Origin of the sequence: Streptomyces sp. NPDC006516 (assembly GCF_040611875.1) — a bacterium.
GTDB lineage: Bacteria > Actinomycetota > Actinomycetes > Streptomycetales > Streptomycetaceae > Streptomyces.
The window spans coordinates 230,685-286,477 of the sequence record NZ_JBEXPD010000010.1; the positions used below are offsets into that span (position 1 = coordinate 230,685).

Sequence of the window (55,793 nt, forward strand, 5' to 3'; positions counted from 1 at the left end):
CGCCGCCAGCCCGGGCGCGACCATGGGCAGGGTCACGGTGAAGAACACCCGTACGGGGGAGGCACCCAGAGAGGCCGCCGTCTCCTCGTACCGCGGGTGAAGGCCCCCGAGCGCGCCTTCGAGGCTGATGACGAGGAACGGCATCGCGACGAACGTCGCGGCGAGCACCGCCCCCGAGGTGTGGAACGGCAGCGTGATGCCGAAGGTCTCCTCCAGCCAGGGCCCCAGCAGCCCGCGCCGCCCGAAGGCGAGCAGCAGCGCCACGCCTCCGACGGTCGGCGGCAGCACCATGGGGAGGAGGACGAGCGAGCGTACGAGGGCCTTGCCGGGGAAGTCGACGCGCGCCAGCAGCCAGGCCAGGGGCACACCCAGCACGAGCGAGAGCCCCAGCGCCCAGCCGGAGACCAGCAGCGACAGCCTCAGGGCCTGGATCGTCGCGGGGCCGGTCAGATGGGTGCCGAGCTCGCCCCAGGACGTCCGCGCCAGGATGCCGGCCAGCGGCAGCATCAGGAACACGACGGCGAGCAGCGCGGGGACCGCCAGGGTGAGTGGCGTACGGGGACCCGACGGGCGGGTGCGGAGCTGTTTCATCGCGGTTCCCTGGGGCTGCCCCGTCACGGCTTCTGGAAGCCCGCGTCCTGGAGGATCTTCTGAGCCTCCGGGGAGGACAGCCAGGAGACGAAGGCGGCAGCGGCCTCTGCGTGCTCGGACGACTTCAGTGTGGCGGCCGGGTAGGACGCGATCGCGTTCTGCGCGTCCGGGATGCCGACCGCGTCGACCTGGTCGGCGGCCACCGTCGCGTCCGTACGGTAGACGAGGCCCGCGTCTGCCTCGCCGAGCTCGATCTTGCTGAGGACGGCGCGGACGTTGGGTTCCTGCGAGACCGGCTTCACCTCGATCCCCCGGGCGTCCAGGATCTGCTTCGCGTACCGGCCCACCGGTACCTCGGGGGCGGCCAGGACCACCTTGAGGGAGGGATCGGCCAGGTCCGGGAGGCCTTCGACCTTCTCGGGGTTGCCCTCACCGGTCACGATGACCAGGCGGTTCTTCGCGATGACGGTCGGCGTGCCGGTCTCCGGCTCCAGACCGTCCATCGTCCGGGTGTCCGCGGTGACGAGGGCGTCAGCCGGCGCACCCTGACGGACCTGGGCGGCGAGCTCCTGCGACCCGGCGAACGAGAAGGTCAGCTTCGTGCCGGGGTGCTCCTTCTCGTAGGCGGCTTCGGCGGTCGCGAAGACATCGGTGAGCGACGAGGCGGCCAGCACGGTCAGTTCGGTCTTCGGGGCCGCGGCGTCCTTGTCCCCGCCGTCACCGCCGCACGCGGCGAGGGTGAACAGCAGCGCCGCCGTCGACGCGGCGGCGGCGCCCCGGCGGCCGGTGGGAGAGAGGGACATCGCAGGGAACTCCTCGGTGAGAGCCGCCACTCGCCGGCGGACGTGTGTACGGCTTCAGGTGCGGTCGATATGCACGCTGGTCGACTTCACGCGGGCCGTGGCCTGCATGCCGACCTCGAGGCCCAGCTCCTCGACCGCTTCCCGGGTCAGCAGTGAGACGAGCCGGTGCGGCCCCGCCTGGATCTCCACCTGGGCGGCGACGTCACCGAGCTTCACCGCGGTGACGATGCCCGGGAAGGCGTTGCGCGCAGAGGTGTACGGGACCTCCTCCTCGCCCGTGCCGGCCTGGGCGACCTCGACCGAGAACGCGGCCAGGTCGCGGCCGTCGACGAGGCGGCGCCCGTTGTCGTCGCGATGGGTCGCGACACGTCCGGCGTCCGCCCAGCGACGGGCGGTGTCCGGGCTCACGCCGAGAAGACGGGCGGCCTGCCCGATGGTGTAGGACTGCATGTGCGACACGATAGGAGGCTGTGGCTCGCATCTGCAATGCCTGGATGCGCTGTGCTTGGCATATAGGTATGGGTCAGACGCTCTGCGGCTCGGTATGTGTCCCGCCGCCTGTTCTTGCGGCCCGCCGTCGGCGCGATCCTCGCCGCCGGGGAGGCGGTCGCGGCAGGTCGTACGGGGGTCGAGAGGCTCAAGGGGGGACGTGCGGCGGGGGCGGGACCATCCGCGGGACCCGCACCCGGACCGCGGTCGGACCGTCAGTGCGGCCGCCAGCTGAGCTTGCCGCCGCCCACCCACCTCACGACGGCGGGATCGTCGAGGTCGTGGATGTGGATCCCTGCTGTGGCAGCCGCGAACAGCACGTCCGTCATGGCGGTCGCCCGGCCGATCACCTCTCCGTCGATCTCGACGATGCGGAAGGGCGGGTCGCCGGGCTGGACGGGCAGCACGGTGATCCGCGGGTACGAGGCGTAGGGGTTGTCGGTCATGCCTAGATCGATTCCACACAGACTCGGCCGGTATGCCCGCAGATGGATGTTGTGAGCCTTCTGCCCGATTTGAGTAACTTTCTTGAAATTAGTCCCGTAATCCATAAAAGGCCATTTCGTGTGACCTGGGGACCTTCAAGGGAGAGCAAAACGCCCTTTTCGGACTCCGTGACCAGCGTCACTGGTCACCCCGGGGACGCCCGCGCGGAGCGGTCGGTTCCCTTCTGTGCCAAGAAGAATGGCCGACGTAATGTGCGATGGATTACACGAATTCCGGTGAATCGATCTTGCGGGCGAATTTTGATCACGAGATCGGGCTTGTTCCTTTCGCTATTCCTCGCCTACGGTCACCATCACTCCGGATGGAACGCCTAATCCTGCCGCCGTCCGGTTACCCGACCACTTCTCGTACGGCAGGAGCGGGGGACCCAGGTAAGCGCCGATCCGTATCCGGATCGGCTCGGGGTGAAGTCGCATCTCTATGCGGCCGGGCATCTCCAGCCCGAACCCGACAGCTCACTTCGTAGGCGGCGGAGAGGATATTCAGCATGCCCGAAAACGGTAAGCACCGTCGTTCCATGACCAGTTCGCTGACTCGCGGCATCATCGTCGTGACCACGGGCGCTCTCGCCCTTCCCGTCATCGGCGCGACCGGTGCGTTCGCCGCCCCGGCCACCGCCACCGTCGAAAAGGCGGCGTCGACTTCCGTGACCGGTAAGGGAATTGCCGCTCAGAAGTCCGGCTCCACCACCTATTCCGTGATCTTGGGTGACACCCTTGCCAAGATCGCCCGCGAGCATTCCGTGAACGGTGGCTGGAAGGCCCTGTACGAGGACAATCGGAAGGCTGTCGGCGGAAACCCCGACCTCATTCACCCCGGTCTGAAGCTGGCCATCGTCGCCAAGGCCGAGAAGAAGTCGGCCGACACGTCGGAGAAGAAGGCCGACAAGGCCGCCGACCGCGCCGAGCAGAGTGCCGACCGCGCCGACCGTTCGGAGCGCACGAGTACGTCGGTTGCCGCGCAGGGTGCGCCCGCCGAGGCTGCTCCGGCCGCCGCGCCGGCCGCGTACACGAACGACCTCGACGGCTGGATCAAGGAGTCGCTCGCGATCATGGCCGAGCACGGCATCCCCGGCAGCTACGAGGGCATCCACCGCAACATCATGCGCGAGTCCTCGGGCAACCCCCAGGCCATCAACAACTGGGACTCGAACGCCGCCGCCGGCATCCCGTCGAAGGGTCTGCTGCAGGTCATCGACCCGACCTTCGAGGCCTACCACGTGCCCGGCACGTCGACGGACAGCTACGACCCGGTCGCCAACATCACCGCCGCGTGCAACTACGCCGCCGACCGGTACGGCTCGATCGACAACGTCTTCGGGGCCTACTGAGCCTCGCGGATGCGTGACCTGCTGACGCGCGAGGCGTGAAGGCGGGGACAGAGGGACACCACCGACGGGTGGTGCGGGTTCGGCGGAACCCGCACCACCCGTCGTCCGTATGCGCGCTCCCGGGCCTGCCTCCGGGCGGCCGTGGGTGCGGAACGACGGGCAGGGGCGGCCGGGCGACTGGTCTCGTACAGGTTCGTCGTCCATACTGCCCGCCGTGGAGCAGCGCATAGATTCGAACACCAAGCCCGAGTTCGCCGCGGGGACAGACCCGGCGTACATCCCCGGCCTGACGGCCCCAGTTGCCGCCCGGACGGGGGCGGAGAAGGCGGAGGCGTCCGAGGAGGTCCGGGACCCCGAGGACGCCGTCGTGCACGCGGACGACGTGGCCGAGCTGACCGACGCCGAGCCTGCGGCGCCCGGTGGCGAGGCGTCCGCAGAGGCCGAAGCGGCTTCCGGGGACGAGGCTGCCGTGGGCGCCGGCGCCGCGCGCGACGCCGCGGAAGGTCCCGTCTTCGAGGTCAGCGACCGGCGCGGGTCGATCCGGGTGGACGCCGAGGGTGTCCGCTTCCGGCTGGACGACCAGGAAGCGGAGTTCGACTGGGCCGAGATCGGCGCGGTCGAGATCAAGACAGGCCGCTTCGGACGCCGGTTCACCGTGACCGTCCACCTGTCGAGCCGCCGGTGGTTCAACGCCGAGGTCGAGGCGGGGGCCCGGAGCAGCCTCAAGCAGTGGACGGCGGAACTCGACGCCGTGCTGGACACCTACTTCGAAGAGGACTGACCCGCAGGTCACGGCCGCGCACCGGGCTGCCCGACGGCCCGGTACGCGGTATGCCCTGACGCGTGCTCAGGCCTCCGCCGCTCCGTCCAGCACCACCGAACGTGTCAGATGGCGCGGCAGGTCCGGATCGAGACCGCGCGCCGCCGCGCGGGCGATCGCCAGCCGCTGGACGCGGACCAGGTCGGCCAGCGGGTCCAACGTGCTCTCCACCCACCGCGCGCCCGTCGACCGCACCTGTTCCGCGAGCCCTTCCGGCGCGGCGCCGAACATCCACGTCGCGGTTCCGGCCGTCGCGATGCTGATGGGGCCGTGGCGGTACTCCATCGCCGGATAGGACTCCGTCCAGGACAAGGACGCCTCCTTCATCTTGAGCGCCGCCTCGTTGGCGAGCCCGACGGTCCATCCGCGCCCCAGGAAGCTGAACTGGGTGCACTCCAGTACCCCGTCGGGCAGCGGCTGCGCCAGCGCGGTCTCCGCATCCCGCACCACCTGGTCGGTGTGCAGCCCGAGATGGGCGCGGAACAGGGTCAGCGCCGTGGTCGCGAAGCGCGTCTGCACCACGGACCGTTCGTCGGCGAAGTCGAGGACGACCATCTCGTCCGCCGCGCCCTTCACCGGAGTGTGCGGATCGGCGGTCACCACCACGGTCCGCGTGGTGCCCCGCAGCCGGCTCAGCAGGCCGAGTACCTCCGTCGTCGTTCCGGACCGCGTCAGGGCGACGACCCGGTCGTACGCCCGGCCGAAGGGGAACTCCGAGGCGGCGTACGCGTCCGACTCGCCCAGCCCGGACGCCTCGCGGAGCGCGGCGTACGCCTGCGCCATGTAATACGACGTTCCGCAGCCGACCACGGCGACGCGCTCACCGGCGGCGGGCAGTGCCGCCGCCCGGCCGACGGCAACCTCCGCGGCGCGGCGCCAGCACTCCGGCTGACTCGCCGTCTCGTTCTCCACATGGGACATGTGCGCACTCCGCTTCCACTGCTGCTCGCACCTGAAGGGTGGACTGGGGGAAATCGTCGCCACTTTGTTCAATTCTGCATGTTACATGGGGCAATCGAGCAGAAACAAGCAAAGAGCCTTGGGGTTCGGTGATCCGTGGTACGGCGGTTTTCAGCCATGCTCGGTGGGTAGTCGGCTCGATCCGGTTCCGCTGTTCCATGCTGGGTAGGCGTCGCGCGCTGCGAGCACAGTGGGGTGCATCCCGGCCATCAGGTGGTAAACCCCCCGCCCGGACGATCAGTAGCGACCCCGGACGGTCACCGAGGTCGCGTCCCGACCCGGGTGGAGGGGCGATTTTGCGTCACGGTGCCCATATGTTGGCCGAGTTCGAACGCGCGGCCGGATCGCGGTCGGCATAATCGCTCCATGCCGATCACGGTTGGGGACATCGTCGACCTCGGCGCGGGCCTGTACGCCTGGCTGCCGCCGAAGCGGGGCTGGGGCCTGGCCAACTGCGGGCTTCTCGTGTCGCGGCGCGGCGCACTGTGGATCGACGCCCCGTACGACCCCCTGCTGGCCGGACAGTTCCTGGCGGAGAGCACCAAGCGCCTGCCCGACGGGGTGAACGTCGACCGCGTGATCGTCACCCACGCCAACGGCGACCACTTCTGGGGTGCCGGCGTGCTCCCGGACGCGGAGATCATCGCGACCCGGGAGGCCCGGGAGCACATCCACCACGACCCCACGCCGCGGCAGCAGCACGCGCTCGTGACCGGAAGCGATCCGGCGACGCCCCTCGGCGCGTATCTCGGCCGTCACTTCGGGGCCTTCGACTGGTCCGCCACCGAACAGGTCCTGCCGACGACCTACTTCACCGGGGAGCTCGAACTGACCCTGGGGGAGCACACGGTCCAGGTGTCCTCCCTGCCGCCCGCCCACACCACGGGTGACCTGATCGTCCATCTCCCCGCGCACCGCGCGGTGTTCAGCGGCGACATCATCTTCGCCTCCACCGCGCGGCAGCCCGGGGACCACCCGGTGCACTGGGCGGGCCCCCTGAGCAATGTGATCGACGCCTGCGAACGGGTGCTGGCCACCGGGGCCGAGGTGATCGTCCCCGGTCACGGCCCGCTGCTCGACCCGGCCGGGGTACGCGAGCACATCGGCTACCTCGCGTACGTACGAGAGCGCGCCCACGCCCTCCACGCCGCCGGTGTGCCCGCGACGGAGGCCGCACGCCGGGTGATCCGAGAGGGCCGTCACCCGGAACTCGGCCTGCCGGAGCGCCTGGTGGTGACCATCGGCAGCGAATACCGTCATCTCGACGGCTCCGAACTGCCCGAAGTGCTCCAGGTGATGGCCGATGTGGCGGCCGTCGCCCATGAGACCGGCACGATGTGTACCGGCGAGCCGGCATGACGGCCGGCCGGCCCGACGGCCCGGCGTCCTGCCACCGCGCGGGACATCGGCCGTCCCCGACAACAGAGACGCGGTGACGCCGTGGTGGCATGGATCCTGGCCCTGGCAGCCGTCGTGACGGCCATATGGTCGGCCGTGCGCACGGACCGGGCCATGCGCGAGTCGCACCACGCCGCGGCGCGCGCGGAACTGGCCGAGCGTCAGTTCAAAGCAGCCGAGGCGCGCACCCTCGCCCTCACCGAGGAGATACGGCAGCTCGCGGAGAAGCGGATACCCGCCGCGGCCACCGCGCTCTCCCACCGCTCCGCGCCCGTCCCCGGACTGCGGGAGGCGGCCGGGATCGAGGGCGACGCCGCGCGTCTGCTGACCGAGGCGGTGCAGGCCGCGCGCACGGCGGTGCTCGAGGAACGCGGACGCGTCGACGCCGCCGCGCGGTCGGCCATGCGAGGTACCTCGGCCAAGATCCAGTCACTGCTCAACCAGTCGCAGCACCTGCTGCACGAACTCCAGCACGAGTACGACGACCCGCGGATCCTGCAGCTCGACTTCCGCAACGAACTCGCGCTGCGACGCACCCAGGCCACCGCCGTGCTCTGCGACGCGTGGCCGGGACTCGCCCGGCAGAACTCCTCACTCGTGGAGATCGTGCTCGGCGCCCAGTCCCGGGTCGCGGGGTACGAACGCATCAAGGTCGCCAACCACCTGCGCCAGGAGCGGCTGGCCCTGGTCGCCCGGGCCGCCGAACCCCTCGCGATCGCCCTCGCCGAACTGCTGGCCAACGCGACGGCGTACTCGCACCCGGACACCGAGGTGCCGGTGACGGTGCAGCAGACGCCGGGGCGAGGGGCCATGATCCTGGTCGACGACGCCGGTATCGGCATGGACGAAGACGCGCTCAAGAGGGCCCGGGCGCTGCTCGCCGGACCCTCCGAGGTCCTGCTCACCGAGCTGGGAGACCCCCCGCAGACCGGCTTCGCCGTGGTCGGGCGCCTGATCGCACGCTACGGCTTCAGCTGCCACATCGAGTCGTCCCCGTACGGAGGGATGCGCACGATGCTGCGCATCCCGGCCCACCTGCTGACCGTGATCGACGACGACCGCACCCTGTCCGTGCTCGCACCGAAGCCCGTGCACGCGGGGGTGCCCGTCGCCGAAGACCCCGAGCCCGTCACGACTCCCGCACCCGCCGGGCTCCCCGGGCCTCCGGCAGGTGCGGATCCCGCCGGAGACCCTGGACCCGCCGTGCCTGCCGAACCCGCCCCCCGTGCCGAAGAGGCCGCGACCGCCGGGGACGGTGAGCAGCGCCCGGCCGGGCTGCCCAGCCGACGGCGCAGGAGCCGCCGGGCCGCCTCCCCGGACGCGCCGTCCTCCCCGCGCCTGCCGGTGGAGGAGGAACCCGTGCGCCGCACGCCCGAACAGGCCGGAGCGGCCTGGTCCGCCCTCCAGGAAGGCACCCTCAGCGGCAGGAGCGCCCCCGTGGTCCCGGGCCCCGCGCCCGTGGCATCACCCTCAGCATCCTCATCGGACGACCAAGGAGACGACGAGAAGTGAGCACCACTCCCACCACCGGTGATCTCGCCTGGGTGCTGACCCCGCTGCTGGAACTGCCCGGCGTGCAGCATGCCGTGGTCGCCACGGGGGACGGGCTCGTCGAGGGTGCGTCACCGGGCCTGGAACGCGCGTCCGCCGAGCGCGTCGCCGCGATGACGGCGACCCTGCACGCCGCTGCCCGTGCCTTCACCACCGCGTTCACCGAGGCGGAGTCCCCGCGTCTGGCGCAGACGGTGGTGGAGTCCGACCTGGGCTTCGCCATCGTCGTACCCGCGGGCAGGAACACGACGCTGGCCCTGTTCGCGGCCCCCGACGCGCACCTGGGGAACATCGCGTACCAGATGCAGGTGCAGGTCACCGCGCTGACTCGCGCCATGCACGCCCCCACCCGCCGACCGGACGCCGCCGACCAGCCATGAGCCCCGGCCCAGGGCGCCGCCTGATACCCGCCTATCTGGTCACCGGAGGCCGCCTCGCGCCCACCGGCCCCGCGCTCGACCGGCTCGCCGTGCTCCTCCGCACGGATTCGGCCCTCCCGCCGGAGACCGGGACGGAACAGCGCAGACTGTGCGAACTCCTGGACCCGGGAGCCCTCACCGTCGTCGAATGCGCTGCCCACCTGGACCTGCCGGTCAGCGCAACGGTCTTCCTGGCCACGGATCTCGTGGCCGCAGGACATCTGCTCGCTCGACCACCGATCCCCAGCGCCGGTGAGATCGACCGGTCGCTCGTCGAGAGGCTGCTCGTTGGACTCCGTTCCCTCCACTGACCGGGGCGGCATCGGCTATCTGCCGAGTGCCGCCGAGACCCTGATGAAGCTCGTCGTCACGGGTCCCTTCGGCGTGGGAAAGACGACCCTGATCCGTACGCTGTCGGAGATCCCGACCCTGCACACGGAGGAGGCGATGACGCAGTCCAGCACGGGACTCGACGACACCGCCGGACTCCCGGAGAAGACCACGACCACCGTCGCCGTCGACTTCGGGCGGCTCACCGTCCAGGACGACCTGGTGCTCTACATGTTCGGCACTCCGGGCCAGGAACGCTTCCTGCCGCTGTGGGAGGACATCGCACGCGGCGCGCTCGGCGCCCTGGTCATGGTCGACACCCGCCGCCTCGAGGATTCCTTCGCCGTCATGGACATGGTGGAGGAGCAGGGACTCCCGTACGCCGTCGCCGTGAACCGCTTCCCCGACGCCCCCGCCCACGCGGACGAGGTCCTGCGCAAGCACCTGGACCTCGCCCCCCGCACTCCGCTGGTGCAGTGCGACGCCCGCGAGCGCCGGGGCAGCATCGACGCCCTGATCGCGCTCGCCGAGCACGCGCTGACCTGCCTCCCCGTCTCCCAGGAAACGCCATGACCCCGCCCGTGCCCGGCACCTCACCCCTCGTCGCCGTCCCGCCCGACGAGCGGCTCGCGCTCTACGGCCCCGACTTCGCCGCCGATCCGCACGGCCACTACCGCAGGCTGCGCTCCCAGGGGCCGCTGGCCAGGGTGCGGATCGCCCCCGACGTCGACGCCATGCTGGTCACCGACTACCACGCGGCGGTCGACCTCCTGCGGGACACCGACACCTTCACGAAGGACCCGCGCGCCTGGCAGGCGGGGGTACCGGCCGGCTCACCGATCCTGCCCGTGCTCGGCCACCGGCCCACCGCGCTCTTCAGCGACGGGGACGTCCACGCCCGCTACCGCGGCGCCATCAACGACACCCTCGCGCTGATCGAACCCCACCTGCTGCGTGCGGAGGTCGCCCGGGTCGCCCAGCGGCTCATCGCGGACTTCTCGGCCACCGGCTCGGGCGACCTCATCGCCCAGTACGCCCGCCGCCTGCCGCTGCACGTGTTCACCGCAGCCTTCGGCGTCGCCCCGGAGGACACCGAGCGGGTGGTCAGAGGCACCGCGGCGATGATGGACTCAGCGGCGGACGCCACAGCCGCCTACGACGACCTCGTCGGCGTCGTCACCGGTCTCGTCGCCCGGCGCCGGGCCGCCCCGGGACGCGATCTCACCTCGTACCTCCTCGCGCACCCGGCCGGCCTGGACGACGACGAGGCCGTGCGTCAGATCACCCTGATCATGAGCAGCGGCCACGACCCCACGACCAACCTGATCGGTAACGCGCTCCTGCGCATGCTCAGCGACAGCGGCTACGGGGGATCCCTGCACGGCGGGGCGATCACCGCCCAGGAAGCGGTCGACGACGTGCTCTGGCGCGATCCGCCGCTGGCCAACATGGGAGCGCACTTCCCGCGCCACGACACCGAGTTCCACGGGGTCGCGCTCCGTGCCGGACAACTGGTCCTGGTTTCCTTCGCCGCCGCCAACACGCAGTCACCGCCGCCCTCTTCCGATGCCGCGGTGCGTTCGGGGGACGGCGCCCATCTGGCGTGGTCCACCGGCCCTCACCGGTGCCCGGCACGGCAGCCCGCCCTGCTGATGGCGACGACCGCGATCGAGCAGCTCACCAGCCAGCTCTGCGACCTCGAACTGGCGGTCGCCCCCGAGGCACTGATCTGGCGTCCGGGCCCCTTCCACCGCGCTCCGGCCCACCTCCCGGTCCGCTTCACCCCTCTCGACACCCTGCCCGACCCCGAGGCAACCGGCGCCCCGGACGCTGTCGAATACGTTCCGGCCCGTGTCGGTGGTACGCCGAACGGGTGAGGGGCGAGAGAATTGCCCGATGAACAGCGAGCGCAGCCGGCGCACAGCCAACCGGCGCACGGACGGGGTGGATCTGTGAGCAGGTACGACAGGTACGACAGGTACGACGCCACCGACGAACAGTGGGAGGGTCTCGCCCAGGTCGTACCCCTGAGGGGACGCAACGAGTGGCCGTCCCGGGTGGACCACAGGGCAGTCCAGGACCGTCAGGAGACGGTCGAGCAGCGGCGGCTGGTCGTGCTGAGGGTTCAGGTGTTCGCCGACGCGCGCGAGGTGGCGGAGTACCTGGTGGCGCAGATCCCGGTCCTGCTGGATCTGACCGGCGCAGAGAGCGATGTGGCCAAGCGGATCCTGGACTTCAGCAGCGGCGTGGTCTTCGGGCTCGGCAGCGGGATGCACCGGGTGGACCGTAACGTCTTCCTGCTCGCGCCGGTCGGTATGGAGGTCGAGGGGGTCACTGCGGCGGGCGTACCTCAATCGTAGGAAGGTCGTGCGGACAAAACGGTTCGCCGCTCGGGGGCGTGCGTACGGTCCGCTCATGACTGTGATCTCCACGATTCCCACGGGGAGGACGGCCCCTTCGCCGTCCGGAGCGCCCCGTCCGGCCCGCCCCTTCGTCGGCGAGCTCCGGCTCGACGCCTTCGCCTCGCACAGGCGCACCGTGATCCCCCTGGGTCCGCTCACGCTGATCACCGGCACCAGCGGCAGCGGGAAGTCGACCGCCCTGCGGGGGTACGAGGCGCTGGCGCGGCTGGCGGCGGGTGATCCGCTGGAGGAGGTCTTCCCCGACCCGGTGGCCTGGGTGCCGGAAGGAGCGGCTGCCGACGCGCAGGGGCGGCGCGGATTCAGGCTCGGCTGCACGGTGGAGGGCCCCGTCGGGCCGGTCAGGCTGGACCTCGCCGTGCAGGCCGAGCCGGCGCTCCGCATCGTCGGCGAGCGCCTGACGGACTGCGGCGAGACCCTCCTGAGCACGGCCCTGCTCGATCCGCGGCGCTCCGCCGTGCAGGCCGCCTGGCACACCGCGGGGGCGGTGGCGGTGACACGCGCGCCCTTCCCCGACGACCGGCTGGGCACCGCCCTTCTGCCGTTGCGCGTCGCGGGTACCACGGACGGTCAGCTGAGGGTGCTGGCCGCTGCCGAACAGGTGGTCGTGGCGCTGCGGTCCGCCTTCGCGTGCGACCCGCAGCCACGGCGGATGCGCACGGCGGTTCCGGTCGGGGAAGGGCGGCTGACGTCGTCCTGCGACAACCTCGCCGATGTCCTCCACCGGACCCGCAGCCAGTGCGCCCAGCGTCATGCCCGGCTCGTCGCCGGCGCGGACGCGGGGTGTGCGGGGCGGGTGACGGGCCTGACCGCCGAGCGTCTGGAGGACGGGACCGTAGTGGCCGTGGCCGAGCGGGGAGAGGGGGAGAGCACGCCGTTCGCCCGCCTCGGGGACGGGGAGCTGCGGTATCTCGCCTTCGCCCTGGTGCTGCTGACCGGCCCCCATGTCCTGGTCGTGGAACCGGCCGCCGAGGTCCCCTCGGCCATGCAGGGGCTCACCGTGCTGGCCGACGGGCTCGACCGCAGCCTGGACGCGCGCCAGGCGGCGGCACTGCTGGCGCTGGCGGCTTCGATCTGCGCGGACGGCCACATGCGCCTGCTGGGGACCGTCGGGGAGTCAGCCGCCGCGGCCGCCCGCGGAACGGCAGGTGTGACGGTGGTAGACCTGGGCCCGTGACAGAACTGGATGTGAAGCAACTGCAGCGGCGGCTCGCCGACTTCGCGGCCACCCGGGCCTGGGAGCCGTACCACACCCCGAAGAACCTCTGTGCGGCGCTGAGCGTCGAGGCGTCCGAACTCCTGGAGATCTTCCAGTGGTTGACGCCGGAGCAGTCGGCGAGAGTGATGGAGGACCCCGGCACGGCGTTCCGTGTCGAGGACGAGGTGGCGGATGTCCTGGCGTATCTGCTGCAGTTCTGCGAGGTCCTGGGTGTCGACCCGCTGGCCGCGCTCGCGGCGAAGATCGATCGGAACGAGGCGCGCTTCCCGGCCGCCGACAGCGACGGGCCTGTCGACCGTCACTCTTCGGAGTGATCGACTTATGCACAACCGGACTCCTGTCCACAGATTTCCGATTTCCTCTGGCTTTCATGTGCCGCACACCTCACTGTGGGTAATGAAGAGGTGAGCGGGTTTCGTATGGGTGGTCCGGGTGACGGGGGAAATTGCATGGAAGCGGAGCGGTTGATCGAGGCGGGCCGGAGCGCACTCGCGGACAGCCGGGAGGTGCCGGCCCTCATGGCGGAAGCGTGGCAGGCGCAGGCACTCGCCCGTGCGGTGGGCGGGCAGTTGGCGCGCTGCGGTCCGGCGGAGTTACGCACGGAGGCGCGCGGGCTGAGCGAGATCTGCGCCCTGGGCAGCGCGGTGCTGGACCATCCGATGGTTCCGGCCGGCGGTGTGCGGGCCTCGCAGCTCACCGAAGTGTCCGACGTGCCACGGGCACTGGCCGCACTCGCGCAGCTTCTGGGCGAGGCGGGCATCGCACTGGTGGGCGTCGCCTGCGGCACGGAGGAGGAAGCGCTCTACTGGCAGTGCATCGAGGCGATAGATGCCGTGGACGAGTCGGTGGACCGGATCCACGGGATGGTGCGGCGGCTCGCGGAGATGGAGCGTGAGCAGGAGGGGGACCAGGAGCGCGACGGTCCGTACGGGGTGATCCGGGGACCGGCGGGTTTCGCCGCCGGTCAGCCGTGAGTCCGGCGGGAGGCGTGGGGGAGGGGCCGGAGGCCCGGCGCGGGGCGAGGGCAGGGGAGGCACGGCGGTTTCGAAGGTGCAGGATGGATGCATGGATCTTCGAATCTTCACCGAGCCCCAGCAAGGGGCGAGCTACGACACCCTGCTCAGCGTCGCCAAGGCCACCGAGGACCTCGGCTTCGATGCCTTCTACCGGTCCGACCACTATCTGCGCATGGGTTCCGGGGACGGGCTGCCCGGGCCGACCGACGCGTGGATCACTCTGGCCGGTCTGGCCCGGGAGACCAAGAGGATCCGCCTCGGCACGCTGATGACGGCAGGCACGTTCCGTCTGCCCGGCGTGCTCGCCATCCAGGTGGCGCAGGTCGACCAGATGTCCGGAGGCCGGGTCGAACTCGGTCTGGGAGCCGGCTGGTTCGAGGAGGAGCACAAGGCGTACGGCATTCCGTTCCCCAAGGAGAAGTTCGGCAGGCTGGAGGAGCAGCTGGCGATCGTCACGGGCCTGTGGGAGACGGAGACGGGCAAGACCTTCAGCTACGACGGGACGTATTACCAGCTCACCGACTCGCCCGCGCTGCCCAAGCCCGCGCAGGCCAAGGTGCCGGTGCTGATCGGAGGCCACGGAGCGGTCCGTACCCCGCGGCTGGCCGCGCGGTACGCGGACGAGTTCAACATTCCTTTCGCGTCGATCGAGGACAGCGAGAAGCAGTTCGGCCGTGTCAGGGACGCCGCCGTGGCGGCCGGCCGGGCCGCCGACGACCTGGTGTACTCCAACGCCCTGGTGGTCTGCGTCGGGAAGAACGACGCGGAGGTGGCGCGCCGCGCGTCCGCCATCGGACGCGAGGTCGAGGAGATCAAGGCCAACGGGCTCGCGGGCTCCCCCGACGAGGTCGTAGAGAAGATCGGCCGGTACGCGGCCATCGGCTCGTCCCGGATCTACCTCCAGGTGCTGGACCTGCACGACCTGGAGCACCTGGAGCTCATCTCGTCGCGGGTGCAGTCGCAGCTGAGCTGACGGGCGTGGCCCCCCGAGCCTCTCCGGACCGGGGCGCCCGCGCGGTGCGCTCTCCCGGGCCCGGGGTGACTCCGGACGGGATTGCCGACCTGACCTCGTCCGGTCCGGGCCGGGGGCTCCTGGTCCGGACCGGTTGGGGCGCCACCCAGCCCGGGAAGTGCGCCTCCCGGTCCGGGCAGGCTCCCGCACCGGGTCCTCCCGGACCGGGTCGGGAGCCGCTCCTCGGGGGAAGGCGCCACACCGGCAGTCAGGCAGCAGGACGCCCACATCAGGAAGCCGAAGCGCAAGGAGCAGTTGTGTACCCCGCCCGGACCCAGGACGTACCGCCCGGCCGTACGCTCGGCGACGCACTCGCCGAGGGGACCGTGCTGCTGGACGGCGGTCTCTCCAACCAGTTGGAGGCGCAGGGCTGCGATCTGTCGGACGCCCTGTGGTCGGCCCGCCTCCTGGCCGACGCTCCCCAGCAGATCGAGGCCGCACATGCGGCGTATGCGCGGGCGGGAGCGCAGGTGCTCACCACCGCCAGCTATCAGGCGACGTTCCAGGGGTTCGGGCGGCGCGGGATCGGGCGGGCGAAGGCCGCGGAGCTGATGGCCGGGAGCGTGGTGTCGGCGCGCCGGGCGGGTGCGGCGACCGGGCGGGAGTCCTGGGTGGCCGCCTCCGTCGGTCCGTACGGAGCGATGCTCGCGGACGGCAGCGAGTACCGCGGCCGGTACGGGCTGACGGTCCGGGAGCTGGAGCGCTTCCACCGTCCCCGGGTGGAGGTGCTGGCCTCGGCGGGCCCTGACGTACTGGCCCTGGAGACGGTGCCGGACATGGACGAGGCGGAAGCCCTGCTGCGGGTGGTCGAGGAGTTCCGGATCCCCGTCTGGCTCTCGTACAGCGTGGCCGGCGGTCTGACCCGGGCAGGGCAGCCCTTGGAAGAGGCCTTCGGGCTCGTCGCGGGCCTCGACCAGGTGATCGCCGTCGGGGTCAACTGCTGCGATCCCGTCGACGCGGACCGCGCGGTGGAGGTGGCGAGCGCCGCGACCGCCAAGGCGGTCGTCGTCTACCCGAACAGCGGTGAGAAGTGGGACGCGGAGGGCCGCACCTGGACCGGCGACCGCACGTTCGAGCCGTCCAGGGTGCGGGACTGGCAGCGGGCGGGCGCCCGGCTGGTCGGCGGATGCTGCCGGGTCGGGCCGGCGGAGATCGCTGCTCTCGCCGGTCAGCAGGCGCCGCCCGGCCGGTGAGAGGGTCGTCCGGGCCGAGCACGCCGCGCCTGGCGCCCTCGACGGAGCGCGCCGCGCCGAGCGTCCCTCCGGGCCCCTGGCGCGGGCGCCCTCGACGGGCGCCCCCGGCACGGGCTACTCGCGGCGGGGGCCGGCGGTGAGGGGTGAGCGGTGGGGTACGGGGCGCGCCCCCCGGCCGCCGCGCGCGGGGCGTGTCCGCTCCCTGTCCCGCTAATTTGCTACCGCTGTGGGTGCACCGGCGCCCATAATCGGACGGGTGTTCCTGACTATCAGCACGACCGGCACCCCTGAGCGTCCCGCCACCGACCTGGGCTTTCTGCTGCACAAGCATCCCGACAAGGCGCAGACGTTCTCCACCTCGCACGGAACCGCGCATGTCTTCTATCCCGAGGCATCCGCGGAGCGCTGCACGGCCGCCCTCCTGCTGGAGGTGGATCCGGTGGCGCTGGTCCGGCGCGGCAAGGGCAAGGGCCGGGGCGGGGCCCCCGACGCGGCGCTCGCGCAGTACGTCAACGACCGGCCGTACGCGGCGTCGTCCCTGCTCTCGGTCGCGATGACCACGGTGTTCAAGTCCGCCCTGAACGGCGCCTGCCGCGCGATGCCCGAACGAGCCGAGGCGCCCCTGCCGCTGCGGATCGAGGTACCGGCGCTTCCCGCGCGCGGCGGTGCGGAGCTGGTGGGCAAGCTCTTCGCGCCACTCGGCTGGACCACGGTGGACGCCGTGGCCGTGCCGCTGGACGAGCGGTTCCCCGAATGGGGCGACTCGCGCTACGTACGGCTGGTGCTGGAGGGGGAGCTGAGGCTCGCGGACGCGCTGCGCCAGCTGTATGTGCTGCTGCCCGTCCTCGATGACGCCAAGCACTACTGGGTCGCGCCCGACGAGGTGGACAAGCTGCTGCGGGCCGGCGAGGGCTGGCTGGCAGGCCATCCCGAACAGAAGCTGATCACCAGCCGTTATCTCTCCCGCCGCTGGGGGCTGACCCGGCAGGCGATGGAGCGGCTGGAGCTGGTGCGGCTCGCCGAGACCGACGACCTGGAGGTGGAGAGCGTGGACAACGCCGTCGACGAGACCACCGACACGCAGGAAAGGCCGGTACCGCTGGCCGAGCGGCGCCGCGCGGCGATCCTGGAGGCCCTCCGTGCCGCCGGAGCGAACCGGGTGCTCGACCTGGGCTGCGGGCAGGGCCAGTTGGTGCAGGCGCTGCTCAAGGACGTGAGCTTCACGGAGATCGTCGGCGTCGACGTGTCGATGCGCGCCCTCACCGTCGCCGCCCGCCGGCTGAAGCTGGACCGCATGGGGGAGAGGCAGGCCGGGCGGGTCACCCTCCGCCAGGGCGCTCTCACCTACACCGACAAGCAGCTGAAGGGGTACGACGCGGCCGTGCTCAGCGAGGTGATCGAGCACCTCGACCTGCCGCGGCTCCCCGCGCTGGAGTATGCGGTGTTCGGTTCCGCGCGACCGCGCACCGTGCTCGTGACCACGCCCAACGTCGAGTACAACGTCCGCTGGGAGACGCTTCCCGCCGGGCACGTACGGCACGGCGACCACCGCTTCGAGTGGACCAGGGCCGAGTTCCGGGACTGGGCGGAGCAGGTCGCCGGGCGCCACGGGTACGCCGTGGAGTTCGTGCCGGTGGGACCGGAGGACCCCGAGGTGGGGCCTCCCACACAGATGGCCGTGTTCACGATGACCACGGCTCAGGAGACGACGAAGGAGGCGAAGGCCGCATGACCGGTACCCCTCGCACGCTGCCGGTGACCGACCTTTCGCTCGTCGTGCTCATCGGAGCCAGCGGATCGGGCAAGTCCACCTTCGCCCGCAAGCACTTCAAGCCGACCGAGGTAATCTCCTCGGACTTCTGCCGCGGCCTGGTCGCCGACGACGAGAACGACCAGAGCGCCAGCAAGGACGCCTTCGACGTGCTCCACCACATCGCGGGCAAGCGCCTCGCGGCGGGCCGTCTCACCGTCATCGACGCCACCAACGTGCAGTCCGAGAGCCGCAAGCAGCTCGTCCAGCTGGCGCGGCAGTACGACGTGCTGCCGATCGCCGTCGTGCTGGACATGCCGGAGGAGCTCTGCCAGGCCCGCAACGCCGCTCGCCCCGACCGAGCGGGCATGCCCCGCCATGTCGTCCAGCGCCACCGCCGTGAGCTGCGACGCTCCCTGCGCGGCCTGGAGCGCGAGGGCTTCCGCAAGGTCCACGTCCTGCGCACCGAGGAGGAGGCGGACACCGCCGAGGTCGTCCTGGAGCGCCGCTACAACGACCTGCGTCACCTCACCGGCCCCTTCGACATCATCGGTGACATCCACGGATGCAGCTCCGAACTCGACACGCTGCTCCACAAGCTGGGGTACAAGGACGGGGCGCACCCCGAGGGCCGTACCGCCGTGTTCGTCGGCGACCTCGTCGACCGGGGCCCCGACAGCCCCGGCGTGCTGCGCCGCGTCATGTCCATGGTGGCGGAGGGCAACGCCCTGTGCGTCCCCGGCAACCACGAGAACAAGCTCGGCCGTTACCTCAAGGGCCGCAAGGTCCAGCACACCCACGGTCTCGCCGAGACCATCGAGCAGCTGGAGCGGGAGGACGCCGAGCACCCCGAATTCCGCAGAGAGGTCGCGGAGTTCATCGACGGGCTCGTCAGCCACTACGTCCTGGACGAGGGCAGACTGGTCGTCTGTCACGCCGGGCTGCCCGAGAAGTACCACGGACGCACCTCCGGCCGGGTCCGCTCGCACGCGCTGTACGGGGACACGACCGGTGAGACCGACGAGTTCGGCCTGCCCGTGCGCTACCCGTGGGCCGAGGACTACCGGGGCCGCGCAGCCGTGGTCTACGGGCACACGCCGGTGCCCACCACCTCCTGGGTCAACAACACCCTCTGCCTGGACACCGGTGCGGTCTTCGGCGGGAAGATGACCGCGCTGCGGTGGCCGGAGCGCGAGATCGTCGACGTGCCCGCCGAGCGCGTCTGGTACGAGCCCACGAAGCCGCTCGTCACCGAGGCTCCCGGAGGCCGTGAGGGCCGGCCGCTCGACCTCGCCGACGTGCAGGGCCGCCGTGTCGTGGAGACCCGGCAGATGGGCCGGATCGCGGTGCGCGAGGAGAACGCCGCGGCGGCGCTCGAGGTCATGAGCCGGTTCGCCGTCGACCCGAGGCTCCTGGCCTACCTCCCGCCGACCATGGCGCCGACCGCCACCTCCCACGAGGACGGCTTCCTCGAGCACCCGGCCGAGGCCTTCGCGCAGTACCGCGCGGACGGCGTCGACAGGGTCGTCTGCGAGGAGAAGCACATGGGATCCCGCGCCGTGGCGCTGGTGTGCCGCGACGCCACGACCGCCCGCGAACGCTTCGGCACCGACGGTCCCACCGGCGCCCTGCACACCCGGACGGGCCGGCCGTTCCTGGACGACGAGGCACTCACCGAGGTCGTCCTCGGCAGGCTCCGCACGGCGCTCACCGCCGCCGGGCTCTGGGAGGAGTGGGACACCGACTGGGTGCTGCTGGACGCCGAGCTGATGCCCTGGTCCCTCAAGGCGGCCGGACTTCTGCGCTCCCAGTACGCCTCGGTGGGAGCCGCGGCCGGTGCCGTCCTGCCGGCGGCCGGGGAAGCGCTGTCCGCGGCGGCCGCCCGCGGCGTCGACGTCGGCGACCTTGCCGGCCGTCAGGCGGAGCGAGCCGAGGACGCCGCCGCCTTCACCGACGCCTACCGGCGCTACTGCTGGAGCACCGAGGGCCTCGACGGCGTCCGGCTCGCACCGTTCCAGATCCTCGCGGTGCAGGGCCGATCGCTCGCCTCCGTACCGCACGACGAGCAGCTGGCCTGGCTGGACCGGCTCGTCGAGCACGACCCCACGGGTCTGCTCCAGGTCACCCGGCGCCTCGTCGTCGACACGGGTGACGAGGACTCCGTGCGCTCCGGTGTCGACTGGTGGCTGGAGATGACGGGCCGGGGCGGCGAGGGCATGGTCGTCAAGCCGCTCGGCGCCCTCGTGCGGGACGCGAAGGGCAGGCTGGTCCAGCCGGGCATCAAGGTGCGAGGGAGGGAGTACCTGCGGATCATCTACGGTCCCGAGTACACGAGGCCCGAGAACCTCGAACGCCTGCGCTCGCGGTTCCTCGGCCACAAGCGCTCGCTGGCCCTGCGGGAGTACGCCCTCGGACTGGAGGCGCTCGACCGGCTGGCCGAGGGGGAGCCGCTGTGGCGGATCCACGAGGCGGTCTTCGCGGTCCTCGCACTGGAGTCGGAGCCCGTCGACCCCCGGCTGTGAACCCCTGCCCGGAATCGGCTGGCGGTTCGCGGGGTGAAGGGTGCTCCGCGCGGTGAGGATGAAGGCATGGGATTCCATGTCGATTCCGAGGCCGGGCGGCTGCGCCGCGTCATCCTGCACCGCCCCGATCTGGAGCTGAAGCGGCTCACCCCCAGCAACAAGGACGCGCTGCTGTTCGACGACGTGCTGTGGGTGCGCCGCGCCAGGGAGGAGCACGACGGCTTCGCCGACGTGCTGCGCGACCGGGGTGTCGAGGTCCACCTCTTCGGTGATCTGCTCCGTGAGGCCCTCGGCATCCCCGTCGCGCGGCGGCTCGTCCTCGACCGGGTCTTCGCGGAGAAGGAGTACGGCCCGCTCGCCACCGAGCATCTGCGCGCGGCCTTCGAGGAGCTGCCCGCGGCGGAGCTGGCCGAGGCCCTGGTCGGCGGGATGACGAAGCGGGAGTTCCTGGAACGGCACCCCGAACCGACCTCCGTCCGCTTCCACGTCATGGACCTGGACGACTTCCTGCTCAGCCCGCTGCCCAACCACCTCTTCACCCGCGACACCTCGGCCTGGATCTACGACGGCGTGTCCATCAACGCGATGCGCTGGCCCGCACGGCAGCGCGAGACCGTGCACTTCGAGGCGATCTACCGTCACCACCCGCTGTTCACCGGCCCCGAGGCGGGGGTCTTCCACCACTGGTCCGAGGGCCAGGACGACTACCCGTCGACCATCGAGGGCGGGGACGTCCTGGTCATCGGCCGGGGTGCCGTACTGATCGGGATGAGCGAGCGCACCACCCCGCAGGCCGTGGAAATGCTGGCCAGAGGTCTCTTCGACGCCGGGTCCGCGCGGACGATCGTGGCGCTCGACATGCCCAAGAGCCGGGCGTTCATGCACCTCGACACGGTCATGACGATGATCGACGGAGACACCTTCACGAAGTACGCGGGGCTCGGAATGCTCCGCTCCTACACCATCGAACCCGGCAGCGGGCCCCGTGAGCTCAAGGTCACCGACCATCCGCCCGAGCACATGCACCGGGCCGTCGCCGCCGCACTCGGCCTCGACTCGATCCGGGTGCTCACCGCCACCCAGGACGTGCACGCCGCCGAGCGTGAGCAGTGGGACGACGGCTGCAACGTGCTGGCGGTGGAGCCGGGGGTCGTCATCGCCTACGAGCGCAATGCCACCACGAACACCTATCTGCGCAAGGAGGGCATCGAGGTCATCGAGATCCGGGGCAGCGAGCTGGGCCGTGGCCGGGGAGGCCCGCGCTGCATGAGCTGCCCGGTGGTGCGCGACCCCGTGTGAGCGCTCGCGGGGACCAGGGCCCCGTGAGCGCGAGGGGTGACCGGGGCCACCGTGTGCGCTCGCGGTGACCGGGGCCACCGGGTGCGCTCGTGGTGACCGGGGGCGGCCCCAGTACGGCTGAGGGGCGATGAGGAGCGGCGCACGTCTCTGTATAGCAATACAGGACGTCGTATAGACTTCCAGAACAGTTTTCACGTACGCCTCAGCCCGCCCCAGGAGCAGTCACCATGGCCATAGACCTCACAGGCCGCCATTTCCTCAAGGAGCTGGACTTCACGGCCGAGGAGTTCCGCGGCCTGATCGCCCTGTCCGCCGAACTCAAGGCGGCGAAGAAGGCCGGTGAGGAGGTGCAGCGGCTGCGCGGCAGGAACATCGCGCTGATCTTCGAGAAGACCTCGACACGGACCCGCTGCGCCTTCGAGGTGGCCGCCGCCGATCAGGGCGCCTCCACGACGTATCTCGACCCTTCCGGCTCCCAGATGGGGCACAAGGAGTCCGTGAAGGACACGGCCCGGGTCCTGGGCCGGATGTTCGACGGCATCGAGTACCGCGGTGACAGTCAGCAGGCCGTCGAGGAGCTGGCCGCGCACGCGGGGGTGCCCGTCTTCAACGGGCTCACCGACGACTGGCACCCCACCCAGATGCTCGCCGACATCCTCACGATGACCGAGCACAGCGAGAAGCCCCTGGAGCGGATCGCGTTCGCCTACCTCGGCGACGCCCGCTTCAACATGGGCAACAGCTACCTGATCACCGGGGCCCTGCTCGGCATGGACGTGCGGATCGTCGCTCCCGCCGCGTACTGGCCGGGGCAGGAGGTCGTGGACCGGGCCCGCGTGCTCGCCGAGTCCAGTGGCGCGCGCATCACCCTCACCGAGGACATCACGGAGGGCGTCCTGGGTGCCGATTTCGTCCTCACCGACGTCTGGGTCTCGATGGGTGAGCCCAAGGAGGTCTGGGACGAGCGCATCACCTCGCTCGCGCCCTACTCCGTGACCATGGACGTCCTGCGCGCCACGGGCAACGCGGGAGTGAAGTTCATGCACTGCCTCCCGGCGTACCACGATCTCGGCACGAAGGTGGCCCGGGAGATCCACGAGCGGCACGGGCTCTCGGAGCTCGAGGTCACCGACGAGGTCTTCGAATCCGCCCACTCGGTCGTCTTCGACGAGGCCGAGAACCGGATGCACACGATCAAGGCCGTCCTCGTCGCGACGCTGGCGGGTGGCACGAAGACCGTATGAACATGCACCCGATTGGGTGAACATGCGTGCAAGTGGCTACCATGGTGGCACTTGGTGGGGTTCGGGCTCGCACGTCCGGACCCCTTTTCGTGCGCCGGGTCACGAGCCCACGCGCATGTCCGAGCCCCCCACAGGCTCATTCCCGCACCCCCGAGAAGAGACCGTCCCCCCCCATGAGTTCCACACCCTCTGCCCCGCGACGCCCGGTGATCCCGTCCCGCGGACCCGGGGCACGCATCAAGAGCCCCGAACTGCTGCTCGCGGAGTCCGGAGCCGACCTGGAGGGCCACGGCCTGCGGCGCAGCATGGGGCTGTTCCAGCTCGTGTGCTTCGGGGTCGGCGCGATCGTCGGCACCGGGATCTTCGTCGGCCTCTCCGACAGCGTCGCCGAGGCCGGCCCCGCGGTCGTGATCTCCTTCGTCCTCGCCGCGATCACCTGCATCTTCACCGCCTTCTCGTTCGCCGAGCTCGGCGGTGCCATCCCGGTGTCCGGCAGCTCCTACTCCTTCGCCTACGCCACCCTCGGGGAGCGCGTCGCCTTCCTCGTGGGCTGGTGCCTGCTGCTGGAGTACGGCGTCTCGGTCTCCGCGGTCGCGGTCGGCTGGAGCCAGTACGTCAACGAGCTGCTCGGCAGCCTCACCGGCTGGACCCTGCCGGCCGCGGTCTCCTCGGGGCCCGGCGACGGCGGCGTGATCAATCTGCCGGCGATCGTCGTGGTCATGATGGCCGCCACGCTGCTGGTGCGGGGCGTCAGGGAGAGCGCGACCGCCACGGCGGCGATGGCGGTGCTGAAGATCGGCATCCTCGTCGCGTTCTGCGCGATCGCCTTCAGCGCGTTCCAGGACGGCAACCTCTCGCCCTTCGCGTCGCACGGCATGGCCGGCGTCACCGCGGGCGCGTCGGTGGCCTTCTTCTCGTACATCGGCTTCGACGCCATCACCACCGCGGGTGAAGAGGTCAAGAACCCCCGCCGGAACATCCCGATCGCCATCATGATCTGCATCGGCCTCGTCACCCTGCTGTACTGCGCGGTCGCCCTCGGTGCCATCGGCGCGCTGGGCGCGGACGCCGTCTCCGACCAGCCCGCCGCGCTCTCGCTGGTCGTCGACCAGGTCACCGACTCGAGCGTCGGCGGCGGGATCATCGCCTTCGGCGCGGTCGTCGCCATCGCTTCCGTGGTGCTCGCGGTGATGTACGGGCAGACCCGGATCCTGATGTCCATGTCCCGCGACGGCCTGATCCCCCGGGTCTTCGAGAGGGTCTCGCCGAAGACTCACACCCCGGTCGCCAACACCTGGATCGTGGCGGTCGTCTTCGCCGTCCCGGCCGCGTTCTCGTCCCTCGACGTCGTCGTGAACCTGACGACCATCGGCACGCTCGCCATCATGGCCGTGGTCAACATCGCGGTGATCGCGCTGCGCCGCCGCAACCCGGAGCTCAGGCGCTCCTTCAGGGTGCCGCTCTACCCGCTGAGCCCGATCCTGGGCGTCGGCTTCTGCCTGTACCTGATGTACGGAACGGGCTGGACGACCTGGGTGCAGTTCGCCGTGTTCCTGGCGGTGGGCGCCCTCGTGTACGCGGGATACGGCCGCAGCCGCTCCCGGCTGGTCAGCTCGGCGGAGCCCCGTGACCCGGCGGCGCCGGGGCCGACGGCAGGGTGAACCAGACCGCCTTGCCGTGCTCCGTCGGGCGGTGACCGCAGGCCGAGCTGAGGGCGCGTATCAGGAGCAGTCCGCGGCCGTGCTCCTGCCACGGGTCCGGCGTGCTGCCGGGCAGGAGGCGGGACAGGTCCCCGGGGGGACCGGGGTCGTGGTCGTGGACCTCCACCTGGCACCCGGACGCCATCAGCTCGACCACCAGCTCGATGGGGCCCGAGCCGTCGGTGTGCTCCACGGCGTTGGCGACGAGTTCCGCCGTCAGCAGCTCGGCGGTGTCGCTGTCCGCGGGCGCGTCGAGCTCCGCCAGGGCCGTGCGCACCAGGGCGCGGGCGATCGGCACCGCGGCCGTGGAGTGCGGCAGGGCGATGCGCCAGGAGGCGGGCGGGGGCGCGGGGACGTCTGACGGCAAGGCGGGAGTATCCGTTCGGGGAGCGAGGCATCCGGCACATCCGCCGTTCCGGGGGTGCTGCGTCCGGACCGCGGGATCCGCTACCGGAGGGTACGGCGTTCTGTACCGGGATTTCCTGCCCTCAACCATACGAAGTGCCCCGCCGCAGACATAGGGGCAGCCGACCGTCGCAAAAGGGACCTTCGCCACATCGGTCCCCGTCCGCTGTCGCGCACCCGTGACGCAGGTCACGCAAAGGCGCCCGCTTCGGGCTCACGCCACGGCCCGAGGTCCTGGTTCACACCGAGCCGAGCGTCAGGCACTCGTGGCAGCGGCACGGCGTGGGATGGGGCGCGGTCCAGTGGGTGGCGCGGTGCTCGGCGGCCAGCACGCCGAGCCGCGCGGCGAGTTCCTCCGCGTCCCCGCGGGCCGTCCAGCAGCCGCCCACGTCCGCCTCCTCGCACAACCGCAGCACGGTGGGGCTGTACACCGGAACGGCCCTGAAGTTGTGCAGATTGCGCGTCGACATGTCGATCCTGATGTACGTGCCGGTGTGCCGCCCCCGCCCGATCGTGGTCAGCTGCTCGTGACCCGCCCCGGGGTAGGTCTCGATCACGTACACCTTCGAGCCGCCCCGGTACGACTTGGTCCCGGGCCGGAGCTCCTGGCCGCCCTCGCCGTAGCGCCGCCATCGCACCACGTTCGCGGCGATCAGCCATCTCCCCTCCGCCGGTGTCCCCCCGGCCCCGGTGCTCATGAAGGCTCCGCCGTGATCAGCACCCGGTCGCCCAGGGGCTCGTAACCGATGCGCCGGTACACACCGTTGCTCGTCGGGTTCGCCAGATCGGTGAAGAGCAGCACCTCGCGGGCGCCCTCCTCCCTCGCCATCTGGCTGACCCGGGCCGTCACCGCCGCCCCGTACCCCCGGCCCCGGTGCTCGGGCGGGGTGTAGACGCTCGTCACGCGCACCGTGCCCGCGACCGCGCGCGACACGCCCGCCAGCGAGACCGGCACTCCGCCGGCCTCCCAGAGAGTCAGTCCGCGGTGTGCCGTCCTGTCGTCCACGATCCGTTCCGTGTGGTCGCCCGACTGGCCGGTCTCCGCACCGAAGGCGCGGAGCCAGTCGATCAGGAGCGCCCGGTCGGCGGTGGTGGCGGTCCTGGGTTCCCCCGCCGGCGCGGGGGAGGGCGGCACGAGCGTGCCGAGCCGGTAGAGCCGCTGCTCCCCGTCGACGCGGTGCCGGGGCCAGCCGGAAGCCAGGGCCGCCGCGGCCCCCCGCTCCGCGTTGATGCCGGGCAGCGGCAGCGCGCCGGGCAGCGCTTCGACGGCCTCCGGGGCGGTCGTGCCCAGGATCGGCACGAAGGGCGGCGTGCGCACCAGCGTCCCGGCCACCTCGCCGTCCGACCCGCGCCACCAGCCGAGCACCGGCATCTCCGCGCCGTAGGCGTGCGGGCCGCTGTCCCGCAGGGTGGCGGTGACGGTCAGTACCAGCGTGTTCTCGGCGGGCCGGGCGGCGAGCGACGCCCCGGCGGCGTCCAGGAAGACGGCGACGTCCTGTGTGAAGGTCCAGGTCATGTCTCATCCTGTCCGCTCACCCCGCCCCGGGTCATCCCGATTTCCGGGGCGCGCCGGCGGCCCTCCGCCGCGAACAGGGCCCCGCCCCCACGCGGCACGGCGTACGCGGGGACGACCGGTCGCGCCGTTCGCCGGGTCACCCGGTCCCGCAGCTCCAGTTCCTGTCGTCCAGGGCAGTCCCTGTCGGCTGGAGGACCGGCGCGCGCGACGGTGTCGGTGTGCGCGCCCGGGGTACCTGACGGCGCCAAGAAGCGCCGCCCATTGTCGGCCTCGGAGCGTATCGTTCGAGTGACGGTAGTCAACGATCCGCGATACGTCGTGACAAGAGAGGCGCCGGTATGACGGCATACTCCCTCGATTCCGCGGCCGTGGTGGTGGCCCCCGGTGGAGCCGCCCCGGTGCGACGAGTTGTACGCGCTCGCCCGTGACGGGCTGGGCCAACTGCTGGAACAGCTCTGCGTGGAGGTCCGCGCTCTCCGGATCCACGAGGGCGCCACCGGGGCACAGCGCACCGTCATCGCCGAGGAGCTGTACGCGACCCAGGAGACACCCGCATGAACCCCCTCACCCGGATCAACCCCGCCGAACTCGCCCCGCCCACCGGCTTCTCGCACGCCGTCACGGCCACCGGCGGGCGACTGGTCTTCCTGGCGGGACAGACCGCGCTGGACGGCGACGGGAAGCTCGTCGGAGCCAGCCTCCCCGAGCAGTTCGAGGCGGCACTGGCCAATCTCTTCACCGCCCTGCGCGCGGCCAGCGGCGCCCCCTCCGCGCTGGCCCGGGTCACCGTCTACGCCACCGATGTCGCCGCCTACCGCGCCCACACGACCGAACTGGGCGACATCTGGCGGCGGATGGCGGGGCGTGAGTATCCCGCCATGGCCGTCATCGGGGTGGCCGAGCTCTGGGACGAGCAGGCCATGGTCGAGATCGACGGCATCGCCGTCCTGGACTGAGCCGGCATGCGGGAGGGGCGGGACGGTCCGGCCACCCCGCCCCGCTCCGCCGCGCGGATCAGTACGGCTCGACCAGCACGTGGGCGGCGCCGGGCATGCCGACCTTCAGCAGCGCGTCCTCCGCGGGCGTCGTCGGGCTGCCCGTCTCCTCCTTGAGGATGGCGCGCGAGAGGTTCTGCACGAACATCGCGCGGGCACGGCGGCGCTCCTCCCAGGCGGCCAGCGCCGAGGGCACGTCCTCGTACGCGTCCAGCGAGTGGACCAGCACCAGCGCGTCCTCCACGGCCATCGCGGCGCCCTGCGCCAGGTTGGGGGTGCTCGCGTGCGCGGCGTCACCCGCGATGACCACCCGGCCGACGTGCCAGGGCCCCTCCACCGTGACCTGCGAGATGCGGGAGTACACGACGCCGTCCGGCGACGCGACCTCACTCAGGGCCTGGGCGACGGGTCCGCCGAACGCGGCGAGGCGCTCCCTCAGCTGTTCGTGCGCCCGCGCCGGATCCGGCCGGAAGTCCGCCTCCTCGGCCGTCACCGCGGCCAGATACATCAGCTCGTCCGTGATCGGCGTGAGCAGCGCCTTGGTGGACGTCCTGCCCGTGCTCACCACCACACCCTGGACCTCGGGCAGACGGGGCACGGTGACCCGCCAGTTGGCGAAGCCGGTGTACTCCGGGGCGTAGCGGTCGCCGTAGAGCCTGCTCCGCAGGGGCGAGCCGATGCCGTCGAAGCCGACGACCAGGTCCCAGCGGCCACGGGAGCCGTCGGACAGGGTCACCTCGACCCCGGCGCCGTCGTCGGTCAGCTCGCTGATCGTCGTCCCGAAGCGGATCGGGACCCCGGCGGCCGTGGTCGCGTCGCCCAGCACCCTGGCCAGCTCCGGGCGCGGGATGCCGTTGCTGGCGGGGGCGTCGCCCATCCGGGGCTGCGGGATCTTGGCGAGCGTGGCGCCGGCCGGGTCGCAGATGGTCAGCACCTCCCACTCGAAGCCGGCCGCCACACAGGCGTCGAGCACACCGATCTCGCCCATGACATGCAGGGCGTTGGACGGCTGGATGATGCCGACGCCGAGCGCGTCCAGCTCGTCACGGAGCTCGACGACCTCGACGGTGTGCCCGCTCCGGGCGAGTGCGACGGCGAGCGTGAGCCCGCCGATGCCTCCGCCGTGTACCAGTACACGCAAGGGTGTTGCCATATCGGTTTCTCTCCAGGCGCAGGAAGGGAAAGGGAGGGCGGTCAGCCGACGGCCGCGGGCAGGCTCATCAGATGGTCGACGAGCGCGAGGAGAACATCGCGGCCGAAGGCGCGCTGCCGTACGTCACCGATCAGCAGCGGCACATGCGGGTCCAGATCCAGGGCGGTCCGGATCTCGTCCGTCGTACGGGTGTTGTGCCCGTGGAAGCAGTTGATCGCCACCACGAAGGGGATGTCCCGGCTCTCGAAGAAGTCGATGGAGGCGAAACTCGTCTCCAGACGCCGGGTGTCGGCGATCACCACTCCGCCGAGCGCCCCGTTGACCAGGTCGTTCCACATGAACCAGAAACGCTCCTGGCCGGGTGTGCCGAAGAGGTAGACCACCAGCTCCGGACTGACCGTGATACGGCCGAAGTCCAGCGCCACCGTGGTGGTGCTCTTCTCGCCGACGCCGGCGAGGCTGTCGACACCGATGCTCGCCTGGGTGAGGTATTCCTCGGTGCGCAGGGGGGCGACCTCACTGACGGCGCCCACGAGCGTGGTCTTTCCGACACCGAAGCCACCGGCTATGAGGATCTTCACGGCGGCAGGCGCCGTCTGACTGTTTGTCATCTCGGTTCAGAGTCTCCGGAGTCCGTCACGTACGGCGGCCAGCAGTCCCATGTCGGCCCCGCCGGACGCCCGCGCCACCGCGAGGGGGGCGCGCGCCAGCAGCAGGCCCTGGCCGACCAGGTCGGCCAGCAGGATCTTGGTCACCGAGACCGGCAGATCGAGGCCGGCGGCGACCTCGGCGACCGCGGCCGGCCTGCGGCACCGGTCCAGGATCATGCGGTGCTCCGGCTGGAGCCGGCCCACGCGCAGGGGCGTACCGTGCTCGTCCACCGCTTCGTCGGCGGTGGTGAGCACGGTGATGAGACTGAAGTCGTCCCGTTCGGGAGCGGTCCGGCCACGGGTGATCGTGTACGGGCGCACCATCGTGCCCGCACCGTCCTCCTCCGCCTCCTCCTCGTCCCAGTAGGGCCTCACGCCCGCTGCCCGTCCCCGGTACCGAAGGCGTCGAAGTCCCCGCGCGCCGGGGCGGTGAGCTTCTGGCCGACCTGCTGGACGAGGTTGTGCATCGCCAGCGACATCACCTCGGCGTCGACCTCCTGCGAGGCGACGACGGCGAGGTGGGTGCCCTGGCCGGCCGCGATGATGAAGAGCCAGAGATCGGCCAGTTCGACGATCACCTGGTGCACCGAACCGCCGTTGAACAGCTGGCCGACCCCACGGGCGAGGCTCTGCTGGCCGGTGCATATCGCGGCGAGCCTTTCGGCGTCGGCGCGTTCGATGGTGCGTGAATGGCTCACCACCAGTCCGTCGTCGGACAGGAGCACGGCGTTCAGTGTCTCGGCGACCGAGTCCACGAGACCGTCGAGCAGCCAGTCCAGATCCTGGAGGGTGGCCGTTGTACGTGTCATGACCGTTCTTCTCTCGTAGGGGAGGGTGCGGCGGCGGGGCCCGGCGGCTCCTCCGCCGCACGTGCCGCGCGCGAGCGCCGCTGGAATGCCCCGATCGCCGCACCGGCCCGCCGGGGGACGGGGCGCAGCAGCGGGTTCTCGTCCCAGCTCGGGGGCTTGGGCGGAGCGGTCCGGGAGGCTGGGTCCACCCGGAGCTCGTCCACCAGGCTGGCCTGGCGTACGCGTCGGGGGAGCGGTGGCTCCCCGCCCGCCGGCAGGGGATCCGGCTGCCGGCCCGGGACCAGGGGCGCGGTCTCCGGCCCCGTCGCGGGCGTCCCGCCGTAGGCGTGAGCGGCGGGTTCCGCCGCGGCCGGGTAGGGCTGCGGGTAGGACGGCTCGGGCACCGGGTACGGCTCGTCGGAGGCGTCCGCGTACGCGTGCCCCGGTACGGGGTACTGGCCGGCGGCCGTCATGTACGGCTGCTCCCGGCCGGTGAACGTGTCGTCCGCCTGCGGCTGCCGGGTCCCGGGGTAAGGGTCTTCGGCGTACGGCTGCTCCTGCGCCGGGTAGGCGGAGCCGTCCGTGGGGTAGGGCTGTCCGGCACCGGCCGTGGGATACGGCCGGTCAGCTTCGGCGTAGGGCTGCTCCCGCACCGGGTAGGCGGTGTCCACCGCGTAGGGCTGCTCCGCCTCCGTGTACGGGGTCTCGCCCGGGGTGTAGGGCGGCTCGGTCTCCGCGTACGGTGTCCCGTCCTGCCTGTAGGGCTGAGCCTCCGGCGGGAAGGGCTGTCCGGGCACCGGGAACGGGTCGGCGGAACCGTCCTCGTACGGCTGCTCGGTGGCTGGTTGCACCTGTTCCACGGGCCGGGTCCTCGCGGCGTGGTCGGACAGGGCTGTCACCCCGGCCATCGCCCTTCCCTGCACGCGGGTCGGCAGCGCGCCCGGAGCGGCAGGAGCCGCGGAGGCCTGTTCCGCCGTGTGCGGGACGGCCGACGGCACGCCGGTAGGGCGGCTTCCCGGCTCGGGCACGGTCAGGGAGTCGGGGACCAGGACGACCACCCGGGTCCCGCCGAAGGCGGAGGGACGGAACTCGACCCGCAGACCGTACTGGTCGGCGAGGCGCGAGATGACGTACAGGCCGAGCCGGATGTCCTCGGAGTGGGCCAGGACGTCCATGCGCGGCGGACGGATCATCAGTTCGTTGGCCTCGGCGAGCTGTTCCTCGTCCATGCCGAGGCCGCGGTCCTCGACCTCGATGGCCAGACCCCGGCTCACCTTCGCCGCCCGGACCTCGACCGGGCTCGGCGGACGGGAGAAGCTCAGCGCGTTCTCGATCAGCTCGGCCAGGACGTGGGAGACCGGGCCGACGGCCCGCTCGGCCAGCCAGGGGGCGCCGTCGAGGTCCAGCACGACACGGCGGTAGTCCTGCACCTCGCCCTGCGCGGACCGCATGACGTCCAGCAGCGGCACGGGCTTGCGCCAGCGCCGGTGCGGCGCGCCCCCGGCGAGGATCACCAGGTTCTCCTCGTACCGGCGCAGGCGCGCCGTGAGGTGGTCCAGGTCGAAGAGCCCGTCGAGCACCTCGGGGTCCTCGTGCTTGCGCTCCAGCTCGTCCAGCTTCTTGAGCTGCTGGCCGATCAGCTGCTGGGTACGGCGCGCGATGCGCTGGAGCAGCCGTTCGAACCCGCGGTGCTGGTCGGCCTGTCTGACGGCGGCCTGGAGTGCGCTGGTGCGGGCCTGGTTGAGCGCGCCGCCGAGCCGGGTGAGTTCGTCCCCGCCCTCGCCCGGGGTGTCGATCGCGCGGGCCTCGGCCTCGACGTCGATCTTCTCGCCCTGGGCCAGCCGCTCGACGACGTCCGGCAGCGCCTTCTCCAGCTCCTCGGCCCGCTCCTGGAGTCCGGAGATGCGCCGGCGCAGGTTACGGGTGAGGCGCCAGGTGGTCCAGACGACGGCGACGACGGCGAGGAGACCGATCACCGAGGTGACGATCATCTTCACGAGCAGGGACATGACGGTGTCCTTGCCGGTGACCATGACCGCTGCGGTGCGCTTCTCCAGCAGGTCGACGAGTTGCGGGGTGACCCCGTCCATGGCCGTGCGCCAGGTCTCCTCGTCGGCCTCCAGCGTGACGAAGCCGGATCTGTCGGCCTTCGCCGGGCGCAGGACCTGCTCCTCGACCTCGGTCTTGGCGGCCCAGGCGGAGCTTTCGGTCAGCTTCTGCCACTGCTCCCGCTCCTTCTCGGGGAGGTAGGGAACGACCTTGGTCCCGGCCTGGAAGGCCTGACCGGAGACCGCGTCCCGCACCTCCCGCAGGTCCTCGGTGCTCAGCTTGCCCGTGGGCCAGCCGCGCGCCAGGATCGCGTCCGAGCGGGAGATCATCTCCTTGGCCCAGAAGAGGTCCACAAGGGGCTGACCCAGCGTGGTCACCTCGCCGTTGTCCACGTGGCTCAGCGCCGAGAACAGCTTGAGGTCCACGGCGATCAGGTCCGTGTAGTAGCCGTAGACCGCGGCCTGCTGGTCCTTGTCGCCCTCGTCGACCAGGGTGCGCTGGGCCGGCAGCTGGTTGATGGCCTCCCTCGCCTTGCCGACCGCGTCCCGCACCTCCTGGGGCGCGTCGTCCGCGGTCACGTCCGAGAGCGACTGGAAGGTCTTGATCGCCTCATCGGTGAGCGCGCGCTGCTGCTTCAGCGCCGTGGTGGAGTCACCGGGCCGGGCCAGCGCCTGCGCGCTGAGCCGGCGCTCCTCCTGCAGGTTGTAGTACACGATGTTGGACGGTTGGCCCGCTTGTTCGGCCAAGAGTCCCTGGGCTGCCTGGCGTTGGAAGTCCAGGAGTGTCTGGCCACTGGTGACGGCCCACAGGGCGGCCAGTGCTACTCCGGGGACGACGGCCAGTACGAGAAGGGCTGTCCGCAACGACATGGGTGCCGAGTCGGTCCGCCGTGACGCGCGCGTGCGCAGGGGAGGCTCCTTGACGATGATGCCAGTCGGTGACTGGTCAAATACGTTAAGAACTTGGACGCGTTGATATTAGTCACAGTGCAAAAAAGAAAAGGAAGTGGCCTCACATGTGCAACACGGCGCGCACACAGGGTGCATACATATGCCTGCCGAAGTGTCGGGAAGGCCTGTCATGCCCGGGTAGCGGTGTGCACGCTCCGGAGTGAGGCTGAGGGTGCGGGTATACCTTCCGCACCACCGAGGCACGTTTCCGTAGCGCGGAACCGGCACGACGGGAGGCGGCGGAGATGAACGGGCACCTGCCGAACGCCGTCACCGGCCGGCCGGGCGCCGCGACCAGGTCGCACGAGGGTGACGGCGTCACCGTCCACGACGACGCGCACTGCCGGCTGCGTGTCTCCCGAGGGAACCGCGGAATGACGGACGAGGTGCCCGACGAACCGTCACACCTGTCCGTGAACGCCGACCGGGTATTCCGGCCCCGGGAGGGGTTCGTACCGGAAGAGCCCCACGTCATGCCGTGTGGTCATCGGCGAACAGGGCAGACGCCGTTCTGTGACCACGACGGGACGAGAGCGGACCCTCACCGAGGCGGACCGTGACCAGCGGGGAGGGCGCCGCGCGGCGCGCCGGACGGGTGAACCGAGCCGGGGGATATATCTGTATTCGGTGCTCTTTGTTCCGGATCCCGCGTCGTGATCGTACTCATCCTCAGCCATTTCGCCCTGGCGGCCTGCGCGGTACCGCTGGTGCGGCGCCTCGGCAGGTACGCCTTCGCCGTGCTCGCGCTGCCCCCCGCTGCCACCACCGTGTGGGCGGCCACCGAGTGGACCCGGGCCGAGTCCGGCCGCGCCGTCACCTGGTCCTGGGAGTGGATCGGCACGTACGACGTGGCGGTCGCCCTGCGCCTGGACGCCCTCGCCGAGCTGATGGTGCTGCTCGCCGCCGGGGTGGGCATGCTCGTCCTGCTGTACTGCGTCTCCTACTTCGGTGACGACTCGCCCCAACTGGCCTCCTTCGCCGGGAACCTGCTCGCCTTCGCCGGCGCGATGCTCGCGCTCGTGCTCGCCGACGACCTGATCTCCCTCTACGTGTTCTGGGAACTGACCACGGTCTTCTCCTACCTGCTCATCGGATACAGCAGCGAACGCAAGAAGAACCGGCGCTCCGCCCTCCAGGCGCTCACCGTCACCACGCTGGGCGGCCTCGCGATGCTGATCGGCTTCCTGATCCTCGGCGAGGCCGCGGGCACGTACCGGATCTCCACGATCGTCGCCCACCCGCCCGAACCCACTCTCGCCGTGTCCGTGGCGGTCGTCCTCGTGCTGTGCGGGGCCCTGTCCAAGTCGGCGATCTGGCCGTTCAGTCTCTGGCTGCCGAACGCCATGGCCGCGCCCACTCCCGTCAGCGCCTATCTGCACGCCGCGGCGATGGTCAAGGCCGGCGTCTATCTGATCGCGCGGCTCGCGCCCGGCTTCGCCGACGTCCCCGTCTGGCGGCCCGTCGTCCTGGTGCTGGGCGGAGCGACCATGCTCCTCGGGGGCTGGCGGGCCCTGCGCCTGCACGACCTGAAGCTCGTGCTCGCCTACGGCACCGTCAGCCAGCTCGGCTTCCTCACCGTGCTCGCCGGCGCGGGGAACCGGAACGCGGCCCTCGCCGCAGTGGCGATGATCCTGGCGCACGCCCTGTTCAAGGCGGCTCTCTTCCTCGTCACCGGCATCGTGGACCACGCGGCCGGAACCCGGGACCTGCGCGTGGTCTCCGGCCTCGGCCGCACCATGCCCTGGACCTGCGGTGTCGCTGTGCTCGCGGGCGCCTCGATGGCCGCCCTGCCACCACTCCTCGGGTTCGCCGCCAAGGAGGCCGCGCTCGACGCCCTGCTGCACGGTGACACCGCCGACCGCTGGACCCTCGCAGTCCTCGTCGCTGGCTCGGTACTGACCGTCGCCTACACCCTCCGCTTCGTGTGGGGGGCCTTCGCCCGCAAGCCCGGTCTCGCCGACACCGCCGTCCACCGCGTCGGCGCGCTCCTCGCGGCGCCTGCCGTACTCGCCGTCACCGGGCTGGTGCTCGGCCCCGGCGTCGGATGGACCGACCCCCTGTTCGCCGCGTACGCCGACGCCTTCCCCGCCCCGGACCACCCCTACCACCTCGCGCTCTGGCACGGATTCGGGACGGCCCTGCTGCTGTCCGCCGTGACCTGGGCGGGCGGCGCCGTGCTCTTCGCCGGACGCGCGCAGGTCACCCGCTTCTCCCGCCGCGTCGCCTGGCCGACCGCGGACAGCGCATTCGGGCACCTCCTGCTCGGCCTGGAACGCCTCGCCCTCCAGGTCACCGGCTTCGTCCAGCGAGGCTCCCTCTCCGGCTACCTCGCCATCACCCTGCTCGTGATGCTGGTGGGCCAGCTGGCGGTCATGGTCACGGACCGGCCCTGGGAAGGAGCGGTCGCCCCCCGGCTGTGGGACGCCCCGCTACAGGGCGCGGTGGCCGTGCTGACCTGCGCCGCCGCGCTCTCCTGTCTCACCGTCAGCCGCCGGATGAAGGCCGTCGTCCTGGCCGGACTGACGGGCTACGGAGCGGCGCTGCTCTTCGTCGTGCAGGGCGCGCCCGACCTGGCGCTCACCCAGTTCTGCGTCGAGACCGTGTCGATGATCGTGTTCGTGCTGGTCCTGCGCCGGATGCCGGTCCGCTTCGAGGAGTCGATCGGCACCTGGCGGCGGGCGCTGCGCATCCCGGTGGCCCTGGGAGCCGCGGCGACGATCGGTGTGGCCGTCTGGGTGAGCGGAGCCGCGCGCACCGCCGAGCCCGCGGGCGCGGCGATGGTCGAAGAGGTCGCCCACCACGGACTGAAGGACGTGGTGGCCACCATCCTGGTCGATCTGCGGGCCTGGGACACCATGGGAGAGTCAGCCGTACTCGCGGCGGCGGCGATCGGGGTGACCAGCCTCATCTATCTGCACCGCCGCAGCGAGAATTCCTCCAGAAGGGAGGAACTGCGCGGCGAGACCGCCTGGGCGCTGTCGGCGTCGAAGCTGTCCGGCCTGCCGCAGGGCGACGACACCGCGCCCGAACGCGACTGGCTGGCCGCCGGGTCCACCCTCGCGCCCGAACACCGCTCCGTCGTCTTCGAGGTGGTGGGCCGACTGCTCTTCCACCCCATCCTGGTGCTCTCCCTCTACCTGCTGTTCTGCGCGGAGAACATGCCGGGCGGCGGCTTCGTCGCCGGACTCGTGGCGGGGCTCGGTCTCATCACCCGCTACCTGGCGGGCGGCAGGTTCGAGCTCGCGGAGGCCGCGCCGCTGCAACCCGGACTCTTCACCGGGCTCGGCCTGTTCGTGTCCACCGGCGTCGCCCTGGGCGGCCTCGCCGAGGGCACTGTGCTGCACGCCTGGACCTACCACGGGCACCTGCCCGTCTTCGGCGACTACCACCTGAGCACCTCGGTCCTCTTCGACTTCGGCGTCTACCTGCTGGTCCTCGGCGTGGTCCTGGACATCGTGCGAGCGCTGGGCGCCAAAATCGACCGGCAGATCGAACGGGCGGCGGGCGCACTGGTCCCCGCCACGGGCACAGGGCCCGGCACCGGGACGGGGGAGCCGAACCGATGACCATGAGCGCCTCGCTCCTCGCCACCGCCGTCGTCCTCTGCGCCGTCGGCGGCATCCTGATGCTCTCCCGGCCGCTCACCCGCATCCTGCTCGGCGCCGTCATCGCGGGCAACGGCATCAACCTGCTGGTCCTCTCGGCGACCGGTTCGGCGGGCGCGGCGCCCCTGCTCTACGGTGTCCCGCTGCGTCGCGTCACCGACCCGCTGCCCCAGGCCATCGCCCTCACCGCCATCGTCATCACCCTGGCCACCACCGCCTTCCTGCTCGCCATGGCCTACCGCAGCTACCAGTTGACCGGCACGGACGAGGTCCACGACGACCTGGAGGACCGGCGCATCTACCTGCGCGCCGAGGTGCTCGGGGAGCGGGCCGAACTCCGGGAGGAGTACCGGGCGGGATCCGGCCGTACGCGCGCGGACCGCGCACGCTACCGCCAGGAGCACCGCCGGCTGGTCGCCCGGCTGCGCGCCGACCGCGCCCTGCAGGCCCGGGGCCGGGACGCCAGTGGCGACCTGTGGCACGACGTGCTCGGAGCCGACCCGGAGGACTACGTGAACGACCAGGACCACGACCGAGGAGCCGACGGATGAACGCGCTCGTTCCCCTGCCGGTCCTGCTGCCGCTCTGCGCCACCGGGCTGAGCCTCGCCTTCGGGACCCGCCTCGCGCGCTTCCAGCGCTTCATCAGCGTCGCGGTCCTCACCGCCGTACTCGCCCTCTCGGTGACCCTGATGATCGCCGCCGACCGGCAGGGGCCCCTCTCCGTCCACCTCGGTGACTTCGCCCCGCCGCTCGGCATCACGCTGGTCGCCGACCGGCTGTCCGGGCTGATGCTGACCGTCTCGTCGGCGGTCACCCTGTCCGTCCTCGTCTACTCGCTCGGCCAGGGCATGGCGGACCGCGACAAGGAGACGCCGGTCGCCGTCTTCCACCCCGCCTACCTCATCCTGGTCGCCGGGGTCTCCCTCACCTTCATCGCCGGCGACCTGGTCAACCTCTACGTGGGCTTCGAGATCATGCTCGTCGCCAGCTTCGTCCTGCTCACGCTCGGCGGGACCGGGCCGCGCATCCGGGCCGGCTCCACGTACGTGATCATCTCGCTGTTCTCCTCGATGCTGTTCCTGACGGCGATCGCCATGATGTACGCGGCCACGGGCACGGCCAACTTCGCCGAACTGGCCCTCCGGCTGCCCGATCTGCCTCTGGGCGTGCAGACCCTGGTGCAGGCCATGCTGCTCACCGTCTTCGCCATCAAGGCCGCCGTCTTCCCCCTGGCCGCCTGGCTCCCCGACTCCTACCCGACCGCGCCCGCGCCCGTCACCGCCGTCTTCGCGGGCCTGCTGACGAAGGTCGGCATCTACTGCATGCTGCGCACCGAGACCCTGCTCTTCCCCGGCAACCGGCTGGGTGATCTGCTGATGGCCGTCGCCCTCTTCTCGATGATCGTGGGCATCCTCGGGGCGGTCGCCCAGACGGACCTGAAGCGGCTGTTCTCCTTCACGCTCATCAGCCACATCGGCTACATGGTCTTCGGCATCGGTCTCGCCACCCGGGAGGCGTACGGCGGCGCCATCTTCTACGTGGCCCACCACATCACCGTGCAGACCACCCTCTTCCTCGTCGCCGGACTCATCGAACGCCGGGGCGGCACCAACGAGCTCACCCGGCTCGGCGGACTCGCCAGGGCCGCGCCGCTTCTCGCCGTCCTCTTCTTCCTCCCGGCGATGAACTTCGCGGGCATCCCCCCGCTCTCCGGCTTCATCGGGAAGCTCGGGCTCATGCGGGCCGGCGTCGCCGACGGCAGCGTGTGGGCGTGGATCCTCGTCGCGGGGGCTACGGTGACGAGCCTGCTCACGCTGTACGTGATGGCCAAGATCTGGAATCTCGCCTTCTGGCGCACCGAGCCGCCCGGACAGGCCGCCTACGGCACCGTCCTGGAGACCTCCGACGACAGCGACGACGAGGACGCCGACACCGGACCCGACCGCATCCCCGGCACCGGTGACGAAGGAGTGGGGCCGCCCCCGGCCGGGCAGCCCGTCGCCGCCACCCTGCAGGGACGTGCCGTCACCACCACCCTCCATCCGCCGCGGCCCATGACCGGCGCCACCGCGGGCGCGGTCCTGCTCGGCCTCGCGTTCACCGTGCTGGCCGGTCCGCTGACGGCCTTCACCGACCGTTCGGCAGCCGAACTCATCGACCGCCGCCCCTATGTGGAGGAGGTGCTCGGCCCGTGAAGCGCCTGATCACCCTGTCGTACCGCAATCCCGACCTGCCCCCGTACAGCGTCGAGTTCGCCGGCCGCAGGCGACGTGTCCTCGACCTTCCGCTGATCGCCTGGCTCACCCTCATCTGGGTCCTGCTGTGGTCCACGCTCACCTGGGCCAACGTCGTCACCGGCGTGGTCGTCGCGGTCGCCGTCTGCCTCGCCTTCCCGCTGCCGCAGGTGGATCTGGGGCTGCGGCTGCACCCCTGGGGCATCCTCCGGCTCGCCGGCTATCTGCTCTACGACATGTACACCTCGGGGGTGAAGGTCACCCGCCAGATCTTCGCCGACCGGCCGCACCGGCCCGCCGTCATAGGTGTACCGCTGCGCTGCCGGAGCGACCTGATGCTCGCCGCCACCGCCGTCACCGTGTCCAACGTGCCCGGCGGCTCCGTGGTCGAGGTCCGCAGAGCCACGGCCACGCTCTTCCTGCACGTCCTGGACGCGGACGAGCCGGCGGAACTGGAGGCGGCCCGGGCCTCGGTCTGGAAGCTGGAGGAGCTGACCGTGCGGGCGTTCGGCACACCGGACGAGATCGCACGGGTGGGCGAGCCGCCACCGCCGGTCCCCGGCTCCGACCACGCGGGGGAGGACGCATGAGCGGCCCCGAGACCGTCGACCGGGTGCTGATCACCGCTGCCGTCGTCTTCATCGTCGTCGCGGGCGCACTGCTCTTCGTCCGGATCAGCCGCGGCCCCTCGATGCTCGACCGGGCCATCGGCCTCGACGTCTTCGCCGCCGTGATCATCGCGGGTCTGGGCGCCAAATCCGCGTTCGCCCGGGACTCGTTCTACTTCCCGATCATGCTGGTGCTCGCCTTCCTGGGGTTCACCGGGTCGGTGGGCATCGCCCGCTTCATCGCCGTACGGGACAAGCCGCTGGCGCACCGCAGGCCCGCGGGCAGGGAGGGGGAGAAGTGAGCGTCTGGATGCAGGTCACGGACACGGCCGGGGCGGTTCTCGTGTTCTTCGGCGCGGCGATCTGCCTGCTCGGGGTGGTCGGCATGCTGAAGCTGCCGGACGTCCTCTCGCGCAGCCACGCGGCGACCAAGCCGCAGACCCTCGGGCTGCTGCTGGTGCTGGCCGGGGTCGCGCTGCGACTGCGCGGCGGCATGGACCTGGCGACGCTGGCACTCATCGGGTTCTTCCAGCTGATGACGGGCCCCGTCGCCGCCCATCTGGTGGCGCGGTCGGCGTACCGGACGGGCCAGATCGAGCGGGGCGAGCTGCTCTTCGACGACCTGGACGCCCAGCTCACCCGGCTCGACGCGGAACAGGAACAGGAACGGGAACGGGACGAGGGGACGGACACGGAGGACGGGCGGAGCTGAGGGAGCGGGGGCCGGGTGTGGCTGCCCCGGCCGTCACGGGCGCCCGCCTTCGCGTATCCCCCCGCACGTCACATCGTTTCTGCGATGATGCGACAGGGAACCACCGGGCGCTGGGGGGCGTATGTCGGGTACGGGTACGGTGCTGCGCGAACTGCGCGGCGCACAGAAGTCGTCCAAGGGTGTCTCGCTCTACTCGCGGTACGTGAACCGGCCGGCCGGCCGCCTGCTGGCCGCAGGGGCGTATCGCGCGGGGCTGACACCCAATCAAGTCACGTCGATCAGCGCCGCGTTCACCTTCTCCTCGATCGCCGCCGTGGCGCTCGTGGAGCCGTCCTGGTGGCTCGGAGTGCTCGTCTGTGCGGGCCTGGCCGTCGGCTTCGCCTTCGACTCGGCCGACGGGCAGCTCGCCCGGCTGACCGGGCGCGGCGGGCCGGACGGTGAGTGGCTCGACCATGTCGTGGACTGCGCGAAGATGATCCTCGTCCACGGCGCCGTGCTGATCTCGTTCTTCCGCTTCGGCGAACTGCCCGGTGAGGGCTGGCTCCTGCTGCCCCTCGGCTTCCTGTTCGCGGCCGTGCTCACCTTCTGCGCGGGACTGCTCAGGGAGCAGCTGGGCAAGGCGGCGGCCGCTGCCGCGCCCACGCCCGCGAGCCCCGCCGCTCCGGTGTCCCGGGTGCGGGCCGTGGCACTGCTGCCGGCGGACTACGGGGTGTTCTGCCTGGTCTTCCTGCTGCTCGGCGCACCCGGGGCGTTCCGCGCCGGGTACGCCGTGCTCGCGGCCGTGCACGCCGTGTTCCTCGCGGCGTTCCTGGTCAAGTGGTTCAGGGAGCTGAAAGCGCTCCGGGCCGGCTGACGAGCACGTCCAGGGCCCGGCGCAGCTGGGTGCTGGACGTGTGCACGGTGTACGGGAAGTAGACGACCTCCACGCCGACCTCGGCGAAGTCCCGCTCCAGTCGTTCGCCCTTCTCCGTGCCCCGCCAGTCGTCGCCCTTGAAGATCACGTCGAAGCGGACCTGCTGCCAGGTCTCCACCTTGTCCGGAACTGTCTCGACGAAGGCGGCGTCCACATGACGCACACTGCGCACGATCTCCAGCCGCTCGGTCAGCGGGATCACCGGCTTGTGCCCCTTGGCCAGCTCGGCCATCTCGTCGGAGACCACCCCGGCCACCAGGTAGTCGCACTGGCTGCGGGCATGACGCAGGATGTTCAGGTGTCCGACGTGGAACAAGTCGTACACCCCCGGCGCGTAACCGACTCTGTGCTGCACCATCCGTTCTCTCCCCCCACGGTGGAACTGGTGCAACGACCTTACTGTGAAGAACACTTGTGCATCCCGTGAACGGATAAGCTCACAGAAGAGGCTGTTCCGGGGGGAAGGCGATCATCCGTTGTCCGCTGATGAGCATCAGAGACCGTTCGAGAACCGCAGACTTCTTGTGGTCTCCACGAACTACGCCCCCGAGGTGACGGGTATCGGCCCGTACGCCACGCAGCTCGCCGAGCACTGGGCCGCGTCGGGGGTCAGGACCGAGGTCCTGACCGGGATGCCGCACTACCCGGCCTGGCGCGTGGACGAGCGGTACCGGGGGGTGTGGCGCAAGGTGGAGACCCGCGAGGGCGTACGGGTGCACCGGCGGCGCCACTACGTGCCGCCCCGTCAGACCGCCCTGCGCAGAGCGGCGTTCGAGGCTTCCGTCCTCGCCCACGGCATCCTCGCCCCGCCACCGGGCCGCCCCGACGCGGTGATCTCCCAGATGCCGAGCCTCGCGGGCGGTGTCATCGGCGCCCGCCTGGCGCGCCGCCACGGTGTGCCCCACATACCCGTCGTCCAGGACCTGATGGGTGCCGCGGCGGCCCAGAGCGGGATACGGGGCGGGGGCAGGGCCGCCGCCGTCGCCGCGAAGGCGGAGCGTCACGCGCTGCGCGGCGCCGCCCTCGTCGGTGTGATCCACGAGAGCTTCGTGGAGGGCGTCACCGCTCTCGGCGTGGACCCGGGGCGCATCCGTGTCGTTCCCAACTGGACCCATGTGGAGAGCCCGTCGGCAGACCGGGCCGCCACCCGCGCCCGGCTCGGCTGGCGCGAGGGCACTCCGGTGCTGCTGCACTCCGGCAACATGGGCCTCAAGCAGGGCCTCGACGTCCTGGTCGGCCTGGCGCGACTGGCCCCCGACATCCGGGTCGTGCTGATGGGCGACGGCAACCAGCGCGACGGACTGCGCGAGCGCGCCGCAGGGCTGCCCAATCTCGACTTCCTGCCGCCCGCGGGCGCGGAGGAGTTCACCGACGTGCTGGCTGCGGCGGACGTCCTGGCGGTGACCCAGCGGGCCTCCGTGCTCGACATGAGCGTGCCGTCCAAACTCACCTCGTACTTCGTCTCCGGCCGCCCCGTCGTCGCCTCCGTGGCGGGCGAGGGCGGCACGGCCGACGAGGTGCGCCGCTCCGGGGCGGGGGTCCTCGTGGCCCCCGAGGACCCTGCCGCGCTCCTCGCCGCCGTACGCGAACTGGTCGCGGACCCGGGGGCCGCGTCCGCTCTGGGCGCCCAGGGGCCGCGCTACGTCGCGGACCATCTGAGCAGGGAGGCGGGCCTCGCCCGCTTCGACGCCCTGCTCCGCGAGGCGCTCGGAGGCTCGGAGGCGCGAGAAGCAGGCCCCGGCGGCTCGGAGGCAGAGGAAGCCAGGCCCGGGGACGCGCGGGCAGGGGAAGCAGGGCCCGGAGGCGCGGAGCCCGGGGACGCACGAGGGAGAGCACGCCGATGAGCCATCCGATCCGCCCCCTGGACGACCAGGACGAACCGGCGCTGCTGCGCGACCAGTTCCGCCAGCTCCTGCGCTACCGAGCCCTCCTGGCCGGGGGAGTCGCCGTCGGCCTGCTCGGCGGTGGGTTCCTCGCCCTGAGCGGTGACGACACCTTCACCGCGACCGGTGAGGTACAGGTGCGCTCCGCGACCTCCGACCCCTTCGCCACCGGTGCCTCGGCCGACAAGGGCATCAACATCGGGTCGGAACGGCAGACGGCGGTCAGCGACACCGTGGGCGACCTGGCCGCCGCCACCCTGCTCAAGAAGGGCGACGACGTCACCGCCCGGAAGCTGCTGGCCGGTCTCCAGGTCACTAACCCGCCCAACACCCTCACCCTCCGCTTCTCCTACACCGGTGCCGCCCCGGAGCAGGCCCGCTCCCGTGCCGAGGCCCTGGCCAACGCCTACCTCGCGCACCGCAAGGCGCGCACCCAGGAAAGCATCGACAACATGGCGGGCGGCTACCGCGCCCAGCTCGAACCGCTGGAGGAGAAGCGCGACCTGCTGGAGGAGCGGACCGGTGTCGACGGGGCCGACGACGTCAGCAGCGCCCGCGCCAACATCATCGTCTCCATCTCCGAACTGAGCCGGAAGATATCCGAGCTCAAGGCGCTCGACACCACCCCCGGCTACCTCAACAAGAAACCGGTCGCCCCCACCGAGCCCACCGGACCTGGGCTGCCGCTGCTCCTCGGGCTCGGCGCCGTGGTCGGCCTGGCGCTCGGGCTGCTGCTGTCCTGGGTGCGCCTCGTCTTCGACCCCGCCGTGCGCTCACCCCGTGAACTCGTCCGCTCGCTCGGCGGCCCGCTGCTCGGCACCCTGCCCAGGGAACGCGCCGCCGTGGGCACCCTGCTGGCCATCGGGCGCAGCGGATCGCGGCTTGCCGAGGAGTACCGGGCGGTCGCGTTCCGCCTCGCCTACGACCCCGCCTTCGCGGAGAGCCGCCGCCTCCTGGTCACCGCCCCGCGTGGCGACAGCGCCGCGGCCGCGGCCGCCGCGGTCAACCTGGCCGCCGCCTTCGCCGAGATGGGCCGCGACGTCCTGCTCGTCGAGGCGGACCTGCGCACCCCCTCGCTCGCCCGCGATCTCGGTTCCTCCGCCCACGAGGTCCGGCCGCCGCGCTGGGCCGCCGGCGAGGAGGGTGACGGCAGCTGGCCGACCGGCGCCCGCTACAACGTGGACGTGCCGGGCTCCGGTGCGTTCGCCCTGGTCGCGGGGGTCACCGTGGACAACGTGCCACGCGCCCTGACCTCCGTCCCCGTCGGCCGCATCGTCGCCGAGGCCGACCGCCCCGGCGCGGTGGTCATCGTGCTGGCCCCGCCGGTCCTGTCGTACGCCGACGCGGTCGCTCTCGTCGACCGGGTCGAAGGCGTCATGATCGTCTGCGACCCCCGCGAGGTGCACCGCAGCGACCTGGAGCGCATCCGCGAGATCATCAGCGCCTCAGGCGGCCAGGTGCTCGGGGCCCTGCTCCATCCCGGCCGCAGCCGGCTGCGGCGCGCGGAGCGCCGGCCAAAGCCGGCCCGGCGCCACAGCGGCGGGGGGCCCCAGGGCCCGGCCGTCGACGAGGACGCTCCGGAGGTCACCGGGGACCCCTCCGAGACGATGGGCCTGCGCTCCTTCACCCTGCCGGGGGCGCGCCGGTGAGAGCCCGCACCGCGATCTTCTGCTCGGTCGCGGACCAGGGCGTGGCCGCGCTCACCAACATCCTGGTGCTCGTGGCCGCCGCCCGGCTCTCCACCGTGGCCGACTTCGCCCGCTTCTCCGCCGTCTACCTCGTCTTCACGGTGCTGCTGGGCGTCTCGGGGGCGTACACGGGGCAGCCGCTCGTCCTGCGGCGCGGCGAGGGCAAGGCCATCGGGGGCGCTTGCCGCTCGGCCGTCGTCCTCACCGTGGGCCTCTCGGCGGCGCTCGGCGCGCTGCTGGCAGCCGTATGTCTCGCCGTACCGGGGGAGACCGCCCGCGCGCTGACGATGCTCGGCCTCGTCCTGCCGGTGGTGCTCGGGCAGGACGCCCTGCGCTATGCCTTCTCCACACTCCAGCTGCCCCATCTGGCCCTGGGGGCCGACCTGGTGCGGCTGCTCTGCGTCCTCGGCGCCCTCTCCGTCCAGGAGTACGGGGCCCCGCCCGCCCGTCTGATCCTGGTCTGGGGGCTGTCGGCCCTGCCGGCCCTCGTGCTGTCCGCCCTCCTGCTGCGCCGCTCGACGCCGGGGGCGCCCCTGCTGCTGCGCCCGATGCTGCGGCGCGGTCACCTCGGGAAGCGCTTCGTAGTCGAGTTCGCGGTGGGCAACGCGACCAGCCAGCTATCCGTCCTCGGCCTGGGCGCCGTCGGCAACCCGCTGCTGGTCGGCGCGCTGCGTGGGGCGACGACCCTGTTCGGGCCGCTCAACGTGCTGTTCACCTCCGCCACCTCCTTCGGCCCCCCGCTGCTCGGCCGCATCGACGACGAGAGGCGCCGGGTGCGGGCCATCGTGGGACTCGCAGCCGTCCTGGCGGCCACCGCCGCCCTCTGGGCGACCACGCTGGCCCTGCTCCCCGAGAAGGCGGGACGTGAACTGCTCGGCGACACCTGGCCCACGGCCGCCGCCCTCCTCCCGGCGACCGGCAGCCAGTACGCGGCGATGGCCGTGGGCACCGGCGGGCTCCTCGCCCTGCGCATGCTCGACCCGCGTACGACGCTGAGCATCCAGGTGGTCTTCTCGCTCACCGCCGTGGCGTTCATGGCGGGGGGCTACGCCATCGGAGGCGTCCCCGGGGCCGCCTGGGGGCTCTGTCTCGGATCGCTCTGCAAGGCCGCCGCCACCTGGACCAGGGTGGCCCGGATCCGACGCGGGAAGGCGGCGCCCGACGGGGCCGTCACCGCCGGCGCGCTGCCCTCTGTTCCTTGAACGTGCTGATCAACAGCAGACACAGCGCGGCGATTGCCAGCTTCCCCGCCGCCTGCAGGAGTGGGCCGCGCAGCAGGATGAAGGTGTACCCGGCGATCAGCGGAGCGGCGATGGCCAGCACACTCCCGGGGCCGGGTCCCGCCCGGGTGACCGCCAGCGCGTACCGGCGGTCGGTGCGCGCCACCGCGTAACCGATCAGCGCGAGCCCGCCGATCACCCCGGACGCGCCGAAGTCGACCCAGAACTCTGTCCACAGGGGGGCCGAGAGGTTGGTCATCCGCAGCCCCATCCACTGCCCGACCCGGACCCCGGTGTCCTCCGGCTTCCCGCTCCACACCGCGCGGGGCACGAAGAACAGCGCGGAGCCAGTGAGTTGCCGGCCGTAGGTGTGGCCCCGGGTGTCGACCCACGAGATGCTGTTGGCGAACATCACCATCTGGTCGTAGTCCTTGGTCACCAGCGGCTCGAAGACCGAGGCCGACTGCGCGGGCCGCTGTCCCGCGTCGTCGTACCGGAACTTGTCGGCATAGGGGAACACCACCAGTGCCCCCACCACTCCCGTCGCCAGCACGATGCGGTAGATCGCCGCACTGCTCGGGAACGCGGTGAACACGAAGGCCATGAGTACCGTGAGGAACCAGTAACGGGCATTGGAGACGGGGTTGTTCACCACAAGGTTCAGCGCCACCAACGCCACCCACACCAGCACCGTCGACGGGGAGCGCCGGGCCCGGTAGGAGGTTGCCAGCCGGCGGGTGTAGAAGAGCAGCGCCAGCAGCGCCGGGACCTGGCCGAATCCCTTGACGAACGCCGAGCCGACATTGGACCCTTCCGAGGCCACCCCGCTCGCCGCGACGGTCTCGTTGATCTCCTGCCGACTGGAGAAGAAGACCGTCGGCCCGCCCAGCTTCATCACGTAGAACGCGCTCGCCGCGAACGCCACCAGCACCAGCAGTCGCAGCCGCACCGGATGGGCCACGGCCGGTCCTCCGCCCGGGCTCCGCGTGGAAGGCGTACGGCGCCGCAGCGGGCGCCGCGAGGCCAGCAGAGCTCCCAGGTCGAAGGCGGCACACCCCACCAGGACCATCGCGATGGCCGTGACCAGGTCCTGGCGCGGCCCCACCATCGGCGTAGGCGTCTGCCCGATCACCACCTGGGCGAACGGAGCCACGCCCATCGCGATGTACACGAACATCCAGAAGACGCCTTGGAGAAGCCGCCGCCGGGTGGAGAGGATCATCGTCGCCAGCCGTGCCCCCGCATAGCAGGTAAGCACCAACTGGAGCCAGTACGCGGTGTCCCGGACACCGTTGCCGGGCTGGGCGGCGATCACCGCGGGCAGGAAGCACACCAGGCCGAGGATGAGCGGCACGGACAGGGCCCGCGACAGCATCGACCAGGCGATCGGCTGCTCGGGCGGCTGCGGGACGCCGCCCCTGGCCCGTGCCCACTCCGGACGCGCGACCCCGCGGGCGGCCTGCTCCTGCGCCGATGTGTGCACCGACGTCATGCGCCCCCCCCGGGATCAGTGAACCGCTGAACACTCTAACGAATCAGCCCACTTGAGGGGGCACGATGACTACTCTGTGAAGTATTGGCCGCAGTTGAGGGGAACTCTGGTGAAAATCCTGCACGTTGTCACGCTCCACACTCCGGACCATGCCTTCGGCGGGCCGACACGGGTGGCGTTCAACCTCTCCAAGGTCCAGCGGGCGAACGGCGACGACGCACGCGTCATGGCCCTCGGCGACGGCTTCCCCGACGGTGAACTGCCCAGCCATGTGGAGGGAGTTCCCGTCCACCTGTTCCAGGCACGGCACGTGCTCCCGATGTTCGAGGTCAGTGGCATCACCTCCGCGGCGCTGCTGCGCACCGCACGCCGCATGATGCGCGGCGCCGACCTCGTGCACGTCCATCTGATGCGGGACCTGGTGACCCTGCCGGCGGCGCTCCTCGCGCTCGCGACCCGGACACCCCTGGTGGTCCAGACCCACGGCATGATCGACCCGACCGAGAAGAAGGTCGCCCAGCTCACCGACGTCCTCGGGGTCCGCAAGGTGCTGCGCGAGGCCGACGCCGTCCTGCACCTCACCGAGATGGAGCGGGTCGATGTGAACGCCGTCGCGGCTCCCGTACCGCTCACCCGTACCGTGCGGCTGGTCAACGGTGTCCGCCCGCAGGAGCGCAAGCCCGCCCGCGCCGCCGGCCGCCCGCCGACCGTGCTGTACCTCGCCCGCATCCAGGAGCGCAAGCGGCCCGAGGACTTCATCGCCGCGATGCCGCACGTCCTCGCCCACCACCCGGACGCCCGCTTCGTGCTGGCCGGCCCGGACACCGGCGCGCTGGCCGGCACTCTCGCCCTCGCCCGGAAGCTGGGCGTCACGGACTCCCTCGACCATGTGGGCCCGCTGGAGCACGACGAGGTCCTCGCCGCCGGGCGCGAGGCCGATGTGTACGTGCTGCCGGCGATCGAGGAGCCGTTCCCGGTCTCGGTCCTGGAGGCGATGTCGGTCGGGACTCCGGTCGTCATCACCCGCACCTGCGGGCAGGGCCCCGATGTGTCGGGGGCCGGTGCGGGCCGGGTGATCGACAGCCGGGTCGGCGAGGACGCTGCCAACGCCCGTAAGGTCGCCGACGCGATCCTGGAGCTGCTGGAGCCGGAGGCCGCCGAACAGGCGGGCAAGGCCGCCTGGCAGCTGGTCAACGACCAGTTCACCATCGAGGCCGTCACCGCCACCCTCCGGCGGACCTACGAGGACGTGGTCCGCCGGAGGCGAGGGTGAGACCTCGGCCTGTCAGCGTCCGGTTTTCTCGCGGGACTTGAGGGCGATCTGCCAGCGGTAGAAGCTCATCGCGAGCGCGAAGTCCAGGCCCGCCCGGCCGTCGAGGAAGCCCCGCCGGTAGACGTACATGTAGGCGAACGACACCAGCGGCTTGAACGGCGCCTTGTGGAAGAGCTGTCCCTGGCGGGACTTCACCTTGCGTACCTGTTCCTTGACCTCGGGGTGGTGCTCCAGCCACGCCTCCCAGTCCGAGTAGCGGTTGTGCCGCTCGAACCAGGCGGTGACGGGGTCCAGGTCCTGGTGCTCGATGGGGTTGCTCAGCGCCTGTGCCGTCGTCGCGACCGGCTGGTAGTGCCCCTCCACCTCTCCGATCCCGGGGGCGGCGAGGTCACCGACCTCCGGGTAGTAGCACTTGGTCCGGTCGGTCAGGGACCGCTTGCGGATCGTGTAGCCGTGCCGGAGCCGCTTCCCCGAGAACCAGTAGCCGAGCGGTATGTCGTACGCCGCCGGCTTGGGTGTGTCCGGGTCCGCGAAGATCCGCCGCAGCTCCGCGAGCAGCCCCGGGCTGAGCCGCTCGTCACCGTCGAGCAGCAGGATCCAGTCCAGGTCCGTCCGGACGTTCTCCAGGCACCACTGCTTCTTGCGCGGATGTCCTCCGTCCCACGTGTACGAGACGACTTCCGCCCCGCACTCCTCGGCGATCTTCGCCGTGTCGTCGGTGCTGTGCGAGTCCACGACGACGACCGCCTCGAAGTGGCCCAGGACCGACTTCACCGCCTCGGCGATGTTCAGACCTTCGTTCTTCGTGGGGATCGCCACGGCTATGGGCAGCTTGTTCATCCGTTGTCTCCCTGGGGCAGCCAGGCGTAGCAGCCTGTGGAGGTGAAGGTGCGGGCGGAGCGGGCGACGGTGATCTCCACCTGCCCGCCCGTGGCGGAGGAACCGGACGCCAGCTGCTTGCCGCCGGCCCCCGCGACCTGCCAGCTGCAGGCCTTGGTGGGGGAGGGGGCCCGGTACCGTCCCGGCCGGAGCCCGTCGCCCTTGTGCGTGCCGTCGGCGTAACCGAGTGCCGCCTCGTCGATCAGGGCCTGGTGCTGGGGGCAGAGGTGGGTCACGGCCGCTTCGGCGTCGGCGACCTCACCGGAGACGATCGCACCGACGGCGATGTCCCGGTCGGCCTTGACCAGATAGCGGAGCCTGTCGCAGGTCTCCTGCCCCGTCTGGAGCACCGCGGCCGGATCCATGCCCTTGGGTACGCGGTCGGTCAGATACTCCTTCTGCTTCTCGGTGAAGGACCCGGTGGCCGGGGTGACGTCCCCGGCGGGGGCCTTGGACGTGGCACCCGGCTTCGTGGCCCGTGGGCCCGGCGTGGAGGCCGTGGGCCCGGCGACGGACGGCGCGGAGGAGACCGCTGCCGACGGTGTGCCACCCGCGGCGGCCTTCCCGCCCTCGTCGCCGGACCCGCCGGACGAACCGCAGGCGGCCAGCGCCGCCGTCGCGAGAGCGACGGCGGCGCCGGCCAGGAACGGATACCTCATTCACCCGTCCTCAGGGCGTAGTGCGCGCTGACCGTCGAAGCGCTCAGCGCGGTCGGGTAGACCGCCGTCTCGTCGATCTGCCCGGCGAAGAAGTTGCTGGTCGGGCGGTTGGCCCAGTTGGCCAGGTTGTCGCCGCCGACCCGCCAGTAGCCCGGGTAGTTCTCGTTGCTCGTGTACAGGAAGTTCGACGCGCGCACCTGCCCGTCGACGTACAGCGCCACGCCGGCGGGGCCCTGCGTGGCGACCACGTGGTGCCACGCGCCGTCGTTGTAGGACCCGGTCGTGGTCACGGTGCGACGGCCACCGCTGTAGACACCGAAGACCAGCCGCCCCGTATCGGTCATGTAGACGTGCTTGTCGAAGCGGGTGCTGTTCTGCATGGTCAGGTTGCCGAACCCGATGATCTTCCCGCCGCGTGTCGTGGTGGTCTTGATCCAGGTCTCCACCGAGAACCGGGTCGGCTGGGTGTGGCGCTTGTTGCTGTACGCGTACTCGCTCGCCCCGTCGAAGCCGATCGCGGTCGAGTCGCCCGCGATCGCGGCCGGGGTCTGCCGGTAGGCCGGCGCGTTGCGCAGGAAGCCGTTGTTCAGGCCTCCCGTGGTGTCCGCCGCGAAGGTGGACGTGCCCTCGTCGTAGCGCCAGTAGAGCGAGGCGCCGTCGGACAGCACCCGCGCCGGGTAGGCCTGGGTGGACGAGGCCACCGTCGCGGACTGGGCGGGGGACTTGGCACTGGTGTTGGTGCCGTCGCTCGCGGTGATGCGGTACGAGTGCGTCTCGCCCGCCGCCACGTCGGTGTCGGTCCACTTCAGCTGCGGACGGTCCCAGAAGAGCGAGTAGCCCGACACCGTGTGGACGGGGGTGCCCGCCCCGTCCTTGTAGATCCGGTAGGTCAGCTCACCGTCGTCCGTGTCGAAGCTGGTCTGCCACTGGACGTCGATCTTCCCCGGGGCGACCGTGGAGAGACTGACGTTGGGAACCCAGGGCGCACCGGTGTCAGGGCCGTCGGCGAACCGGGTCAGGCCCTGCTGCCCGGCCCCGTTGACGGTGGTGAACTCCCCTCCCACCCACAGGTAGTGGCTGCCGCCCTTGTCGGTCTGCGCCATCACCCGTGGACCGACCGGCTCACCGATGCCGTCGTTCGTGTCGGGGAACCAGGGCAGGAGCGTCGGGTCGTCGACCGACTGGGCCAGCAGGTGCCTGCGCGGCTGGTCGGGGAACCCGCCCATGCTGGCGCAGTCGTGGGCGTGACTGCCGCTGTACAGCACGCCCGAGTGGACCAGGACGGCCTGGGTGGCGCCCAGGCAGGTGTCCCGCCAGCGCTGCTGGTAGTCGTCGAGGTCGATGGCGATCCGGCCGTCGAACACCCCGCCGCCGGTGCCCTCGTTGGCGGTGTAGAGCCCGGTGGCGTCCGTGGTGAGGTCCTGCACCGTGGAGGTGTTGGGGATGAAGCCCGGGTAGCTCGTGGTGAGTGCGCCCGTGGTGGCGTCGACCACGGCCAGGGCGTGCGAGGTGGTGCCGTTGACGGTGAAGAAGTCACCGCCGAGTGCCACGTGCTGCCCGTCCGGGGTCACCTCGACCGCCCTGGCCACCTCGTCGGCGTTGGCGGTCCACGGCAGCAGATCGGCGCCCGTGGTGACGGCGGCGAACTTGTTCCTGGTCTGGCCGCCCACGCTGTTGAAGTCACCGCCCAGGTAGACCGTGTCCTCGGTGGCGTCCAGCGCCCGTACCGTCGCCGAGACCGCGATCTTGAAGTCCTGGCGAGGCGTGCAGGTCGCGGTGTCGACGGCCGCGATGTTGCTGACGCCCACTCCGTTCACCGCGCCGAACTGCCCGCCCGCGTACAGGGTCCCGCCGTCCGGGGACAGTGCGAGGGCCCGTACGGTCGCCGTCCCGGAGGACAGCGTGAACGACAGGTCGCAGCCCGTCGGCGCTCCCGTCGCCGCGTCGAACGCGGCGAAGTTGACCGCGGGTTGCTCCGAGGTTCCTGCCGCAGCGTCCGGCGGGCGGACGGTGGAGAAGGTGCCTCCCGCGTACACGACACCGTCCCTCGCGGCCATCGCCCAGACGATGCCGTTGGTCTGCCAGGTCGTGAGGTCGTCCGCGGTGATCGCGACCGGCGGTGTCAGCGCCGCCGCCGGGGAGGCCCCGGCCGCTGTCGCGGTCAGGGCGCCGGCGAACAGGCAGAGCGCGGCGGACGCGGCCCGCACACGGCCGCTCCCCCCAGGTCTCCGCCCCGTGCTTCCGTTCATCATTCATCTCCGAAGGTGAGGACGAGCTGCGGCCGGTAGGCCGTGGTTGCCTCGCTCGACCAGATGCGGAGACTGTCCGTCCCGCTGCTGGTCAGGGCGAGTGAGGAGACGGAGCCGAGGGCTCCGTCCAGTGCGGACGCGTCCAGTGCCGCCGAGTAGCCGGTGGAGACGGAGGACGCGCCGGTGATGGTCCCCAGCACGGACGTGGAGAGCGCCGGCCGGGTGTTGTGGGTGACCGCCGATTCGGTCCATGCGCCGGTGACCGGCACGATGCTGTGGCTCTCGGCCGACCTCGCCGTCGAGTCCGACGAGGTCCGGAAGGTGAGCCGCGCACTCTTGAGCACCTGGCCGGCCGGAGCGGACGGCAGCGTGAACCGCAGATAGCTCAGGTAGGCCGTGGTGCCCCGCGAGGCGAGCTGGTTGTCGTCGTAGTTCGTGTTCGCCGCCACGCCGTTGACGTACGCGTCCTCGTCCGGGGTGAGCGTGACGGTGCTGTCGCCGGGGCCCTGCGGGGCACCGGCCAGATCGTGGTGCGCGACGGCGTGGTGCCGGGTGCCGTCGTTGTAGGAGCCGGCCGATGTGATGGTGGGACGGGCGCTGGTGCCGCCGGTCTGGACGCCGAAGGCGATCCGTCCGCCCCGGGTGCGTCTGAGACGTCCGGGGCCTCTCATCGGTCCACGCGGACCGCGGATCCGGCGAGCTGGTCGCTCAGCAGCCTGATGTCGGCGTCGACCATGATCCGCGCCAGCTCGCGCGACTTCACCTCGGGCTTCCAGCCGAGGAGTTCCTCCGCCTTCGACGCGTCACCGATCAGCGCGTCGACCTCGCTGGGGCGCTCGTACTTCGGGTCGTAGCGGACGTGCTCCGCCCAGTCGAGGCCCGCGTGCTCGAACGCGTACTCCAGGAACTGGCGGACGCTGACCCCCTCCCCGGTGGCCACGACGTAGTCGTCGGGGGTGTCGCACTGGAGCATCCGCCACATCGCCTCCACGTACTCGGGGGCGTAACCCCAGTCCCGTACGGCGTCGAGGTTCCCCAGGTGCAGCCGGTCCTGGAGGCCTGCCTTGATCCGGGCGACACCCCGGGTGATCTTCCGGGTCACGAAGGTCTCGCCCCGACGCGGGGACTCGTGGTTGAACAGGATGCCGTTGGTGGCGAACATCCCGTACGCCTCGCGGTAGTTGACCGTTGCCCAGTACGCGTACACCTTGGCCACGCTGTACGGGCTGCGCGGGTGGAACGGCGTCTTCTCGTTCTGCGGGGGCGGGCTCGCTCCGAACATCTCGGAGGAGGACGCCTGGTAGATCCGGGTGTCGATGCCGCTGGCCCGCACCGCCTCCAGCAGCCGTACGGTGCCGAGGCCGGTGACGTCACCGGTGTAGAGCGGGGCGTCGAAGGAGACCCGGACATGGGACTGGGCGCCCAGGTTGTAGACCTCGTCGGGCCGTATGTCGCGCAGCAGGTTCACCAGCGCGACCCCGTCGGAGAGGTCGGCGTGATGGAGCACGAAAGAACGATCCGCTTCCTCGGGCCCCTGGTAGATGTGATCGATCCGCTCGGTGTTGAAGCTCGACGACCGGCGTATCAGCCCGTGGACCGTGTACCCCTTCTCGAGCAGCAGCTCCGCCAGATACGAACCGTCCTGTCCGGTCACACCCGTGATGAGTGCGGTCTTCGCCATGAGTCCCCCTCTGTGGTCGCCCTACGGGCGTTTTCGTTCACCGAAATATCTGGATCTGAGCGGAATGAGGCAAAGGGTCACCCGGGCCCCGTGCTGCTGGCAGAATCCGAGCCATGACGCCAGCCATCCCCGCCCCTTCCCGGGAATCCGTCCGGCCCCTGCTGCTCCCGGGCTCCCGCATATTCGTCGCGGGCCACCGCGGACTCGTCGGCTCGGCGCTGGTGCGCCGCCTCTCCGCCGACGGCCACGAGGTGCTCACCCGCGGCCGGGACGAACTCGACCTGCGCGACGCGGAGCCCACCGCGGCCTTTCTGCGCGACGCCCGCCCGGACGCCGTCGTGCTGGCCGCCGCCAAGGTCGGCGGCATCATGGCCAACAGCACCTACCCGGTGCAGTTCCTCGAGGACAACCTCCGCATCCAGCTCGCCGTGATCGCCGGGGCGCACGCCGCGGGGGTCCAGCGGCTGCTCTTCCTCGGCTCCTCGTGCATCTACCCCAAGCACGCGCCGCAGCCGATCCCCGAGGACGCGCTGCTCACCGGCCCGCTCGAACCCACCAACGAGGCCTACGCGCTGGCCAAGATCGCCGGAATCGTGCAGGTCCAGTCCTACCGCCGGCAGCACGGTGCCTCGTACATCAGCGCCATGCCCACCAACCTCTACGGACCCGGCGACAACTTCGACCTGGAGACCTCGCACGTCCTGCCCGCCCTGATCCGCCGGTTCCACGAAGCGAAGCGGGACGGGGCGGACGAGGTCACCCTGTGGGGGTCCGGCAGCCCCCGGCGCGAATTCCTCCACGTCGACGACCTCGCCGCCGCGTGCGTGCGGCTGCTGGAGTCCTACGACGGTGACGATCCCGTCAACGTCGGCTGCGGCGAGGACCTCACCATCCGCGAACTCGCCGAGACCGTACGAGCGGTGACGGGGTATCAGGGTCGCATCGTGTGGGACACCTCGAAGCCCGACGGCACCCCGCGCAAGCTCCTCGACGTCTCCCGGCTGTCCTCCCTCGGCTTCAAGCCGCAGATCCCCCTGCGGGACGGCATCGCCCGCACCTACGCCTGGTGGCTCGGCGCACACGCCACCGGCCGCTGAACGTCCGCCCGCACGGCTGCGGTACGTCCTGAATGCGTGCACACGACCCCCCACGCGATCCCCTTCGTGTCCCCCTCTCACGTCTCAGTACGCCCCGCGGCCGTCGGTGACGGCGCGGACCGTGCGGGCGAGGAGGCCCATGTCCGTGGCCACCGACCAGTTGTCGACGTACCAGAGGTCCAGCGAGACGGTCTCCTGCCACGACAGGTCGGAACGCCCGCTGACCTGCCACAGGCCGGTCAGCCCCGGGCGGACCGCGAGCCGCCTCAGCTCCCGCTCGTCGTAGCGGGACACCTCCTCCGGCAGTGGAGGACGCGGACCTACCAGGGACATGTCACCCCGAAGCACGTTGAGGAGCTGCGGCAGCTCGTCCACGGACGTCCGGCGCAGCGCATGGCCGATCCGGGTCACCCTGGGGTCGCGGCGCATCTTGAACATCGGGCCCTCGCTCTCGTTCACTGCCGAGAGCTGCTCTCTGCGGGACTCCGCGTCCGCGACCATCGTGCGGAACTTCCACAT

52 protein-coding genes, 2 pseudogenes and 1 riboswitch (2 of these 55 cut by a window edge) are annotated in these 55,793 nt (G+C 71.4%); of the genes and pseudogenes, 33 read left to right on the plus strand and 21 right to left on the minus strand.

Going from position 1 to position 55,793, the window contains the following annotated elements; all coding sequences use genetic code 11:
- The 4 genes from ABZY45_RS25320 to ABZY45_RS25335 all read right to left on the minus strand — a co-directional run.
- Positions 1–591, minus strand: the 5' end (the start) of a protein-coding gene (locus tag ABZY45_RS25320) for an ABC transporter permease (protein ID WP_356743257.1). 1,341 nt of this gene lie to the left of the window's left edge; the window shows 591 of its 1,932 coding nt (coding positions 1–591); it begins with the start codon at positions 589–591; the stop codon falls past the left edge of the window.
- 23 nt (positions 592–614) lie between these two features.
- Complete coding sequence (gene modA, locus ABZY45_RS25325; protein WP_356743259.1) at positions 615–1,394, minus strand: molybdate ABC transporter substrate-binding protein; 780 nt, start codon at positions 1,392–1,394, stop codon at positions 615–617.
- Positions 1,395–1,448: 54 nt separating this feature from the next.
- Complete coding sequence (locus ABZY45_RS25330) at positions 1,449–1,844, minus strand: helix-turn-helix transcriptional regulator (RefSeq protein WP_356743261.1); 396 nt, start codon at positions 1,842–1,844, stop codon at positions 1,449–1,451.
- A 254-nt stretch (positions 1,845–2,098) separates the two neighbouring features.
- A complete protein-coding gene (locus ABZY45_RS25335; RefSeq protein ID WP_356743263.1) occupies positions 2,099–2,329 on the minus strand; it encodes a hypothetical protein in 231 nt (76 codons plus the stop codon).
- Positions 2,330–2,687: 358 nt separating this feature from the next.
- Positions 2,688–2,872, plus strand: a riboswitch (cyclic di-AMP (ydaO/yuaA leader).
- A gap of 5 nt (positions 2,873–2,877) precedes the next feature.
- Here ABZY45_RS25335 and ABZY45_RS25340 point away from each other — a divergent pair.
- Together ABZY45_RS25340 and ABZY45_RS25345 are read left to right on the plus strand one after the other, a co-directional pair.
- Positions 2,878–3,720 (plus strand): LysM peptidoglycan-binding domain-containing protein, encoded by an 843-nt coding sequence (locus ABZY45_RS25340; protein WP_356743265.1) that lies wholly within the window; start codon positions 2,878–2,880, stop codon positions 3,718–3,720.
- A gap of 214 nt (positions 3,721–3,934) precedes the next feature.
- Positions 3,935–4,501 carry a hypothetical protein gene (locus ABZY45_RS25345; protein ID WP_356743267.1) on the plus strand — a complete coding sequence of 189 codons (567 nt, stop codon included), beginning with the start codon at positions 3,935–3,937 and terminating at the stop codon, positions 4,499–4,501.
- 66 nt (positions 4,502–4,567) lie between these two features.
- On the opposite strand, the gene ABZY45_RS25350 is transcribed toward ABZY45_RS25345, so the two are convergent.
- Complete coding sequence (locus tag ABZY45_RS25350; protein ID WP_356743269.1) at positions 4,568–5,461, minus strand: sugar isomerase; 894 nt, start codon at positions 5,459–5,461, stop codon at positions 4,568–4,570.
- A gap of 405 nt (positions 5,462–5,866) precedes the next feature.
- On the opposite strand from ABZY45_RS25350, the gene ABZY45_RS25355 reads away from it, so the two are divergent.
- The 17 genes from ABZY45_RS25355 (at position 5,867) to ABZY45_RS25435 (ending at position 24,534) form a co-directional block, all read left to right on the plus strand.
- Positions 5,867–6,859 (plus strand): MBL fold metallo-hydrolase, encoded by a 993-nt coding sequence (locus ABZY45_RS25355; RefSeq protein WP_356743271.1) that lies wholly within the window; start codon positions 5,867–5,869, stop codon positions 6,857–6,859.
- Between the two features lie 81 nt (positions 6,860–6,940).
- Entirely contained in the window at positions 6,941–8,410 is a 1,470-nt protein-coding gene (locus tag ABZY45_RS25360; RefSeq protein WP_356743273.1) for an ATP-binding protein, read from the plus strand.
- On the plus strand, positions 8,407–8,829 hold the full coding sequence (locus tag ABZY45_RS25365; RefSeq protein WP_145808489.1) for a roadblock/LC7 domain-containing protein: 423 nt from the start codon (positions 8,407–8,409) through the stop codon (positions 8,827–8,829). The genes ABZY45_RS25360 and ABZY45_RS25365 overlap by 4 nt, the downstream gene beginning before the upstream one ends.
- Complete coding sequence (locus ABZY45_RS25370; RefSeq protein ID WP_356743275.1) at positions 8,826–9,179, plus strand: DUF742 domain-containing protein; 354 nt, start codon at positions 8,826–8,828, stop codon at positions 9,177–9,179. The genes ABZY45_RS25365 and ABZY45_RS25370 overlap by 4 nt, the downstream gene beginning before the upstream one ends.
- On the plus strand, positions 9,157–9,771 hold the full coding sequence (locus ABZY45_RS25375) for an ATP/GTP-binding protein (protein ID WP_356743277.1): 615 nt from the start codon (positions 9,157–9,159) through the stop codon (positions 9,769–9,771). The genes ABZY45_RS25370 and ABZY45_RS25375 overlap by 23 nt, the downstream gene beginning before the upstream one ends.
- The gene (locus tag ABZY45_RS25380; protein WP_356743279.1) at positions 9,768–11,075 is read left to right on the plus strand and encodes a cytochrome P450; all 1,308 of its coding nucleotides are present in this window, start codon (positions 9,768–9,770) and stop codon (positions 11,073–11,075) included. The genes ABZY45_RS25375 and ABZY45_RS25380 overlap by 4 nt, the downstream gene beginning before the upstream one ends.
- Before the next feature lie 75 nt (positions 11,076–11,150).
- Positions 11,151–11,558, plus strand: a complete 408-nt coding sequence (locus ABZY45_RS25385; protein WP_356743281.1) for a cell division protein SepF — start codon at positions 11,151–11,153, stop codon at positions 11,556–11,558.
- A 7-nt stretch (positions 11,559–11,565) separates the two neighbouring features.
- Positions 11,566–12,795, plus strand: a complete 1,230-nt coding sequence (locus tag ABZY45_RS25390) for an ATP-binding protein (protein WP_356743283.1) — start codon at positions 11,566–11,568, stop codon at positions 12,793–12,795.
- Positions 12,792–13,151, plus strand: a complete 360-nt coding sequence (locus ABZY45_RS25395; RefSeq protein ID WP_356743285.1) for a nucleotide pyrophosphohydrolase — start codon at positions 12,792–12,794, stop codon at positions 13,149–13,151. The genes ABZY45_RS25390 and ABZY45_RS25395 overlap by 4 nt, the downstream gene beginning before the upstream one ends.
- A 135-nt stretch (positions 13,152–13,286) precedes the next feature.
- A complete protein-coding gene (locus ABZY45_RS25400; protein ID WP_356743287.1) occupies positions 13,287–13,811 on the plus strand; it encodes a DUF6099 family protein in 525 nt (174 codons plus the stop codon).
- Between the two features lie 91 nt (positions 13,812–13,902).
- Positions 13,903–14,826 (plus strand): LLM class F420-dependent oxidoreductase, encoded by a 924-nt coding sequence (locus ABZY45_RS25405; protein ID WP_356743289.1) that lies wholly within the window; start codon positions 13,903–13,905, stop codon positions 14,824–14,826.
- Positions 14,827–15,122: 296 nt separating this feature from the next.
- Positions 15,123–16,058, plus strand: a complete 936-nt coding sequence (gene mmuM / locus ABZY45_RS25410; RefSeq protein WP_356743291.1) for a homocysteine S-methyltransferase — start codon at positions 15,123–15,125, stop codon at positions 16,056–16,058.
- 256 nt (positions 16,059–16,314) lie between these two features.
- Positions 16,315–17,790, plus strand: a complete 1,476-nt coding sequence (locus ABZY45_RS25415; RefSeq protein ID WP_356743293.1) for a 3' terminal RNA ribose 2'-O-methyltransferase Hen1 — start codon at positions 16,315–16,317, stop codon at positions 17,788–17,790.
- Entirely contained in the window at positions 17,787–20,330 is a 2,544-nt protein-coding gene (locus tag ABZY45_RS25420) for a polynucleotide kinase-phosphatase (RefSeq protein WP_356743295.1), read from the plus strand. Before ABZY45_RS25415 ends, ABZY45_RS25420 begins: the two co-directional genes overlap by 4 nt.
- 66 nt (positions 20,331–20,396) lie before the next feature.
- Positions 20,397–21,629 (plus strand): arginine deiminase, encoded by a 1,233-nt coding sequence (locus ABZY45_RS25425; protein ID WP_356743297.1) that lies wholly within the window; start codon positions 20,397–20,399, stop codon positions 21,627–21,629.
- 227 nt (positions 21,630–21,856) lie between these two features.
- Positions 21,857–22,873 (plus strand): ornithine carbamoyltransferase, encoded by a 1,017-nt coding sequence (gene argF / locus ABZY45_RS25430; RefSeq protein ID WP_356743299.1) that lies wholly within the window; start codon positions 21,857–21,859, stop codon positions 22,871–22,873.
- 173 nt (positions 22,874–23,046) lie between these two features.
- Positions 23,047–24,534 (plus strand): amino acid permease, encoded by a 1,488-nt coding sequence (locus ABZY45_RS25435; protein WP_356743301.1) that lies wholly within the window; start codon positions 23,047–23,049, stop codon positions 24,532–24,534.
- Here ABZY45_RS25435 and ABZY45_RS25440 read toward each other — a convergent pair.
- The 3 genes from ABZY45_RS25440 to ABZY45_RS25450 all read right to left on the minus strand — a co-directional run bounded on the left by ABZY45_RS25440 (position 24,482) and on the right by ABZY45_RS25450 (position 26,494).
- Positions 24,482–24,940 (minus strand): ATP-binding protein, encoded by a 459-nt coding sequence (locus ABZY45_RS25440; protein ID WP_356743303.1) that lies wholly within the window; start codon positions 24,938–24,940, stop codon positions 24,482–24,484. The genes ABZY45_RS25435 and ABZY45_RS25440 overlap by 53 nt on opposite strands.
- Positions 24,941–25,217: 277 nt before the next feature.
- A complete protein-coding gene (locus tag ABZY45_RS25445) occupies positions 25,218–25,676 on the minus strand; it encodes a hypothetical protein (RefSeq protein ID WP_356743305.1) in 459 nt (152 codons plus the stop codon).
- The gene (locus ABZY45_RS25450) at positions 25,673–26,494 is read right to left on the minus strand and encodes a GNAT family N-acetyltransferase (RefSeq protein WP_356743307.1); all 822 of its coding nucleotides are present in this window, start codon (positions 26,492–26,494) and stop codon (positions 25,673–25,675) included. The genes ABZY45_RS25445 and ABZY45_RS25450 overlap by 4 nt, the downstream gene beginning before the upstream one ends.
- Before the next feature lie 435 nt (positions 26,495–26,929).
- Between ABZY45_RS25450 and ABZY45_RS25455 the strand changes: the two are divergent.
- Positions 26,930–27,052, plus strand: a pseudogene (locus ABZY45_RS25455) (acyl-CoA dehydrogenase); the annotation flags it as partial.
- Complete coding sequence (locus ABZY45_RS25460; RefSeq protein WP_356743309.1) at positions 27,049–27,450, plus strand: RidA family protein; 402 nt, start codon at positions 27,049–27,051, stop codon at positions 27,448–27,450. The pseudogene ABZY45_RS25455 and the gene ABZY45_RS25460, both read left to right, overlap by 4 nt.
- A 58-nt stretch (positions 27,451–27,508) precedes the next feature.
- On the opposite strand, the gene ABZY45_RS25465 is transcribed toward ABZY45_RS25460, so the two are convergent.
- The 5 genes from ABZY45_RS25465 to ABZY45_RS25485 are packed head-to-tail and all read right to left on the minus strand — an operon-like array spanning position 27,509 to position 32,998.
- A complete protein-coding gene (locus ABZY45_RS25465; RefSeq protein ID WP_356743310.1) occupies positions 27,509–28,642 on the minus strand; it encodes an FAD-dependent monooxygenase in 1,134 nt (377 codons plus the stop codon).
- 41 nt (positions 28,643–28,683) lie between these two features.
- The gene (locus ABZY45_RS25470; protein ID WP_356743311.1) at positions 28,684–29,253 is read right to left on the minus strand and encodes an ATP/GTP-binding protein; all 570 of its coding nucleotides are present in this window, start codon (positions 29,251–29,253) and stop codon (positions 28,684–28,686) included.
- 6 nt (positions 29,254–29,259) lie between these two features.
- The gene (locus tag ABZY45_RS25475) at positions 29,260–29,616 is read right to left on the minus strand and encodes a DUF742 domain-containing protein (RefSeq protein WP_356743391.1); all 357 of its coding nucleotides are present in this window, start codon (positions 29,614–29,616) and stop codon (positions 29,260–29,262) included.
- Between the two features lie 47 nt (positions 29,617–29,663).
- Positions 29,664–30,101 (minus strand): roadblock/LC7 domain-containing protein, encoded by a 438-nt coding sequence (locus ABZY45_RS25480; RefSeq protein ID WP_356743313.1) that lies wholly within the window; start codon positions 30,099–30,101, stop codon positions 29,664–29,666.
- Positions 30,098–32,998: a nitrate- and nitrite sensing domain-containing protein gene (locus tag ABZY45_RS25485; protein ID WP_356743314.1), complete on the minus strand. Its 2,901-nt coding sequence runs from the start codon at positions 32,996–32,998 to the stop codon at positions 30,098–30,100. Before ABZY45_RS25485 ends, ABZY45_RS25480 begins: the two co-directional genes overlap by 4 nt.
- 734 nt (positions 32,999–33,732) lie before the next feature.
- On the opposite strand from ABZY45_RS25485, the gene ABZY45_RS25490 reads away from it, so the two are divergent.
- The 7 genes from ABZY45_RS25490 (at position 33,733) to ABZY45_RS25520 (ending at position 41,093) form a co-directional block, all read left to right on the plus strand.
- On the plus strand, positions 33,733–36,645 hold the full coding sequence (locus ABZY45_RS25490; RefSeq protein ID WP_356743316.1) for a Na+/H+ antiporter subunit A: 2,913 nt from the start codon (positions 33,733–33,735) through the stop codon (positions 36,643–36,645).
- Entirely contained in the window at positions 36,642–37,235 is a 594-nt protein-coding gene (locus tag ABZY45_RS25495) for a Na(+)/H(+) antiporter subunit C (RefSeq protein ID WP_356743318.1), read from the plus strand. Before ABZY45_RS25490 ends, ABZY45_RS25495 begins: the two co-directional genes overlap by 4 nt.
- Complete coding sequence (locus ABZY45_RS25500; protein ID WP_356743319.1) at positions 37,232–38,881, plus strand: Na+/H+ antiporter subunit D; 1,650 nt, start codon at positions 37,232–37,234, stop codon at positions 38,879–38,881. The genes ABZY45_RS25495 and ABZY45_RS25500 overlap by 4 nt, the downstream gene beginning before the upstream one ends.
- Positions 38,878–39,510, plus strand: coding sequence for a Na+/H+ antiporter subunit E (locus ABZY45_RS25505; protein ID WP_356743320.1), 633 nt, complete (start codon positions 38,878–38,880; stop codon positions 39,508–39,510). Before ABZY45_RS25500 ends, ABZY45_RS25505 begins: the two co-directional genes overlap by 4 nt.
- Positions 39,507–39,830 (plus strand): monovalent cation/H+ antiporter complex subunit F, encoded by a 324-nt coding sequence (locus ABZY45_RS25510; RefSeq protein ID WP_356743322.1) that lies wholly within the window; start codon positions 39,507–39,509, stop codon positions 39,828–39,830. The genes ABZY45_RS25505 and ABZY45_RS25510 overlap by 4 nt, the downstream gene beginning before the upstream one ends.
- Positions 39,827–40,240 carry a monovalent cation/H(+) antiporter subunit G gene (gene mnhG / locus ABZY45_RS25515; RefSeq protein WP_356743324.1) on the plus strand — a complete coding sequence of 138 codons (414 nt, stop codon included), beginning with the start codon at positions 39,827–39,829 and terminating at the stop codon, positions 40,238–40,240. The genes ABZY45_RS25510 and mnhG overlap by 4 nt, the downstream gene beginning before the upstream one ends.
- 121 nt (positions 40,241–40,361) lie before the next feature.
- Positions 40,362–41,093 (plus strand): CDP-alcohol phosphatidyltransferase family protein, encoded by a 732-nt coding sequence (locus ABZY45_RS25520; RefSeq protein WP_356743325.1) that lies wholly within the window; start codon positions 40,362–40,364, stop codon positions 41,091–41,093.
- On the opposite strand, the gene ABZY45_RS25525 is transcribed toward ABZY45_RS25520, so the two are convergent.
- Entirely contained in the window at positions 41,062–41,511 is a 450-nt protein-coding gene (locus ABZY45_RS25525) for an adenylyltransferase/cytidyltransferase family protein (RefSeq protein WP_356743327.1), read from the minus strand. The two genes, ABZY45_RS25520 and ABZY45_RS25525, sit on opposite strands and share 32 nt — an antisense overlap.
- A gap of 118 nt (positions 41,512–41,629) precedes the next feature.
- On the opposite strand from ABZY45_RS25525, the gene ABZY45_RS25530 reads away from it, so the two are divergent.
- From ABZY45_RS25530 to ABZY45_RS25540, 3 genes are read left to right on the plus strand one after another with little or no spacing between them, the layout of a single operon-like run.
- The gene (locus ABZY45_RS25530; RefSeq protein ID WP_356743328.1) at positions 41,630–42,997 is read left to right on the plus strand and encodes a glycosyltransferase; all 1,368 of its coding nucleotides are present in this window, start codon (positions 41,630–41,632) and stop codon (positions 42,995–42,997) included.
- Positions 42,994–44,685, plus strand: a complete 1,692-nt coding sequence (locus ABZY45_RS25535) for a lipopolysaccharide biosynthesis protein (protein WP_356743330.1) — start codon at positions 42,994–42,996, stop codon at positions 44,683–44,685. The genes ABZY45_RS25530 and ABZY45_RS25535 overlap by 4 nt, the downstream gene beginning before the upstream one ends.
- Positions 44,682–45,926, plus strand: a complete 1,245-nt coding sequence (locus tag ABZY45_RS25540; RefSeq protein WP_356743332.1) for a hypothetical protein — start codon at positions 44,682–44,684, stop codon at positions 45,924–45,926. The genes ABZY45_RS25535 and ABZY45_RS25540 overlap by 4 nt, the downstream gene beginning before the upstream one ends.
- Here ABZY45_RS25540 and ABZY45_RS25545 read toward each other — a convergent pair.
- On the minus strand, positions 45,895–47,436 hold the full coding sequence (locus ABZY45_RS25545) for a hypothetical protein (protein WP_356743333.1): 1,542 nt from the start codon (positions 47,434–47,436) through the stop codon (positions 45,895–45,897). The two genes, ABZY45_RS25540 and ABZY45_RS25545, sit on opposite strands and share 32 nt — an antisense overlap.
- A 109-nt stretch (positions 47,437–47,545) precedes the next feature.
- Between ABZY45_RS25545 and ABZY45_RS25550 the strand changes: the two genes are divergently transcribed.
- Entirely contained in the window at positions 47,546–48,709 is a 1,164-nt protein-coding gene (locus tag ABZY45_RS25550) for a glycosyltransferase (protein WP_356743335.1), read from the plus strand.
- On the opposite strand, the pseudogene ABZY45_RS25555 reads toward ABZY45_RS25550, so the two are convergent.
- From ABZY45_RS25555 to gmd, 5 genes and pseudogenes are all read right to left on the minus strand, one after another.
- A pseudogene (locus tag ABZY45_RS25555) lies at positions 48,654–49,549 on the minus strand (glycosyltransferase family 2 protein). The gene ABZY45_RS25550 and the pseudogene ABZY45_RS25555 overlap by 56 nt on opposite strands.
- Positions 49,546–50,247 (minus strand): hypothetical protein, encoded by a 702-nt coding sequence (locus tag ABZY45_RS25560; RefSeq protein ID WP_356743337.1) that lies wholly within the window; start codon positions 50,245–50,247, stop codon positions 49,546–49,548. Before ABZY45_RS25560 ends, ABZY45_RS25555 begins: the two are co-directional and overlap by 4 nt.
- Positions 50,244–52,499, minus strand: a complete 2,256-nt coding sequence (locus ABZY45_RS25565; protein ID WP_356743338.1) for a LamG domain-containing protein — start codon at positions 52,497–52,499, stop codon at positions 50,244–50,246. Before ABZY45_RS25565 ends, ABZY45_RS25560 begins: the two co-directional genes overlap by 4 nt.
- Positions 52,496–53,167, minus strand: coding sequence for a DNRLRE domain-containing protein (locus tag ABZY45_RS25570; RefSeq protein WP_356743340.1), 672 nt, complete (start codon positions 53,165–53,167; stop codon positions 52,496–52,498). The genes ABZY45_RS25565 and ABZY45_RS25570 overlap by 4 nt, the downstream gene beginning before the upstream one ends.
- Positions 53,164–54,177 (minus strand): GDP-mannose 4,6-dehydratase, encoded by a 1,014-nt coding sequence (gmd, locus tag ABZY45_RS25575; protein ID WP_356743342.1) that lies wholly within the window; start codon positions 54,175–54,177, stop codon positions 53,164–53,166. The genes ABZY45_RS25570 and gmd overlap by 4 nt, the downstream gene beginning before the upstream one ends.
- A gap of 113 nt (positions 54,178–54,290) precedes the next feature.
- Between gmd and ABZY45_RS25580 the strand changes: the two genes are divergently transcribed.
- The gene (locus ABZY45_RS25580; RefSeq protein ID WP_356743344.1) at positions 54,291–55,274 is read left to right on the plus strand and encodes a GDP-L-fucose synthase; all 984 of its coding nucleotides are present in this window, start codon (positions 54,291–54,293) and stop codon (positions 55,272–55,274) included.
- 84 nt (positions 55,275–55,358) lie between these two features.
- On the opposite strand, the gene ABZY45_RS25585 is transcribed toward ABZY45_RS25580, so the two are convergent.
- Positions 55,359–55,793 carry the 3' portion of a sugar transferase gene (locus ABZY45_RS25585; protein ID WP_356743346.1) on the minus strand. Its footprint extends 1,104 nt past the window's final position, so the window shows 435 of its 1,539 coding nt (coding positions 1,105–1,539); its start codon lies beyond the right edge, outside the window — the gene reads right to left on this strand; its stop codon occupies positions 55,359–55,361.

What these genes read in the sequence shown, in the direction of transcription:
- ABZY45_RS25495 (WP_356743318.1), top strand. Translation starts at nt 36,642, where the DNA reads ATGACCATGAGCGCCTCGCTCCTCGCCACCGCCGTCGTCCTCTGCGCC.
- ABZY45_RS25535 (WP_356743330.1), top strand. Translation starts at nt 42,994, where the DNA reads ATGAGCCATCCGATCCGCCCCCTGGACGACCAGGACGAACCGGCGCTG.
- ABZY45_RS25510 (WP_356743322.1), top strand. Translation starts at nt 39,507, where the DNA reads ATGAGCGGCCCCGAGACCGTCGACCGGGTGCTGATCACCGCTGCCGTC.
- ABZY45_RS25560 (WP_356743337.1), bottom strand. Translation starts at nt 50,247, where the DNA reads ATGAGGTATCCGTTCCTGGCCGGCGCCGCCGTCGCTCTCGCGACGGCG.
- ABZY45_RS25405 (WP_356743289.1), top strand. Translation starts at nt 13,903, where the DNA reads ATGGATCTTCGAATCTTCACCGAGCCCCAGCAAGGGGCGAGCTACGAC.
- ABZY45_RS25445 (WP_356743305.1), bottom strand. Translation starts at nt 25,676, where the DNA reads ATGAGCACCGGGGCCGGGGGGACACCGGCGGAGGGGAGATGGCTGATC.
- ABZY45_RS25480 (WP_356743313.1), bottom strand. Translation starts at nt 30,101, where the DNA reads ATGACACGTACAACGGCCACCCTCCAGGATCTGGACTGGCTGCTCGAC.
- ABZY45_RS25420 (WP_356743295.1), top strand. Translation starts at nt 17,787, where the DNA reads ATGACCGGTACCCCTCGCACGCTGCCGGTGACCGACCTTTCGCTCGTC.
- ABZY45_RS25485 (WP_356743314.1), bottom strand. Translation starts at nt 32,998, where the DNA reads ATGTCGTTGCGGACAGCCCTTCTCGTACTGGCCGTCGTCCCCGGAGTA.
- ABZY45_RS25425 (WP_356743297.1), top strand. Translation starts at nt 20,397, where the DNA reads ATGGGATTCCATGTCGATTCCGAGGCCGGGCGGCTGCGCCGCGTCATC.
- argF (WP_356743299.1), top strand. Translation starts at nt 21,857, where the DNA reads ATGGCCATAGACCTCACAGGCCGCCATTTCCTCAAGGAGCTGGACTTC.
- ABZY45_RS25460 (WP_356743309.1), top strand. Translation starts at nt 27,049, where the DNA reads ATGAACCCCCTCACCCGGATCAACCCCGCCGAACTCGCCCCGCCCACC.
- ABZY45_RS25465 (WP_356743310.1), bottom strand. Translation starts at nt 28,642, where the DNA reads ATGGCAACACCCTTGCGTGTACTGGTACACGGCGGAGGCATCGGCGGG.
- ABZY45_RS25500 (WP_356743319.1), top strand. Translation starts at nt 37,232, where the DNA reads ATGAACGCGCTCGTTCCCCTGCCGGTCCTGCTGCCGCTCTGCGCCACC.
- ABZY45_RS25400 (WP_356743287.1), top strand. Translation starts at nt 13,287, where the DNA reads ATGGAAGCGGAGCGGTTGATCGAGGCGGGCCGGAGCGCACTCGCGGAC.
- ABZY45_RS25570 (WP_356743340.1), bottom strand. Translation starts at nt 53,167, where the DNA reads ATGAGAGGCCCCGGACGTCTCAGACGCACCCGGGGCGGACGGATCGCC.
- ABZY45_RS25340 (WP_356743265.1), top strand. Translation starts at nt 2,878, where the DNA reads ATGCCCGAAAACGGTAAGCACCGTCGTTCCATGACCAGTTCGCTGACT.
- ABZY45_RS25475 (WP_356743391.1), bottom strand. Translation starts at nt 29,616, where the DNA reads ATGGTGCGCCCGTACACGATCACCCGTGGCCGGACCGCTCCCGAACGG.
- ABZY45_RS25330 (WP_356743261.1), bottom strand. Translation starts at nt 1,844, where the DNA reads ATGCAGTCCTACACCATCGGGCAGGCCGCCCGTCTTCTCGGCGTGAGC.
- ABZY45_RS25335 (WP_356743263.1), bottom strand. Translation starts at nt 2,329, where the DNA reads ATGACCGACAACCCCTACGCCTCGTACCCGCGGATCACCGTGCTGCCC.
- ABZY45_RS25525 (WP_356743327.1), bottom strand. Translation starts at nt 41,511, where the DNA reads ATGGTGCAGCACAGAGTCGGTTACGCGCCGGGGGTGTACGACTTGTTC.
- ABZY45_RS25580 (WP_356743344.1), top strand. Translation starts at nt 54,291, where the DNA reads ATGACGCCAGCCATCCCCGCCCCTTCCCGGGAATCCGTCCGGCCCCTG.
- ABZY45_RS25435 (WP_356743301.1), top strand. Translation starts at nt 23,047, where the DNA reads ATGAGTTCCACACCCTCTGCCCCGCGACGCCCGGTGATCCCGTCCCGC.
- ABZY45_RS25450 (WP_356743307.1), bottom strand. Translation starts at nt 26,494, where the DNA reads ATGACCTGGACCTTCACACAGGACGTCGCCGTCTTCCTGGACGCCGCC.
- modA (WP_356743259.1), bottom strand. Translation starts at nt 1,394, where the DNA reads ATGTCCCTCTCTCCCACCGGCCGCCGGGGCGCCGCCGCCGCGTCGACG.
- ABZY45_RS25565 (WP_356743338.1), bottom strand. Translation starts at nt 52,499, where the DNA reads ATGATGAACGGAAGCACGGGGCGGAGACCTGGGGGGAGCGGCCGTGTG.
- gmd (WP_356743342.1), bottom strand. Translation starts at nt 54,177, where the DNA reads ATGGCGAAGACCGCACTCATCACGGGTGTGACCGGACAGGACGGTTCG.
- ABZY45_RS25370 (WP_356743275.1), top strand. Translation starts at nt 8,826, where the DNA reads ATGAGCCCCGGCCCAGGGCGCCGCCTGATACCCGCCTATCTGGTCACC.
- ABZY45_RS25545 (WP_356743333.1), bottom strand. Translation starts at nt 47,436, where the DNA reads ATGACGTCGGTGCACACATCGGCGCAGGAGCAGGCCGCCCGCGGGGTC.
- ABZY45_RS25520 (WP_356743325.1), top strand. Translation starts at nt 40,362, where the DNA reads ATGTCGGGTACGGGTACGGTGCTGCGCGAACTGCGCGGCGCACAGAAG.
- ABZY45_RS25350 (WP_356743269.1), bottom strand. Translation starts at nt 5,461, where the DNA reads ATGTCCCATGTGGAGAACGAGACGGCGAGTCAGCCGGAGTGCTGGCGC.
- ABZY45_RS25355 (WP_356743271.1), top strand. Translation starts at nt 5,867, where the DNA reads ATGCCGATCACGGTTGGGGACATCGTCGACCTCGGCGCGGGCCTGTAC.
- ABZY45_RS25380 (WP_356743279.1), top strand. Translation starts at nt 9,768, where the DNA reads ATGACCCCGCCCGTGCCCGGCACCTCACCCCTCGTCGCCGTCCCGCCC.
- ABZY45_RS25470 (WP_356743311.1), bottom strand. Translation starts at nt 29,253, where the DNA reads ATGACAAACAGTCAGACGGCGCCTGCCGCCGTGAAGATCCTCATAGCC.